The sequence below is a fragment of the Stenotrophomonas sp. GW821-FHT09E08 genome (assembly GCF_059416125.1).
Genome location: NZ_JBWKOO010000011.1, coordinates 1 through 54,632, shown reverse-complemented (window position 1 = coordinate 54,632; position 54,632 = coordinate 1). Strand labels below are relative to the sequence as shown.

The following is a 54,632-nucleotide window of genomic DNA, read 5'->3' as shown; positions in this document are numbered from 1 at the left end:
TGCTTCGAGCTGGTCGGTGGCCTGTTCCAGGCTGGGTGCGGGGTACAAGGGTTCCTGCAGCGCGCTGTGCATCGCATCGCGTGCGCACCAGTAGCGCGAACCACCCTGCGCGGCCTGGCTGGATCCACCGGCGGCGTGGTCGTTCAGGTCGATACGCAGCATCGCGCCGGCCACCAGCTTATGGATGCCGCGGTAGATGGTGTGCGGCGCCGGGACATAGTCGTGGCGCAGCAGCAGGCTCAGCGCATCCTGGTCGATGCTCGGCGCGAAACCGGCGAACGCCTGCAGCGCCTTCAGTTCGGAGGCGAACAGGAACTGGCCCTGGTACCAACCGTAGTACAGCGGCCGCTCGCCTACCGGGTCACGTGCCAGCCACAGCACGCGCGACTCGCGGTCCCACACACTGAAACCGAACGCGCCCTCGATACGCGACAGCGCCCGCTCCACGCCCCACTCGACAATTGCCTGCAGCAGCAGCCGTGCATCGCTGCAGCTGCGCGGCAGATCGCGCAGCTGCGACTGCAGGTCAGCCCGGTTGTACAGGCGACCGTCCAGGCACAGCACGTAACGGCCACAGTCCGAACTCAGCGGCTGCAGCGGGGTGTCGGTCGGCGCCCGGCAGTGGCCCAGCGCCAGGCCAGCCTCGGCATCGGTCCAGTAACCAATGCGGCCACGGCCACGTTGCTGCAGGGCGCGAAGCATCGGCGCCAGCTGCTGCAGCAGGTGCTCGTCCTCGGCCGGCGGCAGCCAGGCGCCGACCACGCCGCTCATCGGATACCCCCGCAATGGCGGCGGCGGGACAGGTTCGGCAGGGAGAAGGCAGCGGGCGACATGAGGACGGCACGCGGAACGGAGGAGACTCCATGCTCGGCCCGGCCCCTGCCCCGCGTCAGTCGCTTTGCTGTCAGCGATGGTCACCGGACGTATCACAAAGGTAACGTTTTGTAACGGCAACAAGCTATGCTGGACGCCAAGTTGTTGCCAGGCCTGAGGCCCGGCCCGCGCGCCAGCAACCCCGGCTGAATGGCGCCCGCCCCCAGGACCCGGGCGGCCCGATGGCTGGGATAGCATCGCCGCGCTCGTGCCGTGGCGGTACGTACGCCCCACGGAGGCCTTGAAAATGCTGGATATCGTACTGGTCGAAGACGATGCCCGCCTCGGTACGATGGTCAGCGACTATCTGCAGCGGCATGGCTACCAGGTCGCCCACGAGCGCAGTGGCGAACGCGCGGTGGCCCGGATCCTGGCCGAAAAGCCCGCCCTGGTCCTGCTGGATGTCGGCCTGCCCGACCAGGATGGTTTCGAAGTGTGTCGGCAGATCAGGCCCCACTATGACGGCATCATCTGCGTGCTGACCGCGCGTACCGACAACATCGACCAGGTGCTCGGGCTGGAACTGGGCGCCGATGACTACATCGGCAAACCGATTGAACCCCGGGTGCTGCTGGCGCGCCTGCGTGCCCATCTGCGCCGCCACCGCCGGGTCGAGCCGCGTGACGGCAGCCTGCGCTTCGGCGAGCTGAACATCGACCCGTCCACCCGTAACGTGCACCTGCAGGGCAGCCTGCTGGAGCTGACCACCGCCGAGTTCGACCTGCTGTTCCTGCTGGCCAGCAACGCCGGGCAGATCCTCGACCGCGATGCGCTGCTGCGCGGCCTGCGTGGCATCGCCTTTGACGGCCTGGACCGTTCGATCGATGCGCGCATTTCGCGCCTGCGCCGCAAACTGGGCGACAACCCGGAACAGCCGGAACGGATCAAGACCGTCCGCGGCCGCGGCTACCTGTTCAGCCGCTCGGCATGGGGATGAAGCGCACGCCCTCGGCGATGCGCGGCCACGCCTTCCACTTCCTGCGCTATGGCATCGGCTTCCTGGTCGCCCACCTGCTGCTGATCGTGCTCGGCCTGTGGGCCTGGGACGCCCTGCTGGAAGACCGCACCGAGGCCGGCCTGCAGGCCGAGATGCGCGGTACCCACTCGCTGCTGCAGCACCGTTTCGCCGAGACACCGCGCGACCAGTGGCCCGCGCTGGCGCGTGAACTCGACGCTGATTTCGCCTATGCGCTGCGCATGCTGCCACTGGCCGAGGCAGTGAAGGAACTGCCAGCCAGCCAGCGTCCCGCCTTCAACAACGGCCGCGTGCAGATCGACCTGGAACACATGCGCAGCCTGCAGCGGATCGGCGACAGCGACTATGCGGTGATGCTGGGACCGTTGGACGAAGCGCTACCCGATGAGGGATGGCAGGACAGCGAAGTGTCCGGCGTGGCGATCCTGCTGCTGATCCTGATGGTGGCCGTAGCCCTGCCGATGTACGTGATGGTCTACCGCCTGTGGCGCGATGTGTCGCAGCTGGCACAGGCCGCGCGGCAGATGCGCGACGGCCAGCTGGATACGCGTGCGCCGCGTGCCGGTACCGCGCTGGTGCGGCCGCTGGCCAATGCCTTCAACCACATGGCCGAGCAGCTGCAGCAACTGCTGGAGAGCCAGCGCGTGCTGGCACAGGCGGTGGCGCATGAAGTGCGCACACCGTTGGCACGGATGCGCTTCGGCCTGGCCGATCTGGAGGACACCGCGCTCGACGAGATCCAGCGCGATGCGCTGGGTGGCCTGCGCACCGACGTTGACCGGCTGCAGCACCTTACCGATGCCGGTGTCGAGTACGCCGCGCTGGGCCGCTGCCATCAGCTGACCCGCCAGCGCCTGCAGCTGGCCGCGCTGGTGCGCGGCGTTGTGGCCCAGTTCGCACCGCTGCCGATGCCGGTGCAGCAGGTGCTCTCACCTACCGGCCTGGTCAACGTCAACCGGCACATGCTGGAACTCGCGTTGCGAAACCTGCTCGGCAATGCCTTGCGTTATGCGCGGCGGCAGATCCGCATCGCCAGCACGGTCAACGACGGCTGGCTGTGCCTGCAGGTGGAGGACGACGGCCCGGGCATTGCGCCCGAACTGCGCGGCCAGGTGCTGCAGCCGTATGTGCGGCTGGATCCGGGCAGCCCCGGTTTCGGTCTCGGCCTGGCACTGGTGCAGGTGGTGGCCGACAAGCATGGCGGCCACGTCGAGGTAACCGATTCAGAGCTGGGCGGTGCCTGTATCCGCCTGCACCTGCCGTTGGAAACCGGCGGCATCGTGGAGTGCGAAGCGGCCTGCTAGGCCGCTGGTTCCGCACGCGGCAAGGCAAACACGAACAGCGCGCCACGCTCACTGTCGCGCAGTTCGATGCGGCGGCCATGCAGCTGCACGATCCGCTGCACGATCAGCAGGCCAAGCCCACCGTTCTCGCCACGCCGTGCGCCCAGCGCGGCCGGCGCCTGGAACAACTGCGCTCGCAGCGCCGCTGCCACGCCGGGACCATCATCGGCCACGCTCACCTCGATGCTATCCGCGGTCGCACGCAGGCACACTTCGATCCGGCCACCTTCCGGTGCGTGCCGCAATGCATTGTCGAGCAGGTTGGTCAGCACCCGCTCGACCAGGCCCAGGTCGGCACGTACCAGCGGCAGGCCCGGCGGGAATTCCGCGTGCAGGCGCTGGTTGCGCGCCTGCGCGGCCAGCTCGAACTTCTGCAGTACGTCCTGCAGCAGTTCCGGCAGCGCGAACACTTCCCACTCCAGGCGCACTTCGCCGTGCTCCAGCCGCGCCAGCTCGAACAGCGCGCGCGCCAGCCGACCAACCTTGGCGCTCTGTGCAAGCGCGATACCGAGGTACCGGCGGCGCTCGTCCGGCGACAGCGTGGCGTCCTTCAGCGCCAGCGTTTCCAGGTAGCCATGCAGCGACGACAACGGCGTACGCAGGTCGTGCGAGATGTTGGCGACCAGCTCGCGGCGCTGCAGGTCCTGCTGGCGCAGCTGCTGCCATTGTTCACCCAGCCGCTGCGCCATCTGCGCATGCGCATGTTCAAGGATCACCAGTTCGTCGCGCTCGCCTGGGCGCAGCGGCTCGGGTGGCGGCAACGGTGTCGGCGCATCGATGTCGAAGGCCTGGATGCGCCGGGTAAGCCGCCGCAGCGGACGGGTCACCCAGTAGAACGCCACCAACCCGGCCAGCAGGCCGAGGCTGCCAACCAGCATCACCGACCACCAGGTGGTGTTCCACTGGCTGCCGGCCGCGAGGTCGTCGGCGAGCATCTGCCGGTGTTCGCCGACCAGCACCACGTACACGTAGCCGGCCTGGCGACCCTGCACGATCAACGGTGCGGCGCTGAACACCTTGCGGCCATCAGCGCTGCGCGGGTCATCGCCGAGGATCGGCAGCGGCGCACCGGCCAGCAGGCGGCGCAGCGGTGCCACGTCCACCTTGTTGCGCACCAGATGGCCGCTGGGCGCATCGTGGCCGAGAATGCGGCCCTGATCGTCCAGCAGGTACACCTCGACGCTGGGATTGACCGCCATCAGCTGGCCGAACAGCGCGCGTACCGCCGCATCGCGCATGCCACTGGTGTCCATCAGTTCGCTGCGCTGGGCGATGTGTTCGGCCAGGCCCAGCGACAACCGCTGCACCACCTCCTGTTCGTGACGGGTATTGGCACGCATCTGCAGCGCCAGCAGCGCCATGCAGCACATCAGCATCAGCGCGGCGATCACCGCTGCCAGCTTCTGCCACAGATTGGGCTTGATCATGCCACCGCTCCGGTCGGGTCGACCAGCTTGTAGCCGCGGCCCCACACCGTCAGCAGCCGCCGCGGGTTGGCCGGGTCCGGCTCGATCTTGCTGCGCAGGCGGTTGATGTGGGTATTGACCGTATGCTCGTAACCATCGTGCTGGTAACCCCAGACCTGGTTGAGCAGTTCCATGCGCGCGAACACCTGGTCCGGGTGGCGTGCGAAGAACAGCAACAGGTCGAATTCGCGCGGGGTCAGTTCCAACGCGTTGCCATCCACCGAGGCGGTGCGCGCGACCGGATCCAGCTGCAGCCCACCCAGCTCGATCGCGCCAGCATCGATACGTGCGCTCTGCGCCATCGCCTCGGCGCGGCGCAACAGGGCGCGCACCCGTGCCACCAGTTCCGGCATCGAGAAGGGTTTTGCCAGATAGTCGTCCGCGCCCAGTTCCAGGCCGACAATGCGCTGGGTCTCGCTGCCGCGCGCGCTGATGATGATGATCGGCACGTAGCGCGCCATCGCGCGTGCACGCTGGCACACCTGCAGGCCGTCCACGCCTGGCAGCATCACATCCAGCACCAGAGCATCCCATGGGCCGTCCTGCTCGAGCAGGCGCAGGCCGGCGTCTCCGCTGGCAGCATGGGCGACGTCATAGCCTTCGTCAGCCAGGTGCATGCGCAGCAGGTCAGCGATGTGGGCATCGTCTTCGACGATCAGCACGCGTTTGGTCGACATCGGCAGCTCGGGGCCAGTGGGGAGGCTGCCCGCATTGTGGCGCGGGACGGCCGCCGATACCTCACGAAAAATTGAATCCTGCGTGAGGATTCGTTGACCCGGGCGGGCGCAGCATGGCCCCGTCGCCCCTTCCCGGAGTCCGCCATGTCCCTCACCCGCCGCCATCTGCTGGGCCTGGGCGGTGTTGCCACCGCCGCCGGCCTGCTTGGCCTGGGGGCCTGCAGCCGCGCTGCCCCGGCCGCCGCCGAAGCGCGCCCGTCGCGACAGTTCGAGGTGATGCACAGCGATGCCGACTGGCGCCAGCGACTGACCCCGGCGCAGTACGCGGTGCTGCGCCAGCAGGCCACTGAGCGCCCGTACAGCAGCCCGCTCAACAAGGAACATCGGCAAGGCACCTTCGCCTGCGCCGGCTGTGCGCAGCCGCTGTTCTCTTCCTCCACCAAGTTCGAGAGCGGCACCGGTTGGCCCAGCTTCTGGGCACCGCTGCACAACGCCATCGGCGAAGACCGCGACGTCACCTTCGGCATGCTGCGGGTAGAGGTGCACTGCCGCCGCTGCGGTGGTCACCTCGGCCATGTGTTCAACGACGGCCCGCGTCCGACTGGACTGCGCTACTGCATGAACGGTGCGGCGATGGTGTTCGTTCCCGGCGCCACTGATGGCACCGCCGATGGCTGGCGGGTGCCGGTCGGTTCTTCCTCTGCTTCCGGAGCCTGACGATGCTGCTGTTGCTGCTTGCCTACCTCGGGGGCGCGCTGACCCTGCTCAGTCCCTGCATCCTGCCGGTGCTGCCGTTCGTGTTCGCACGCGCCGACCGTCCATTCCTGCGCAGCACGCTGCCGTTGCTGCTGGGCATGGCGCTCACCTTCACCGTGGTCGCCAGCCTGGCCGCCGTGGGCAGCCAATGGGTGACGCAGGCCAACCAGGTCGGGCGCTGGATCGCCCTGCTGCTGATGGCGCTGTTTGCCGTGGCGCTGCTGTGGCCACGACTGGCCGACCATCTGCTGGCGCCGTTCCAGCGTGTGGGTGCACGCTTGAGCGCACGCGCCGATGCCGCGGACGCCGCAGGACGTGGCGGCGCATGGACCTCGCTGCTGATCGGCGTCGCCACCGGTCTGCTGTGGGCGCCCTGTGCCGGTCCGATTCTTGGCCTGGTGCTGACCGGTGCCGCGCTGCACGGTGCCAGCGTCGGCACCAGTACCCTGCTGCTTGCCTATGCATTGGGTGCGATCACTGCGCTGGCGTTGGCGGTGTGGGTCGGCGGCCGCGTGTTCCGTGCGCTGCAGGCGCGGCTCGGCCTCGGCGACGCACTGCGCAAGGTGCTGGGCGTGGCCGCACTGCTGGCTGTGGTGGCGATCGGCCTGGGCTGGGACACTGGCCTGCTGACCCGCCTGTCCACGGTCAGCACCGCGCGCATCGAGCAGGGCCTGCTGGACGCCGTGCCCGGTGCGCAGCCGGCGGCACCGCCGATGATGATGATGGCTGGCCCCAATGCGGGTGCAGATGCACCGCTGCCAGTGGAAGGCACCCTGCCCGCACTGGACGGTGCCACGGGTTGGCTCAACAGTCCGCCGCTGACCGCGCAGCAGCTGCGTGGCAAGGTGGTGCTGGTCGACTTCTGGACCTACTCCTGCATCAACTGCCTGCGCGCGATGCCGTTCGTGCACGAATGGGAACGTCGCTACCGTGACCATGGGCTGGTGGTGATCGGCGTACACACGCCGGAGTTCGCCTTCGAACGCAACCCGAGCAACGTGATGAAGGCGGTGCAGGAACTGAAGGTCGAGTACCCGGTGGCGCTCGACAACCAGTACACGATCTGGCGCGCGTTCAACAACCGCTACTGGCCGGCGCAGTACTTCGTCGATGCACAGGGCAACATCCGCGGCCACCAGTTCGGCGAGGGCAACTATGCACGCTCGGAGCAAGTGATCCGCCGGCTGCTGACCGAAGCCGGGCAGACCAACCTGCCACCACCGGCCGACCCCGCCGCAGCCGACCTGCAGGGCGTGGCCGTGCAGGCCGACATGAGCAACCTGCGCTCGCCGGAGACCTATCTGGGCCACGCGCGTGCCGAGCAGTTCGCCTCACCCGGCGGCCAACGCAGCGATAGCCCGTTCGACTACACGCTGCCAACCACCCTGGCACTGAACCAGTGGGGCCTGTCCGGACGCTGGACCGTCACCGACGAGGCCGCGCAGCTGCAGCAGGCCGGTGGCCGCATCGCCTTCCAGTTCCACGCGCGGGACCTGCACCTGGTGCTGGCACCGATCCAGGACGGCACGCCTGTACGGTTCCGCGTGTGGCTGGACGGCAAGCCGCTGACCGCTGCCGATGCCGGCAGCGATGTCGGTGCCGATGGCAGCGGCGTGGTCAATGAGCACCGTTTGTACCAGCTGGTTCGCCAGCGCGGCACGGTCGGCCCGCACCGCTTCGAGATCGAATTCCTCGACACGGGCGTGCAGGCCTACGCCTTCACCTTCGGTTGAAACGGGAGCACACGATGAAACTCTCTTTTGAACAAGGTATCGCCGCCGGTGTCGCCGGCCTGGTGGCTACTGCATTGATCGCTGGCGTGCTGCTGGTCGACCACGGTGCAGTCGCGGCACCGCTGGAAGCCAGCGCGCAGGCCAAGGCATTACCGGCGCCCAGCGGCGACGCCGCGTTCCGCGATGACGCCACCCACGCCAGCGTTGTGTTTGCCGGCGGTTGCTTCTGGGGCGTGCAGGGCGTATTCCAGCACGTCAAAGGCGTGAGCAATGCAGTGTCCGGCTACATCGGCGGCAGCGCCGCCGATGCACGCTATGAGCGGGTCAGCAGCGGCCAGACCGGTCATGCCGAGGCGGTGAAGATCGACTACGACCCACGCCAGGTCAGCTATGGGCAGCTGATGCAGGTGTTCTTCTCGGTGGTGCACGACCCGACCCAGCTCAACCGCCAGGGGCCGGACCACGGCAGCCAGTATCGATCGGCGATCTTCTCTGATGACGCGCGCCAGCAGGCTGCCAGCCGCGCCTACATCGCCCAGCTCGGCCAGGCCGGCAGCTATCGCGCGCCGATCGTCACCCAGCTCGGCAACGGCCAACGTTTCTACCCGGCCGAGAGCTACCACCAGAACTACATGACCAACTACCCGCAGGCGGCCTACATCCGCTACTACGACGCACCGAAGCTGGCCGCGCTGGGCAGGCAGTTCCCGGCGCTGTACCGGCGCGAGGCGGTGCTGGTTCCGATGCGCTGACGGCTCTACACACAAAAAAAAGACGCACGGCCATCCAGCCGTGCGCTTGGGAAGTATCGGCCACGCCCCGATCAGGCCCGTCCGACAACGACATGCTAGGCTCGCCATCATCATGGGTACAGAACCAGATGGCGGGAAGCTCGATGGATACAGATGACCAGAGCGCGATGATCCCACCCCGCTACCAACGGCTGTCGGATGAACTGGCCGAAGCCATCCACGGCGGACGTCTTCCGGTTGGCAGCCGCTTGCCTTCGCTGCGGCAGATGGCGTCGCAGCGCCGGCTCAGCCTGAACACGGTGATCGCGGCCTATCGGCAGCTGGAAGATGCCGGCCTGGTGATTCCGCGGCCGAAGGCCGGCTTCGAAGTTGCGCCGCGGCTGTCGGTTCCGGAACGTTCGCTGCGCGACACTCCGTCCGCACCCACCGCGCCGCTGCAGCAGGTACTGATGGCCCGCGTGCTGGAGGCACAACGCCGCTCCGGTGTGATCGATCTGGCCTTTGCCGGTCCGCGCGGACGCCAGTTCTATCCCGGCGCACAGCTGGCCCGGCACACCGCGCAGGTACTGCGCCACGGTCAGCAGACAGTGGAAACCTACGCGCGCCCGAACGGCTCGCCGCGACTGCTGGCGCAGATCGTGCGGCGCGGTCCGCGCATGGGCCTGCACACCCACAGCGAGCGGCTGCTGCTGACCCACGGCGCGATGGAAGCCCTGCAGCTGGCCTTGCGTGCAGTGACCCAACCCGGTGATGCGGTCGGCATCGAAGCACCGTCCTACTTCAACCTGTACCCATTGCTGGCCAACCTCGGCCTGCAGGCCATCGAGCTGCCCACCCATCCGCAGCACGGGCTGGACGTCGACGCATTGGACGCACTGCTGGAGCACACGCCGCTGGCCGCACTGGTGGTGATGCCGACCGTGCACAACCCGCTGGGCTGCACCATGCCGACAGTGGCCAAGCAACGCCTGGCCGAACTGGTCAACGCGCGCCAGCTGCCACTGATCGAAGATGCGGTGTACGCCGAACTGCAGTTCTGCGAGCCGCCGGCACCGCTGCTGAAGGCGTTTGATCGCGATGGCTGGGTGATGGTGGTCGGTGGTTTCTCCAAGACGCTGGCGCCGGACTACCGCATCGGTTGGCTGGACGGGGGGCGCTTCGCCGAGCGCATCGCACTGCTCAAGTTCCAGTCCACCGGTGGCGAACCGCAGCTGCTGGGCGATGCGGTGGCGGCGTATCTGGAAGCAGGCAGCTACGAACACCACCTGCATCGCATGCGCCGCTTGTACCGCGAACAGGTCGGTCGCCTGCGCCAGCTGGTGGCCGAACACTTCCCGGCCGGCACCCGTGCCACCGAGCCACAGGGTGGCTTCCTGCTGTGGCTGGAACTGCCGGGGGTGGATACCCGCGAACTGTTCGAACGTGCGCTGCAGGAGGACATCGTGTTCATGCCCGGCCAGGTGTATTCGCGCGGCGCGCGCTACCGTCACTGCTTGCGACTCTCATGCTGCCAGACGCTGGATGCGCGCTTCATCGGTGCGGTGGAGCGGCTCGGTGCGATCGCGAAGGAGCTGGCAGCTGCAACACGGTAGTGCCGGCCGCTGGCCGGCAACCTCGGGATCGCCGGGTGGATGCAGTTGCCGGCCAGCGGCCGGCACTACTCAGGGTCACTCGAGCAGATGCGCCGCCAACGCTTCGCCATTCGCCCCCGGAAGGTTGGGCAACCGCCCCCAGCACGGCATCGGCAGGCGCTGCTGCAGCGTGGCGATGTTGTCATCCTGGCGCTGCATCGCCGGGTCGATATGATTGCCGATCCAGCCCAGGCACTCCACGCCGCTGGCCTGCAGTGACTGCGCGGTCAGCCGTGCGTGGTTGACGCAGCCCAGCCGCATGCCGACCACAAGCACTACCGGCAGATGCAACGCACGCACCAGATCGAGCTGGTCCAGCGTGGCCGAGACCGGCGCCAGCCAACCGCCAACGCCCTCCACCACCACGATGTCTGTCTGCGCGCGCAGGCGCTTGAATGCAGCCACGATCGGCGCCAGCTCCACCTGCACGCCGTCCTCGGCAGCAGCCAGCTCCGGCGCCAGCGGCTGCCGCAGCGCATACGGGTTCAGGTCGGCATAGTCCGGCAGCGGCCAGCTGGCCGCCTGCAGCGCCAGCGCGTCCTCGTTGCGCAGGCCCTGTCCCAGATCCTCACTGCCGCTGGCCACCGGCTTCATGCCGACCGCGCGCAGGCCGCGCCGGCGCAGTGCATGCAGCAGCGCGGTGCTGGCCGCGGTCTTGCCGATCTCGGTATCGGTGCCGGTGACGAACAGGGCAGGCGGCAGCGTGGCGGGCAACGGCATCGATAAGCTCCAGCGGGGCAACAGAGCGTGCATTATCGCCGGCCCGGCGCGCTTGCTAGACTGCGGGCATGTTCGCCAATGCCTCGCTTACCGGCAGCAAGCCGGAACAATACGCCCAGCTGCTGGAACAGGCCCGTGGCCTGGTCTACGCCGAGTCCGACCGCATCGCCAACGCGGCCAACCTCTCGGCACTGGTCTACCACGCCCTGCCCGACCTGAACTGGGTGGGCTTCTACCTGTACGACGGCAAAGAGCTGGTGGTCGGTCCGTTCCAGGGCCTGCCGGCCTGCGTGCGCATCCCGCTGGACAAGGGCGTGTGCGGTGCCGCCGCCAGCCAGCGCGTGACCCAGCGCGTGGATGATGTCGATGCCTTCCCCGGCCACATCGCCTGCGATTCGGCCTCGCGCTCGGAACTGGTAGTGCCGTTGCTGCGTGGCGATGAACTGATCGGCGTGTTCGACATCGACAGCCCCAAGGTCGGCCGCTTCGATGCCGACGACCAGGCCGGCCTGGAAGCCATCGCCCGCGTGTTCGTCGAGGCGCTGGGATGAGCGCACCGAAGCTGCGCAACATCGGCCCGAAGAGTGCGGCGTGGCTGCGCCAGGTCGGCCTGCGCAGCCGCGAAGACCTGGTTGCGATTGGTGCCGTGGGCGCCTTCGTCAAGGTCAAGCGCGCAGGCTTCAAGCCCAGCCTGAACCTGCTGTACTCGCTGGAAGGCGCACTGCTGGACTGCCATTGGCAGGAACTGAGCGAGCCGCAGCGCGAGGCGCTGGTGCAGGACTATGAGGCGCGCATTGCCGCACATCCGTTGAAAGCGGCCGGCCCGGCCTCGGGCCCGGTGCATGAGCAGCGCTTCGACACCGATGATGACGCGGAAGACAGCGTGGCCGAGAGCGCCGACGAGGATTGAAGCCTCCGCGTTCCTGGGGATGCCGGCCAGCGGCCGGCACAACCACTGTGATGCGGGATCGGTAGCGCCGGGCCATGCCCGGCGAGTGGGCTCAGGGCTGCTGCAGCTCCAGCAGCTCGCCCACCACACTTACCTCACCGCGTTCCAGCCTCACCCGCAGGCGGGTGCCGTGGTCGATGCGCAAGGCCCAGCACAGCGACATCGGCAGGCCACAGACCTGCGACAGCACCATGCGCAGCGGGCCGCCATGGCTGACCACCAGCGTCGGCACCGGATCGTCATCATCGAGCAGGCGATCCAGCGCGCGCGATGCGCCGCTCGAAGTGGCCCCAGCTTTCACCGTTCGGCGGTGGGTACGCATGCGGATCTGCGTGGAAGGCCGCCAGTGCATCCTCCGGCAGGTCGAACAGCGACTGCCCGTCCCAATCACCGAAATCCAGTTCTTCCCATTCCTCGTCCGCGTCCACGTCCAGCCCGCGCGGGGTGGCCAGTGCCATGGCAGTGTGCAGCGAGCGCAGCCGCGGCGAGCTGATCACCCGCTCCCAAGGAAGCCCGCCGTAGGCCTCGACCAGTTCCTGTGGCAGGCGGGCCAGCTGCGGCGGATCGCTGCGGCCATCAAGGAATTCATCGCGACCATTGCCGGCGTGGCGGACCAGGTCGAGGATCATGCGTGCGTCCCATGCGGGCGACGCAGGTACAACGGAAAACGGGCGGACATCGGCAACTGCACCACGGGATCTGAGGGGCCATTCTAAGGGCAGTCGAGCAAGCTCGACGCTACGCGCTGCCTGCGATGCCGTAGACTGCGCGCACTTCCAGGTGACCTGCGGCCATGGCCGGCAGGTTGAAACGGGAAGCCGGTGACGCGTGATTCCACGCCATGCCGGCGCTGCCCCCGCAACGGTAAGCACGTCAGTTCCAGGCAAGACCGCCACTGTGCCGCAGGCATGGGAAGGCGCCTGGACGGTGGCCTCGCGCCACCTGGCGGCAAGCCCGGAGACCGGCCCGGAAGCCTCAGGTCGCGATGCGGTGGGCATGGCGCTGGATGACGCGGCCTGTGCTGCGGCATCGGCGCGTGCCAGCCTTCGCGGCTCCTCCCCTTCGCCACGCGGGCGTGCGTGGCACCTGGAGTCCCCCATGAAGCTGCAGTCCCGAATGCTGTCCCTGGCCGTGCTGGCCGCCCTGCCCGCGCTGGCCCAGGCCGCCGATGACACCACCGCGCTCGACCAGATCCTGGTCACCGCCACCCGCACCCCCATCGCCCTGCAGGACAGCATCGCGCCGGCGCAGGTGATCGACCGCGCGCAGATCGAATCCAGCCAGGCCACCTCGCTGCAGGAACTGCTGCGCGGCCGTGCCGGCATCAACCTGACCAACTCCGGCGGCCTCGGCAAGCAGAGCTCGCTGTTCCTGCGCGGCACCAACTCGGGCCACACCGTGGTGCTGGTCGATGGCGTGCGCATCAACAGTGCCGACCTCGGCCTGGCCATGTACCAGGACCTGCCACTGGCGCAGATCGAACGCGTCGAAATCGTACGCGGCCCGCAGTCAAGCCTGTACGGTGCCGATGCCATCGGCGGCGTGATCCAGATCTTCACCCGCCGCAACCAGGGCGACTTCGCCCCGCACTTCCAGCTCGGTGGCGGCAGCAACGGCCTGCGCGAAGCCAGCGGCGGCATCGGCGGTGGTACCGAGCGCGGCTGGTTCGGCGCTGACATCGCCTACCAGCACTCCGACGGCATTGATGCCTGCCGCGGCTCGGCTACGCTGTTCGCCGGCTGCTTTGCCGACGAACACGACCGCGACGGTTACCGCAACCTGTCCAAGAGCCTGCGCGGTGGCTACAGCTTCAACGACCAGTGGACCGTGGAAGCCAGCGCACTGCGCGCCGACGGCAAGAACCACTACGACGGTTACTACAACTACTCCGAAACCCGCCAGCAGGTGCTGGCCGGCAAGGTGCGCTACACCCCGTCCGAACGCCTGGCATTCACCGCCAATGTCGGCCGCAGCGACAACGAGTCGGACAACTTCGGCGCACCGGGTGTGTTCGGCAGTGCACAGACCCATCGCAACAGCGCCTCGCTGCAGGGTGACATCACGCTGGCCGAGGCCCAGCTGCTGAGCACCGGCGTGGACTGGAGCGAAGACAACCTGGATGGCAGCAGTGCCGGCTACCTCGTCGACAGCCGCCGCAACACCGGCGTGTTCGTGCAGTACCAGGGCCGCTTCGGCCGCCATCAGTTGCAGGTCAGCGCGCGCAACGACGACAACCAGCAGTTCGGCAATCACGCCACCGGCAGCGTTGGCTGGGCCATGGAACTGGGCCACGGCCTGCGCGTCAATGCCAGCTACGGCACGGCGTTCAAGGCACCGACCTTCAGCGACCTGTACGACCCGTGGAGCGGCGTGCCGACGTTGAACCCGGAAAAGTCCAAGAGCGCCAACCTCGGTGTTTCGCAGCAGGGCCAGGGCTGGCATTGGGGCCTGGACGTGTACGAAACGCGCATCGATGATCTGATCACCTACGATGCATTCACGATGAAAATGCAGCAGGTGGAGAAGGCGCGCATCCGTGGCGCCGAACTGACCGGTGGCGTGCTGCTGGCCGGTTTCGACATCAATGCGCAGCTGAGCTACACCGACCCGCGCAACCGCACCCACGGCAGCACCCAGTTCGACAACTGGCTGCCACGCCGCGCGCAACAGACCGCACGCCTGGACATCGACCGCCGCTTCGGCGATTTCCGCGCCGGCCTGACCGTGCAGGGTGCGGGCAATCGCTATGACGACGCGGCGAACAGAGTGAAGGTTGGCGGCTACGGCACGCTGGACCTGCGCGCCGAGTACGCGCTGACGCCATCGTGGTCGCTGCTGGCGCGTGCCGCCAACGTGTTCGACCGCAGCTACGAGACCGTGGCGTGGTTCAACCAGCCCGGTCGCGAGTACCAGTTGAGCGTGCGTTACCAGCCGAAGTGAGCGCAACGTTCATGGTAGTGCCGGCCGCTGGCCGGCAACATCATGACCTTCGGCAGCGCATTCCGGGTTGCCGGCCAGCGGCCGGCACTACCCATTGCGTCGGGCCGGGTTACCGCCCGGCGACCGGCGTTATCCGTTGAATCAGCCCTGCAACCCTGGCAGTTCACGCAGGTCGTCGATCACCGCCACCGCATGCGCAGTGGCCAGGTCCAGGCCGCGCGGGTAGCCGTAGCGCACCAGCGCGATCGGCATGCCGGCATCTTCGGCGGCGCGGTAGTCGGTCAGCGAATCACCCACCATCAGGCACTGCCCCACGGCCAGGCCGAAGTGCGCGGCGATGTGCCGCAGCGGTTCACCACTGGGCTTGCGCTGCGGCAGCGAATCGCCGCCCAGTATCAGCGCGAACGCATCACCGATGCCCAGGTGCTGCAGCAGCGGTGGCACCAGTGCTTCGGGCTTGTTGGTGCAGATCGCCAGCGGCACATTGCGTTCACGCAGCTTCGCCAGCGCTTCAGCAACGCCATCGAACAGGCGCGGGCTGCGCAGCAGGCATTCGCGGTAGTGCACCATGAACACTGGCATCACCTCGCTCATGTCGACCTCGCGGCCGGCCGCATGCACGGCCTGCTCCACCAGGCGGCGCACTCCGTCGCCGATCCAGCCCAGCACGGTAGCCTCCGGCACGCGCGCAACGCCGATGTCTTCCAGCGTGCGGTTCAGTGCTTCGGCGATATCGGCGGCGCTGTCGACCAGCGTGCCATCGAGGTCGAACACGACCAGCGGATAGGGATACGACAAGGAACGGCACCTGCATGACGTGGGGCCGTCCATTGTACGTCGCCCCTTTTTGGCAGTTCCGCCTCAGCCGATCCGGCGTGCGCGGGTCGCCAGGAAGGTGGGCAGATAGCGGTCGATCAGGAAGCGCGGCTGCGGCTGCCAGTCTTCCATGAAGCGATCGATGACGAAGCCGGCATCGAGCTGGCCGCCGATCAGTTCGGTCAGGCTGTGGCCGAAGGTCAGCGCGTCACCGCGGGCCAGCTTCGCCTCGCGCTCAGCCGGCGCCAGGTCTTCGAGGTCCGAATAGGGAATGGCGTACTGTGGCCGGATCAGGCCTTGTGCATCCAGCTGCGGATCGCGCGCGCCGACGAACAGCACCGGGTTGTAGAAGCTGGCCATCAGCATGCCATCGCGCGCCAGCACGCGCCGGCATTCGGTCCACACCGGGCGCACATCGGGCACGTACAGGTTCGAGATCGGGTGGAACACCACATCGAAACTGTCGTTGGCGAATACGTGCAGATCGCGCATGTCACCCTGCACGGTGCGCAGCTGCAGGCCATCGCGCGCGGCGACCGCGCGGTCCTGTTCCAGCTGCCCATCGGACAGGTCGAACACGGTGACCTCGGCACCGGCCGCGGCCAGCACTGGCGCCTGCTGGCCACCGGCCGACGCCAGGCACAGGATGCGACGGCCGCGCACATCGCCCAACCAGTCCAACGGCAGCGCGCGCGGGGTCAGATGTACCTGCCAGCGGCCCTCGCGCGCGGCAGCAATCGTTGAGCTTTCCACCGGGCGCGACCATTCGCGCACTTCGCTGGCCTGGCGGTCCCAGGCAGCACGGTTGTGATCGATCAAGCCCTGTCCATGGTTCATGTGTTCTCCTTGCCCGGTGGGCGCCAATCCAGATCCTGGAAGGCCGGGCTGGCGAAGCACTCGGCCAGGAAGTCCAGGAATCGCCGCATGATAGCGGGCTGCTGGCGCCTTGACGCGTACACGGCATGAATGCCGAGTTCGTCCAGGCTGAATTCGGGCAGCAGTTCGATCAGCTCGCCACTGCGCAGCAGCGGCGCCACCTGGTAGGTCGGCAGCATGGCGATGCCGGCACCGGCCCGCACCGCCTCCAGCAGCAGCGAAGCCTCATTGGCGCTGATGTTGCCGCCCACCGCCACCGACAGCGAACGCCCATCGCGGTGCAGCTGCCACAGGCTCTTGCCGACGTAATGGTGGGTCAGGCAGTTGTGTGCGGCCAGGTGCTCGGGCGCGGTCGGTGTGCCACGCGCCTGCAGGTAGGACGGCGTCGCGCACAGCACCGAACGGCAGGTGGCCAGCCGCCGCGCGATCAGGCTCGGGTCGATCTGGCGGGCGATGCGCACCGCCAGATCCACGCGCTCTTCCACCAGGTTCACGGTGCGGTCGACCAGCAGCAGCTCGATGCGTGCCGCTGGATGGCGCGCGACGAAGCCGGCCACGGCCCGTGCCAGGTGACTCTGCCCGAATGAGACGCTGGCGGTCACCCGCAGCGTGCCGTGCGGCTCGGGATCATCACTGGCCAGCTCGCCCTGCAGTTCTTCGCCGATCGCCAGCATCTGCCGGAAGCGCAACAGCGCCGACTCGCCGGGTCCGGTCAGGCTGACCCGGCGCGTGGTCCGGTGCAGCAGGCGCGCACCCAGCCAGCCCTCGACCTCGGCCAGGTAGCGGCTGACCATCGCCCGCGACATGTCCAGCACTTCAGCAGCGGCCGTCAGGCTGCCGCGCTCGGCCACCTCGACGAACACGGTCATGGCGGTCATTCGGTCCATATGCTCGATCCATGCAACAAACAAGCGCGTTATACGCTGTTTTTCGAGCGACTGCAGCGGCCTAGAGTGGCCCCATTCCCACCCCACACCGCTCCACGGAGTCCTGCCATGAAGATCGCCCTCGTTGGTTCCACCGGCAACATCGGCCGCCAGATTGCCCGCCACGCGCTGGCCCGCGGCCACCAACTCACCGTCATCGTGCGCAGCGCACAGGACCTTCCGGCTGAACTGGCCGGCGCCCACCCGGTGATCGCTTCGCTGGATGACCAGGACGCGCTGGTCGCCGCCATCGCCGGCCACGACGTGCTGGCCAGTGCCTACGGCCCGCGCCCGGGCGATGACATCGGCCGCGTCGGCGAGGTCGCCGCGCAGCTGGCTGCCGCCGCACGCAAGGCCGGCGTGCCGCGCCTGGTGGTGGTCGGTGGTGCCGGCAGCCTGGAAGTCGCACCCGGCGTGCAGCTGGTCGATACCCCCACCTTCCCGGAGGCCTACAAGCCTTACGCACTGGCCCACCGCGAGGCGTTCAACCGCCTGCAGGCGGTGGACGACCTGGACTGGACCTTCTTCTCGCCGGCCGCCGAAATCGGCCCGGGTGAAGAGCGCGGTCAGTACCGCGTGCAGGCCAAGGCCTTCCTCGCTGATGCCAGCGGCCACAGCCGCATCAGCTACGCCGACTACGGCGCCGCGTTCGTTGCTGAGCTGGAAGCGCACCAGTACCCGAAGCAGATCATCACCGCGGCGTACTGATGCCAGGCCGCCGGGCATGGCCCGGCGCTACCCACCTGTAGAGCCGCGCCCACGCTCGGCTCGCCATCCGCCACAAGGAATTCCCATGCGTACCGCTGCCCTGCTGCTTCCCCTCGCCCTTGCCGCCACCTTCGCCAGCGCTCCGTTGCTGGCCGCACCGGCCACCGCGGCGCCGGCCATGGCGACGAAATCCCAGCTGCACCTGCAGACCTTCCATCCCGGCCCGCAGGCGATGTTCTCGGTGTCCTCGGTGCTGATCGAAGGCCGCCACGACGCGATCCTGGTCAATGCGCAGTTTGGTGCCAGCGACGCGCGCAAGCTGGTCGAGCTGATCCGCGCCAGCGGCAAGCAGCTGACCACGATCTACATCAGCCACGGCGATCCGGATTACTACTTCGGCCTGGCCACCCTGCAGGACGCGTTCCCGCAGGCACGCATCGTCGCCACTGCGCAGACCGTCGCCCACATCCAGCAGACCCAGGCCGGCAAGCTGGCCTACTGGGGACCGAAGATGGGCACCGACGTGCCCGTGCGCATCGTGGTGCCACAGGTGCTGGACGGCGATGCCCTGCAGCTGGAAGGCCAGCGCCTGCCGCTGATCGGCCTGGATGGCCCGACCCCGGATCGCACGGTGCTGTGGGTGCCGTCGCTGCGCGCGATCGTCGGTGGCATTCCGGTGGTGGCGGGCGAGCACGTGTGGATGGCCGACACGCAGACGCCGAAGTCGCACACCGACTGGCTGCAGACCCTGCAGCGGCTGCAGGCACTGAAGCCGAAGGTGGTGGTGCCGGGGCATTACGCGCCGGGTGCAGCACTGGATGCCAGTGCGCTGCGCTTCACCGCAGACTACATTCGTGCGTTCGATGTTGAGGCGGCGAAGGCGAAGGACAGTGCGGCGCTGGTGAAGGCGATGCAGTCGCGCTATCCGAAGCTGGCAGGCGTGGAGTCGCTGGAGTTGAGTGCGAAGGTGGCCAAGGGCGAGATGCAGTGGCCATGAAGTAGGAGTTTCTTTTGCAGGGCTGCGCCCTGCACCCGCTCAATGCAACAGCAACAGCCGAAGCAACAGCAGCAGCTGGCTATCCGTGGGATGGCGAGGTGGGTCCGGTTGCGGGGGACGCCGTGAATCCGTCCATGGAGGCTCGGTCGCGCCATCCATGGCGCTCACGCCCCCGCAACCGGACCCACCCCGCCTTCGACAGTTTCCCGCTATCTGTCGGAACCTGCTGCTGGTGGTGGGTGCCGACCGTTGGTCCGCACGGGGTCGGATCCCGCTGCTGCGCAACGGGCTCTGACCCCACTGTTTGATGATTAGGTATCTGTGGGATTGTTCATGTCGTGCTCGAACAACTCCCCCTGCACCACCGGCTCCTTTTCGCGGAACCCACCAAGCCCGACGCCGACCAGCCGATAGCGGGTCTCGGCCGGCAGGTCGACGCGGGCGCGCAGGGCCAGGGCGATGTCGCGCAGTTCTTCCATCGATTCCGGCGGGCGGTCCGGGGTGAAGCTGCGGGTGAGGATGCGGAACTGTGCGGTCTTCAGTTTCAGTACCACAGTGTGGCCGACACGTTCGGTCTTGCGCGTGGCGTTCCAGGTTTTCTCTGCCAGCTGCACGATCGCCTCACCCAGGTCTTCCAGCGGCAGGTCCTCGGCGAAGGTGTCCTCGGAAGAGATCGACTGCACCTGCTGGTCCGGCTCCACCGGCCGTTCATCGACACCGCGTGCGCGGTTGTACAGGCTGCGGCCGAAGCTGCCGAACGCCTCTTCCAGATCGATCAGTGCCCACTGCCGCAGGTCGCCGCAGGTGACGATGCCGCGCGCGGCCAGTTTGCCTTCCATCACCTTGCCGACGCCGGGCACGCGGTTCACCGGCAGCGGCAGCAGGAAGGCATCCACCCGCTGCGGCGGAATCACGAACTGGCCATCGGGCTTGCGCCAGTCAGAGGCGATCTTGGCCAGGAATTTGTTCGGCGCGATGCCGGCTGAAGCAGTCAGCTGGGTTTCCTCGCGGATCTGCGCGCGGATGGTGCGCGCGATGTCGGTGGCCAATTCCATGCCGCTCCTGGGTTCGGTCACGTCCAGGTAGGCCTCATCCAGCGACAGCGGTTCGACCAGGTCGGTGTGGCGCAGGAAGATCCCGCGTACCTGCTGTGACACCGCCTTGTAACGTGCGAAGTCCGGCGGTACGAAGATCGCATCCGGACACAGGCGCTCGGCACGCACGGCCGGCATCGCCGAGCGCACGCCGAACACGCGCGCCTCGTAGGACGCCGCGCACACCACCGAACGCGCGCCACGCCATGCCACAACCACCGGCTTGCCGCGCAGTGACGGATCGTCGCGCTGCTCCACCGACGCGTAGAAGGCGTCCATGTCGACGTGGATGATCTTGCGCAGTCGGGTCATGTCAGGCGTAAAGGGCGGAGGCAGGCTGAACCGACCACACGCACAGGTATGGTCGTTGCACATCAACAGGATGCGCGTATTCCCTTGAAAACACTACGGTTGCGTACGGTTGAAATGTTTGATCGGCGCAGTTTCCACGGGCATTCTCGGGCGCTTGTTTCCCTGTTCTTCGCTTCCAGGATTGTGCTTCATGACCCGTCTCCACGCGTTCAACCGCGAACAGCTGCTGGCCAGCGCACGCGGTGAACTGTTCGGCGCCGCTGCCGGCCGTTTACCCAACGATCCGATGCTGATGTTCGACCGCATCACCGAAATCCGCGAGGACGGCGGACCGCATGGCAAGGGCATGGTACGCGCCGAACTGGATATCCGCGCCGACCTCTGGTTCTTCGGTTGCCACTTCATCGGCGACCCGGTAATGCCTGGTTGCCTGGGCCTGGATGCCATGTGGCAGCTGACCGGCTTCTTCCTGACCTGGCTGGGCGCCCCCGGCAAGGGCCGCGCACTGGGCTGCGGCGAGGTGAAGTTCACCGGCCAGGTGCTGCCGGACGCGAAGCTCGTGCGTTACGAGATCGACATCAGCCGGGTCATCAACCGCAAGCTGGTGATGGCCCAGTCGGACGCCCGCATGTACGTGGATGACCGCGAAATCTACAGCGCGCGCGATCTGCGCGTCGGCCTGTTCACTGAAACCGGGAGCTTCTGATGCGTCGCGTCGTCATCACTGGCATGGGCATCACGTCCTGCCTCGGCAATGATCTGGATACCGTTTCGAATGCGCTGCGCGAAGGGCGCTCCGGCATCACGGCATTGTCCGACCACGCCGACGCGGGCCTGCGCAGCCAGGTCGGCGGCCGCGTCGACCTCGACCTGGACGCGCTGATCGACCGCAAGCAGAAGCGCTTCATGAGCGATGCGGCGGCCTTCGCCTACCTGTCCATGCGCGATGCCATCGCCGATGCCGGGCTCAGCCCCGAGCAGGTCAGCAACCTGCGTACCGGCCTGATCGCCGGTTCCGGCGGCGGCTCCAGCGAATGGCAGATCGGCGCAGTCGACCTGCTGCGCGAACGCGGTGTGCGCAAGGTCGGCCCGTACATGGTGCCGCGCACGATGTGCTCGACGGTCTCGGCCTGCCTGGCCACCGCCTACCAGATCAAGGGCGTCAGCTACTCGCTGTCGGCTGCCTGCGCGACCTCGGCGCACTGCATCGGCGCCGCCGCGGACATGATCCGCCACGGCGCGCAGGACATCATGTTCGCCGGTGGCGGCGAAGACCTGCACTGGTCGATGAGCGTGATGTTCGATGCGATGGGCGCGCTGTCGACCAGCTTCAACGAAACCCCGGCCAGCGCCTCGCGTCCGTACGACAAGGACCGCGACGGCTTCGTCATCGCCGGCGGCGGCGGCATGCTGGTGCTGGAGGACTACGATCACGCCGTCGCGCGTGGCGCGCACATCCATGCCGAGCTGATCGGCTATGGTGTGACCTCCGACGGCGCGGACATGGTGGCGCCGTCCGGTGAAGGCGCGGTGCGCTGCATGAAGATGGCGCTGCAGGGCGTGGATCGTCCGCTGGACTACCTCAACACCCACGGCACCTCCACGCCGCTGGGCGACGTCACCGAGCTCAACGCGATCCGCGAAGTGTTCGGCGATGCGGTGCCGCCGCTGTCCTCGACCAAGGCGCTGTCCGGCCATTCGCTGGGTGCGGCCAGCGTGCACGAGGCGATCTACTGCCTGCTGATGATGCGCGACGGCTTCGTCGCCGGTTCGGCCAACATCGGCGAGCTGGACCCGAAGGTGGAAAGCTTCCCGATCCTCCGCGAGAGCCGCGAGCAGAAGCTGGATACGGTGATGTCCAACAGCTTCGGCTTCGGTGGCACCAACGCGGCGCTGGTGTTCGGCCGGGTGTGATGGAAAGGCGTGCCGACCAACGGTCGGCACCCACCAAAGCGGTTGCCATGGATGTAGAGCCGAGCCCATGCTCGGCTCAGTGCCAACCAAGGTTGGCACCTACCGTCAGGGGCGGGCTGTTACCTCGGCAGCAACGGCAGCAGCAGCGCGTGCGCGTCCAGCAGCGAGCCGACGATGCGGTGGCCGAATGCGCGCAGCTCCTCATCCGGATGCACCAGGTCCGGCACCTGGATCACGGTCATGCCGGCAGCCAGCGCGGCGCGCGTGCCGGCCGGTGAATCCTCCAGCGCCAGGCAGCGCTCTGGCAGCTGCCCCAGCCGCTGCGCAGCCAGCAGGTAGATGTCCGGTGCCGGCTTCGGCCGCGCCACGTCGCCGCTGGTGATCACCGCATCGAAATACGGCAGCAGGCCGGCGGCGGACAGCTTGCGGTTGGCCCGCGGCTGCCGCGTGGTGGTCGCGACCGCACGCGGTATCGCGTGCGCCTCCAGCAGTTCCAGCAATTCGAGAATGCCTGGCCGCAGCGGCAGGCCGGTCTGCGTGCGTTCCTCGTAGAGGTCGTGGCAGCGTGCGGCCACGGCTTCGATCACGCTGTCCTCGACCCCCTGCGCACGCAGCAACGCGTGCGTATCGCGGTCGCCGAGACCGACCATGCGCAGGAACACCGTTTCATCCAGGCCCAGGCCGAATTCATCGGCGGCCTGGCTCCAGCAGGCCAGCGAGACCCGCTCGCTGTCGATCATCAGGCCGTCCATGTCGAAGATGACGGCGTCGGGCAGGAACGGCAGCGCAGCGATGGTGGTCATGGAGCGAACAGCGTATCCAGGTCGGTGGGAGTGAGCTGCCGCCATTGCCCTTCGTCCAGTCCCTGCAGGTCCAGCCCGCCGACTCGGCTGCGGTGCAGTGCCTGCACATGGTTGCCGGTGGCGGCGAACATGCGGCGTACCTGATGGTAGCGGCCCTCATGCAGCACCAGGCGTGCGCGGCGCGCATCCAGCACTTCAAGTTCAGCCGGCAGCAAGGGCGTCTTCTCGGACTCCAGCATCAGCGTGCCACTGGCGAACAGCGCCCCTTCATCGCCGCGCAGGTCCTCGCTCAGTTCCACTTCGTAGACCTTGGGCAGCTTCGACTTCGGCGAGATGATCCGGTGCAGCAGGCCGCCATCGTCGGTCAGCAGCAACAGGCCACTGGTGTCGCGGTCCAGCCGGCCGACGGTAGACAGCACCGGGTCGCGGTCGCGGTAGCGTGGCGGCAGCAGGTCGTAGATCAGGCGACCTTTGTCCTTGGTGGAACAGGTGTAGCCGGCCGGCTTGTGCAGCGCGATCGACAGGCCCACCGGCGGGTCCAGCGGCTCGCCATCGACGCGCACCGCTTCATGCGGCACCTGGTCGTCGGCGTACAGCACCTCGCCATCGGCGTCGGTGACGCGGCCTTCGCGGAACATCCACTGCACCTGCTTGCGGCTGCCATAGCCCAGGTTGGCGATGAGCTTGACCAGCTTCACTTGCCCTTCCCCCTGCCCTTCACCGCCTCGACCAGCTTGAAGCCATCGCGCTCGGCAACCACGCGCACCGCACCGAAACTCTCATTGAGCGTGTACTCGTACGGCAGGTGGCGGTTGGCCACCACGTACAGGCGTCCGCCCGGGCGCAGCGCCTGCGCGGCCACGGCGATGAAGCGCTGGCCGATGTCCGGACGGTCGGCACGCGAGGGCGTGTGGAACGGCGGGTTGCTGATGATGACGTCGTAGTCCGGCTCGATACCGGCGGTGACGTCGCGCCACAGGAAACGCAGCGGCAGCGGGCGCGGCGGCGGCGACAGGTTCAGCTCGGCCAGCGCCAGCGCACGCTGCTCGGCCTCGTACAGGTCCAGCGCGGTGATCTTCGGGCAGCGCTCCAGCAGCTCGCGCGACAGGTAGCCGTAACCGGCACCGAGGTCGGCGGCGCGACCGGCCAGGTCGGCCGGCAGGTGCTCGGCCAGCAGCGCCGAGGCCGGGTCGATCCGGTCCCAGGCGAACACGCCCGGCCGGCTGAGGAAGCGGCCACCGACAATCGGGCGGACCGCGTCCAGGGCGGACCAGCGCTTGGCCAGGTCGGCATCGTGCTGGCCCTGCATCGGCGCGGTCCAGTACGCCCGGCAGTGGTTCTTGGTCAGGCTGCCGCCGAGGCCGGTCAGCTGCTTGAGGTCGCCCTCGCCGGAACGCGCGCCTTCGTTGTTGGACTGGCAGGCGACGATGCGGCCGCCTTCCGCGACCAGCGCCAGGGCGCGGGCGAACAGCGCACGGGCTTCCTCGCGCTGGCGCGGCGGCAGCACCAGCACCAGCGGATAGCGGCCCTTGCCGGCCACATCATCCAGCTGGCCGCTGACGGTCCAGCCGGCCGCCTGCTGCAGTGGCTGCGCGAACGGGGCGAAGCTCTGCTCGCAGTGCACTTCACGGCCACCGGCCACTTCGCGCAGCGGCCAGCCATCGCGGGCACGCAGGAAGGCCACCGGGCCCTCCGGCCAGCGCAGGGCGCCTTGGGAGAACGGCAGGAGCAGGGTCTGCAGGGGAGCGTCGTCGCTGGAGGCCATCGGCGCGGTTACTTCAAAGCGTGAGGGCCGTCCATTGTACCGGCTTGGCCGGGCCAGCCCCGGCGGCCGCTTTGCGAAACCCGAACGGGGCCTTGATCCCCCGGAAACATCGCAGCGTTCAGGGTAAAGGCTCCCCCAATCCCCAGGAGAGCCTGCATGCGTGCCTTGTTCGTCGGTGGCGTGGTCGACAACAGCGAGATGGACCTGGAAGGCAGCCATCCGCCCGTGCATTACCCCGAAGACACCGGCGGCGGCCACTCACGCTACCGCCTGCACCAGGTCGGCCACGGCGCCGATGGCAGCGTGGCCTATGCAGTCTACGGCGCGCCGGATCTGGCCGACGACGAGGTGGCGAGGGTCGCAGAGGAGCGCGCATACGCACGCCGTTTCGAAGCGACCCCGACGTTGTTCGAGCATTGACATCACCGCAGCGCCCGAGCCCAAGCCCATGCTCGGGCGGTGGCGCAGCCGCACGGGCGGCAGCCGAGCGGCGGGCTCGGCTCTACACCGGCTCAAGGTGCCTTGGGTGGCAGGCGGTTGATGCTGGCGATCTCGTCCAACCACACATGGTGCTGCTGCACTGGCGTGTCGTAGTCGTCCAAACGCAGCTGGCCGTTGCTGCCTTCGTCGCCGGCATCGTTGCGGTACTGCTGCACGGTCGGCTTCACAGCGACGGTGCCGAGCAGCCGGCGACCGTCCTGCAGGATGAGTTCCACCTGCGTTTCGCCTTCCAGCTGCGGCAACAGGGTCTCCAGGCGCGCGATCTGCGCCGGATCGGTATGGATACGGGGAGCAATACGGGACATCGGCGACCTCCTGCGTGCAGGGTCGCCGATCAGCCGTGAATGCTCAGTGCAGCGCGCTGTCGGCGCGCGGCACCTGCACCTTGCGTACCGCCGACACCAGCTGCGCCACCGAATAGGGCTTGGCCACATGCTCCTGGAAGCCCGACGCCAACGCACGACGGCGATCGTCGGCGCGCGCCAGTGCTGTCACCGCCACCGCGGGCAGGGTCAGCGCGTCCACACCCATGTCCTCGCGCAGCGTACGAACGAGGCCGTAGCCGTCCATGCCGGGCATGCCGATGTCGGTCAGCATCACGTGGTACTGCAGATGGCCGGTGTCGGCCAGCAGCGCCAATGCCTCGCCTGCCGAACTGGCCGCGGACACGCTCGCGCCCTGCTCTTCCAGCATGCGCCGCAGGTACTCCAGCACTTCCGGCTGGTCTTCCACCGCCAGCACGTGCATGCCGCGCAGCGGATACGGTTCCACGATCACCGGCTCCAGGATCGGCCCGCTGATTACTTCGCGCAGCGGACGGCGCTCGGCATCCGGAAGGTGCTGCGGCAGGCGCACGGTGAAGGTAGCGCCGTGGCCGTGCCCTTCACTGGCGGCGGTGACCGTGCCGCCGTGCAGCTCGACCAGCTGCTGCACGATCGCCAGACCCAGGCCCAGGCCGCCATGGCGGCGGGTGGTGGTGCCATCGGCCTGGCGGAAGCGGCTGAACAGGTGGTTGAGGAACTCAGGCGCGATGCCGTCGCCGGTATCGCGCACGGTGATCACCCAGTGATTGCCATCGGCCTGCAGGGCCACGTCGATGCGGCCTTCGGCCGGGGTGAACTTGATCGCGTTGGAGAGCAGGTTCCAGAACACCTGCTGCAGGCGGGTGGCATCGCCCAGCACCAGGCTGGGCCGGTCAGGCAGCTGCAGGTGCACATCCAGCGCCTTGCCTTCGGCCACCAGCTCCTGCGCACCGATCGCTTCGCCCAGCACGCCGCACAGATCCAGCACTTCCACTTCCAGCTGCACCTTGCCCAGCAGCATGCTGCTGAGATCGAGCATGTCCGAGATCAGCCGCTTCTGCGCGCCAGCGCTGTTGGCGATCACGCCCAGGCCCTTGTACAGCGGGCTGGTGTTGTCCACCCGCTGCAGCAACAATTCGCTCCAGCCCAGGATGGTGGTCAGCGGCGTGCGCAGCTCATGCGACAACGTGGCCAGGAATTCGTCCTTCAGCCGCGCCATGTTCTCGGCCGCGCTGCGCGCGGCACGCTCGGACTGCAGCAGTTCCTCGCGGGCCAGTTCGATTTCGCGGCGCTCGGTCACGTCCGGGCTGCTGCCGGCAAGGCCGATGAAGCGGCCCATCCGCGAAAAGCGTGGACGTGCATTCATCTCCAGCCAGCGCCATTGGCCATCGGCACGCCGCGCACGCACCAACGCGTGCATCGAGCGCTGCGCCTTCAAGGCCTCCTGCAGCTCGTACTCGAACACCGAGGCGTCGTCCGGATGCACCAGCCCACGCCACACATCCTCGGGAACGCGCGTCTCGTCGCCACCGAAAAACTCACTGAAGGCGCTGTTGACGAAGCGTGCATGGCCGCGCTCGTCCAGCACCCAGACCGGCATCGGCAGGCCATCGGCCAGCGCACTGAAGCGCGCTTCGCTTTCACCCAGCTCAACTTCCATCTGCTTGCGCGCGGTGATGTCGAAGAACAGGATGCCGACCTTGTCCTCACCCGGGCGCCCCACGCGCACCGCGTCGACCGCGAACGAGCGGCCCAGTGCCCGCGCCTCCATCTCGAACTGCGCCGGGCGGCCGCTGCGGGCCACTTCACCGTAGATGCGGAACCAGTCTTCCTCGTGGTGCGGTTCCAGCGCGCTCATGCGCTGGCCGCGTGCGTCCTTCAGTCCGGTATGCCGCTCGAAAGCATCGTTGACCTCGATGAAACGGTAGTCCACCGCACGATCACCATCGAACAGCACCTGGATCACGCAGAAACCTGCGTTGATGCGCTCAAGCACGCCATGATGCAGGTCGGGTTCGGGCGCCGGCACCATCATCGGTGGGCGCTCCACTAGGGGCGGCAGTGTGGACAAGGGCGTTTTGGACAGGCCGGGTTGGAGGCACAGCATCTTCCAAAGAGCGTATTCACAGCGTCAAGCGCCGTCAGTCATGCTTGACGACAATGAATTGGCGGCAACCACTCTTGTACGTGACGCAATCGGCCATTGCCGTTGCCTGGAAGCAGGATCACACTCGATCCGTGATCAACATCGTCCCCATCGGTGGGACGCAGGAGACCGTCATGAAACGCTCACTCGCGATTGCCCTGCTGGCAGGCGCCCTGGTGGCGGGCGGCGCCAACGCGGCCCCGCGCACCGTGACCGATGCGCAGGCACCACGTGCGCTGCAGGCCGATGGCCCGGTCAGCGTGAAATGGGATGATCCGGCCAAATTCACCGAGATCCGCCAGAGCACCAACCGCTTCGAAGCCGAGCGCGGCGACTGGGTGCAGCAGCTCGCGCGCTACCTGCAGACCACGGCGGCCAAGCCGCTGCAGCCTGGCCAGACCCTCGACGTGACCCTGGTCGACATCAAGCGCGCCGGCGACTACGAGCCCTGGCATGGCCCCCGTGGCAGTGACATCCGGATCATGCGTGACATCTACCCGCCGCGGATCAGCCTGCAGTACACGCTGAAGGATGCCAGCGGCCGCATCATCAGCGAAGGCGATGCGCGCCTGAGCGACACCGGCTATCTGCACAACGTAGGGCTGAAGAGCGACAGTGATCCGCTGCGCTATGAGAAGCGCCTGATCGATGACTGGGTGAAGCGCCAGCTGGCCAGCCAGGCCACCGCTGCGCGGTAGGCCCATCGGCAGGTGTCGACCTTGGTCGACACGCATTCACGGCGCCGACCAAGGTCGGCCGCTACCAGAGCCTCGCCCGGCGACGCGTACCGGGCGACCGCTGCGCGGTAGGCCCATCGGTAGGTGTCGACCTTGGTCGACACGCAGTCACAGCGCCGAGCATGGGCTCGGCTCTACATGTACACCCTGGCCACGCGCTTGACGCCACACGGCAGCTGGTACGCACTCACGCCGCAGCGCGGCGCCAGCTCGGACAGCGTCGGCGCATTGCCCCACAGCTCCACCACGCTGCCAACGCCCGCCTGCGGATGCGCAGTCAGGTCCACGGTCAGCATGTCCATCGACACGCGACCGATCAGCACGCCGGGCTGACCATCGATCAGCACCGGGGTACCGTTCGGCGCGAACTGCGGATAGCCATCGGCATACCCCAACGCGACCACGCCGACGCGGGTGCGTGCCTTGGAGACGAAGCGGGCGCCATAGCCCACCGGTTCCCCCGACTCGATCCAGCGCTCGGCAATAACCTTGGACTGCATGGTCATCACCGGGCGCAGGCGCGCGGTGAGATCGGTGTTGTCCGGCAACGGATTGGCCCCGTACAGCATCAGGCCCGGGCGCACCCAGTCGCTGCGCACATCCGGCCAGCCCAGCAGCGCCGGCGAATTGCACACGCTGGTCTCGCCTTCGAGGCCGTCGATGGCACGGGCGAACGTCGCCGCCTGCTCGTGGGTGCGTTCGCTGTCCAGCTCGTCGGCACGTGCCAGATGGGTCATCAGCACGATGCGTTCGACCTGCGGCAGCGCCGACAGGCGCGCATGCGCGGCGCGGAAGCTGTCCACGTCCAGGCCGAGGCGATGCATGCCGCTGTCCAGCTTCAGCCACACTGTCAACGGACGCGGGCTGTCGAAGGCGGCCAGCGCCTCCAGCTGCCACGGCGAACCGACGGCGAACCAGAAATCATGCTCGGCCACCAGCGCCATGTCGCTGGCTTCGAAGATGCCTTCCAGCAGCAGGATCGGCGCACGGATGCCGGCCTGGCGCAGTTCCAGCGCCTCTTCGATGGTGGCCACGCCGAAACCATCGGCCTCGCCTTCCAGCGCCTGCGCACAGCGCACCGCGCCATGGCCGTAGGCATCGGCCTTGATGATCGCCAGGGCCTTGCCACCGCCCAGTTCGCGGGCGAGGCGGTAGTTGCTGCGCAGGGCGCCCAGATCAATCAGCGCGCGGGCAGGACGCATGTGCGGTTCTCATGTTGCGGGGCGTGACCGTACTGGCCATAGCGGAAAACATCCAGGCCTTCGGTGCTGATCTGCGGCTGGCGTGCGCTCATCAGGTCGGCCAGGTAGCGGCCCGAGCCGCATGCCATGGTCCAGCCCAGCGTGCCGTGCCCAGTGTTGAGGTACAGGTTGCGGAACGGTGTGGCGCCGATCACCGGCGTGCCATCCGGCGTGGCCGGGCGCAGGCCGGTCCAGAACTGCGCGCGCGACAGGTCGCCGCCCTTCGGGTACAGGTCGCTGACCACCAGTTCCAGGGTCTCGCGGCGGCGCTGCGACAGCGACAGGTCGAAGCCGGCCACTTCGGCCATGCCACCGACGCGGATACGGTCGTCGAAACGGGTGACCGCCACCTTGTAGCTCTCATCGAGGATGGTCGAGGTCGGTGCCATCGCCGGATCGGTGATCGGCAGGGTCAGCGAATACCCCTTCAGCGGGTACACCGGCAGGCGCATGCCCAGCGGTGCGACCAGCGCCGGCGAGTAACTGCCGAGCGCGACCACGAAGCGGTCAGCGGTTTCCAGGGTGCCGTTGACGTGCACGCCGGTGATGCGCTCGCCATCGGAGACCAGACCGGTGATGTCCTGGTCGAAGCGGAACTCGACGCCCGCGTCCACGCACATCTGCGCCAGGCGGCGGGTGAACAGCTGGCAGTCGCCGGTCTGGTCACGCGGCAGGCGCAGCGCGCCGACCAGGCCGTCGACATGGGCCAGGGCCGGTTCGGCCTGGATGATGCCGGCGCGGTCCAGTACCTCGTACGGCACGCCGTACTGGGCCAGGATCTCGATGTCCTGCGCCGAGGCGTCCAACTGCTGCTGGGTGCGGAACAACTGGGTGGTGCCCAGGTCGCGGCCTTCGAATTCGATACCGATCTCCGCGCGCAGCTCATTGAGGCAGTCGCGGCTGTACTCGGACATGCGCACCATGCGCGCCTTGTTGATCGCGTAGCGCTCGTGGGTGCAGTTGCGCAGCATCTGCCACAACCAGCGGTACTGGGCCAGGTCCATGCCCGGCTTGATCGCCAGCGGCGCGTGCTTCTCGAACAGCCAGCCGATGGCCTTCTTCGGCACGCCCGGGGCGGCCCACGGCGAGGTATAGCCGAACGACAGCTGGCCCGCATTGGCGAAGCTGGTTTCCAGCGCCGGGCCGGGCTGACGGTCGATGACCGTGACTTCAAACCCGGCCTGTCGCAGGTACCAGGCACTGGTGGTGCCGATCACGCCGCTGCCGAGAACTAGGACTCGCATGGGACTTCTCCAACCCGATCATTCCCTGCACTGGAGCGTGCCGGGACCATAATTGGGGAAGTATAGACAGCCAATACCAGTTGATTTGCCTGATTTGCATTCAACCGGCAGGATGTTCCCCTGCAATTCATTCCCCAAGGTTGACGGCCATGGCCACCCGTACCCGTGAACTGGACAAGATAGACCGCAAGATCCTGCGCATCCTGCAGGCCGAGGGCCGTATCTCCTTCACCGAACTGGGGGAACGGGTCGGGCTGTCGACCACCCCGTGCACCGAACGGGTGCGCCGCCTAGAACGCGAAGCAGTGATCACCGGTTATCACGCTCACCTGGACCCGGCGGCGGTGAAGGCCAGCCTGCTGGTGTTCGTGGAGATCAGCCTGGCCTACAAGTCCGGCGACATCTTCGAGGAGTTCCGGCGCGCGGCGCTGAAGCTGCCGAACGTACTGGAGTGCCACCTGGTGTCGGGCGACTTCGATTACCTGCTGAAGGCGCGGATCAGCGAGATGGCCTCCTACCGCAAGCTGCTCGGCAGCACGCTGCTGACGCTGCCGCATGTACGTGAGTCGAAGAGCTACATCGTGATGGAAGAGGTGAAGGAGACGCTGAGCCTGCCGATTCCGGATTGAAGCGGCTGCGGTTGGGGTCAGAGCCCGCGGTGCGGGATCCGACCCCGGTCAGGGTTCGGCAAGTGGTCAGATCCCGCACAGCGGGCTCTGACCCCGGTCATGGCAACCGTCAACGCTGCTGCGGGTGCTTCTGCGAGCGCTGCTCCTGCTGCTTGCCACCCTTGTGCGGCTGCTGCGGGTCCATCTGCTGCTGTTGTTGCTGCTGTTGCTGCTGCGGGTTACGGCCCTGCGGTTCCTTGCCGGGATGACGGTTCTGCTGGTTTTTCATGATCGCGATCCAGTGGACGAAGGACATGCGGCGGCGGAGTGCCGGCGCAGGGCCACGGTGGTCCCGCAACGGTTAATCGCAGGCGAAAAAGCAGTGATCGGCAGGATGTTGTTTTCGTGCGTTCAGGCCGGACAGCGTGCGGTAGCTGCCAACCTTGGTTGACATCCGAGATCAGCGCTTGATCTGCTGGCCGTCACCGGCCGGCACGCTGTCGTAATAGCGGCCGGTGCGCGAATCGAACACGCGGTTCGGACCGGCCGGACGCACCCCGGGGACGATACGGCCATTGCGGTCGTAAACCTTGTCGGCCGGCTTGGGCGCTGGGGTGGGCGCAACCTGGGCCGGGCCGGTGGACTTGATCGGCTGCACTGGCTGCGGCGAAGGCAGCACCTGCGGCTGCGGCCTCGCTGGCTGCACGGGTGGCACCACCGGCTGGGGGGCTACGGTGGTGCTGCTGCGGGTGGCGGTCGGATTACCGGTTGGCACCTGAGCCAGCGCCAGCGCGGGCAGCAGGGCCAGCAGCAGGGAAAGGGACAGTTTCATGGCACGCTCCGGTATGGATCGCATTCACCTTGCGCCTGCGCCTGTGTGCCGCCCATGAACGGCCATCACACTTGCAAGGTCGCGCCGGCAACCCCACGTTTGTGGGCATCCCCAGGCCATCGACCCCACGGAGCGCCGCCATGACTGCCTTCGACCTGACGCCCCCGACCACCACCCAGACCGAGGCGCTGGTTGCCGGTCTCAGCAGTGAGGAGCGCCGCGTGCTGCTGCAGCACGGCACCGAAGCGCCGTTCTGCGGTGTGTTCCTCGACAACAAGCGCGAGGGCGTCTATTGCTGCCGGCTGTGTGCGCTGCCGCTGTTCCGCTCCAGCACCAAGTTCGATTCCGGCACCGGCTGGCCCAGCTTCTTTGCTCCGTTCGACCCGGCGCACGTGCGCGAGATCCGCGATACCAGCCACGGCATGGTCCGCACCGAGATCACCTGCGCGCGCTGCGGCAGCCATCTGGGCCATGTGTTCCCCGACGGCCCGCCGCCGACCCATGAGCGCCACTGCCTGAACTCCGTCTCACTTTCGTTCACCGGCAACGGCGAGCCCTGGCCTGACCCGTTGCAGCGTGGCGGTGCGGAAAGCGGCGTGGCGGGCTGAAATACCCCGCTGACCGATTTCACAGAATTCCCTCTTCAGAAAACCTGGCGACGGGCCGACAAGGAGATATCCCCCCTCCTTGCGTCGCCCCATGCTCATCATCGTTGGATTCCTGGTCGTCATCATCAGCGTGCTCGGGGGCTACCTCGGGGCCCACGGACGCTTGGGTGCGCTCTGGCAGCCCTACGAACTGGTCATCATCGGCGGTGCCGCACTGGGCGCGTTCCTGGTCGGCACCCCGGCCAAGACGGTCAAGCAGACCCTGCAGGCCATGGTCGGCGTGTTCAAGGGCCCGCGCTACAAGCAACAGGACTACATCGACGTCCTCAGCCTGGTGTACGAACTGCTCAACAAGGCCCGCCGCGAGGGCTTCATGGCGCTGGAAGACCATGTCGAGCGCCCGGCTGAAAGCGCGCTGTTCGGCAACTACCCGAAGGTGCAGGCCGACCATCACCTGATCGACTTCATCACCGATTGCCTGCGCCTGATGATCGGCAGCAACATCGAGCCGCACGAGCTGGAGCCGCTGCTGGAACTGGAGCTGGAAAAGCACCATGCCGAGGCGATGGCGCCGTCGCAGGTGCTGACCAAGGTCGCCGACGGACTGCCCGGTTTCGGCATCGTCGCGGCGGTGCTGGGCATCGTCATCACCATGGGCTCGATCGGCGGCGACATCGTCGAGGTCGGCGGCCACGTGGCCGGCGCGCTGGTCGGCACCTTCCTCGGCATCCTGCTGGGCTATGGCTTCGTCGGCCCGATGGCAGCGGCGATGGAAGCCCGCGCCGAGCAGGACAGCCGTATCTACGAGTCGGTGAAGACCGCCCTGCTGGCCTGCCTGCGTGGCTACAACCCGAAGATCGCGCTGGAATTCGCCCGCAAGACGCTGCCGTCGAACGTGCGCCCGGCCTTCTCCGATTTCGAGCAGCACCTGAAGACGGTCAAGTAAGCCATGGCCGAAACCAAGCCCACTGTCATCGTCCGCCGGGTCAGGAAGGCCGGCCACGCCGCCCACCATGGCGGTTCGTGGAAGGTGGCCTACGCCGACTTCGTGACCGCGATGATGGCCTTCTTCCTGGTGCTGTGGCTGATGGCCAGCACCAGCAAGCCCGAACGCGCAGCCATTTCCGAGTACTTCCGCAACCCCAGCCCGCTGGTCGGCTCCAGCGCAACGCCGGCGCCGGGCATGGCCGGGCCGGGCGGTGCCAGCACCTCGATGATCAAGCTCGGCGGCGCCACCGATGTTTCGCGCGGCAACAGCAACGATCCCTTCCAGAACCAGCAGAAGTCGATACCGCAGCCGGTGGACGAGCAGCAGCGCGACAAGCAGCAGCTGGAAGCGCTGATGAAGGAACTGCAGGAAGCGATCAGCCGCAGCCAGGCGCTGGAACCGTTCAAGGACCAGCTGCTGCTGGACCTGACCCCGGAAGGCCTGCGCATCCAGATCGTGGACAAGCAGAACCGGCCGATGTTCGACCTCGGCAGCGCCACCCTGAAGCCGTACACACAGCAGATCCTGCACGAGCTGGCCGAGTACCTGAACCACGTGCCGAACCGGATCAGCCTGACCGGCCACACCGACATCACTGCCTATTCGGCCGCGCGCGGCTACGGCAACTGGGAACTGAGCGCCGACCGTGCCAACGCCGCACGGCGTGCGCTGATCGATGGCGGCCTGGAAGACAGCAAGATCACCCGCGTGGTCGGCCTGTCTTCGTCGGTGCTGTTTGACAAGGCCGATCCGCAGAACCCGATCAACCGCCGCATCAGCATCGTGGTGATGACCCAGGCCGCCGAGCAGGCCGCACTGGCCGGTGCCGGCCCGCAGGTGGGGCTGTCGGCCACCACCGCCGACCCGGATGTGCAGGCGGCGCAGGGGCCGGTGCGCTGAATCGGGGTCAGATCCCTTTCCAAGGGAAAGGGATCTGACCCCACCTGCGCCCGGCCGCTACAATGGCGGTCTTTCCTTTTCAGGTGATTCCACCCCATGTCCCAGAACTCCAAGGCCAAGCGCGACAAGCGCAAGAAGCAGCAGGCCAAGCGTCCGTTCCTCCGTCTGAACGCGCGCGAGCAGGTGCAGAACCATGCCGTGCTGCTCAGCGAAGACGGCCAGGCCGTGGCCGCCATCGGCCTTCAGGGCCGTGAGTGGCTGCTGGCCATCGGTGGCCAGACCATGGGCAACGCCGACAACCCGGTGCCGATGCTGGCCATGCTCAAGCACCTGTCGAACATGCAGGAAGCCGAAGGCCGCACGGTCACCCTGGAATACTCCGAGCTGATGCAGAAGCTGCTGGACACCCTGGCCGCTGAAGCCGGCCAGACCGCCGAGGAGTACCTGGACAAGCTGGTGGCCGAGTTCGCCAGCGAGCAGGCCGAAGACGCAGCCGCTGAAGGCGAAGCAGCTGCCGATGAGGCTGCTGCAGAGACCACCGGCGCCGAAGGCGCTGCCGACGCCGAGGCCACCCCGGCCGCCGACGCCGACGGTAAGCCGCAGGCCTGATCCGGCCACGGCGGTGTCGGTCTACGTCGATGACGCGGTGCATCCCTGGCGCGGACAGCGCTGGGCGCACCTGATGGCCGACACCCTGCCCGAGCTGCACGCCATGGCCGCGCAGCTCGGCATTCCACCGCGGGCCTTCCAGAACAAGGCCAGCGGCGCGCATTACGATGTCACTGCGGACCTGCGTGCGCAGGCAATCGCGCTGGGTGCCCGCGCGATTTCACGGCATACCGACCGCGCGCTGGTGAAAGCGGTGATCGCCAACGCCAGGGCGCAGTACCGGCCGTAGATGGTTAGCGCCGGGCCATGCCCTGCGAGCGCGCAGCGCGGTGAAAAGCCGCCGGGCATGGCTCGGCGCTACCGATCAATCTCAGAACGGGTCGCTGCCCAAGCGGATTTCCACGTTCAGCAGCGAACACAGCGCCAGCATCGCGTCGTCGTCGCGGGTCAGTGCCATCACGCCAGTGAAGCCATCGCTGCCGGCATCCACGCTCCACAGCGTGTAGTTGTGTTCGCGCAGGCGATCAAAAGCGGTGGACATCAGCTGCACACCGTCCAGGTCCTCGGCGAAGTCCTCGTCATCGAGGTCACCACCCCAGTCCAGCTGTACGTTGAAGCGCGCCGACAGCTCATTGACCGCCGACTGCAGCGAATCCAGGTCGTCGCGCTCCACGTCGAAGCCCGATTGCCAGGCGATGGCCGTGAACAGGGCCGGCAGCCAGTCGCTGTCAGCCTCCAGCGGCTGCCCCTGCTCGGCCAGCTGCTCGCGCCAGCGGTTGAACTGCTGCAGGGCCTGTTCGTCATCACCCGGATTGATCAGCACCAGCAGGTTCCAGACACGCGCCTCGAAATCGGCCTCGTCGAAATCCTGGACGTCTTCTTCGAAGTCGAAATAATCGCTGTTGTCGGGCATGGCGGGCACTCCTTGGGGCAGGCGGGCATTCTACGGTTTATCCTGTAGCGCTGAAGCCGGCCTTGGTGGCCGTCACCCTGAATGAAGCGATGAGCGATACCCCTCCCGACCACCTGGCGATCAACCCGGCCAGCCCCTTCCATGATGCGCAGGCGCTGGAGCGCGGCGTCGGCGTGCGTTTCAACGACGTCGAGCGCGACAACGTCGAAGAATATTCGGTCAGCGAAGGCTGGATCCGCGTGCAGGCCGGCAAGGCCCGCGACCGCCGTGGCAACCCGATGACGATCAAGGTCAAGGGCAAGGTCGAGGCGTATTTCCTGGAAACGAAGCCGGAATAAGCACGGCTCTCGGATCCTGGGGTCAGATCCCTTTCCTGCGGAAAGGGATCTGACCCCGATCGACGGCGCCCGACCGCAACGTCATTCGCGCTTGCGCGATTCCAGCAGGTCCAGGTTGCGGATCAGGCGTCGCGAGATCTCATCGGAGATCACCCCGCGCCGGGTCAGCCGGAACAGTTCCTCGCGCTCGGCATTGAGGCCGGCGCTGCGCAGCTGGCGATAGCCCAGTTCCATGCGCTGCACCTTCTCCGGGTCCACGTCGGGCCCGTCGCTGTCCTTCTCCAGGTGTCGCTGGTACAGCAGGCTCACCCGCGAGGCGGCGTCGTTGTACAACTGCACGTTCTCGGTGTTCTGGTTCATCACCATCTGCTGGCGCATGCGCTCCACCCCCGCCAGCGCGGCCTTCGATGACAGCCTGCGTGCCAGGTCTTCTTCCTTGCGTTCGCCCGAATCGGCCGGCAGCTGCAGGCCCTTCAGCAACTGCGGCAGCGCCACGCTGGCGCCGACCAGCGAGAACAGGATCACCGCCGCGGCCAGGAAGATCACCAGGTCGCGCGCCGGGAACGGACTGCCATCAGGCAGGAACAACGGCAGCGTCAGCACGCCGGCCAGGGTGATCGCACCGCGCACACCGGCCACCGAGGTGGCCACCACGATGCGCCAGTTCGGTGCCTCGCCACGCTCCAGCCCGCGACGCCGCGCGCGCAGCAGGTTCCAGCGCAGCGACAGCCATACCCACAGCAGGCGCAGCGTGATCAACGTGGCGTTGATCACCAGCACGTAGACCAGCAACCACCACGCGCTCTGGTGGCCGCTCTCGTTCATGGTGGTGGTGGCACGTTCGACAATGCCCGGCAGCTGCTCGCCCAGCAGCACGAACATGATGCCGTTGAAGCTGAACTGCAGCATGTTCCAGACCCCGGCACGCTGCACGCGCATGCTGCCGGAGACGCGGCCGGTCATTTCCACGTAGCTCATCGAGATGCCGGCCGCGACCGCAGCCAGGATGCCCGAGGCATTGATCTCTTCGGCCAGCAGGTAGGCCGCGAACGGAATCAGCAGGTTGACCAGCATCGCCGCACCCGGCTCCTCGCCGAAGCGGCGCCACAGCCAGCGCTGGAAGGTGGAAACACCGAGGGTGACCGCCACGCCCACCGCCAGGCCAGCCACCGCCACCCACAGGAAGGTCAGCGAGGCCGTGGCCAGCGAGAAGGTACCGGTCATCACCGCCGCCACCGCGAAGCGGAAGCAGACCAGGCCGGACGCATCGTTGAGCAGCGACTCGCCTTCCAGGATGTGCATCAGGCGCTTGGGAATCGGCGCCTTGGAGGCGATCGCCCCGACCGCCACCGGGTCGGTCGGCGACACGATCGCCGCGAGCGCGAAGCACACCGCCAGCGGCATCACCGGAATCATCCAGTGGATCAACAGGCCGGCACCGATGACGGTGAACACCACCAGGCCGAACGCCAGCTCGAGGATCGCGCCTTTATCGCGGAACAGGCCCTGCTTGGGGATGCGCCAGCCGTCGAGGAACAGCAGCGGCGGCAGGAACAGCAGGAAGAACACTTCCGGCTCCAGCGCGTGCCCGCGGTTGAACACCCCGGCGATCACCGCACCCAGGCCGATCTGCACCAGCGGCAGCGGCAATGAGAACGGCAGGACGCGAACCAGGTAGCCGCTGGCGACAACGGCCACCAGCATCGCCAGGACGACTTCGATGGTATGCATGCTTCTTCCAGGAAGCGGCGCGCGGGGAGGCACGGGGGGCCAGCGCCGGAAACCCGGAAAAAATTACCACACGCGGCCACGGCCGCGGCGACCACGGCCGCCGCGCGTCAGCCCCGGCTCATGCCCCGTCGAAGCGGTACAGGTCCATGGCAAGGAATCCGGCGTCGATGCCGGCATCGATGCGACGGGCACCGAAGCCACTCTCGCCGGCCGCGCCCATTGCGAAGAACAGCGGCAGCAGGTGCTCATCGGTGGGATGCGCGCGCTCGGCGAACGGCGCCTGCCGGCGATAGTCCAACAGGGCCTGGCGATCATCAGCAGCCAGGCGCTGCTCCACCCATTCGATGAAAGGCCGCACGTACGGCGCTTCCTTGCCGTCCTGGTAATCGCCCCAGTCGTGCAGGTTGTGGGTGATGCTGCCCGAGCCGACCAGCAGCACGCCCTGCTCGCGCAGCGGTGCCAGCGCGCGGCCCAGCGCGAACTGGTGCTCGGGGCCAAGCAGCGGCTGGATCGACACCGGCACCACCGGGATGTCGGCCTGCGGGCGCAACAACCGCAGCGGCACCCACGCACCGTGGTCGAGGCCACGTTGCGGGTCGAGCGCCACCGGCAGGCCAGCGGCGGCGATACGGCCGGCCACCTCTTCGGCCAGCGCTGGATCACCCGGCGCCGGGTACTGCAGTTCGAACAGCGCGCGCGGGAAGCCACCGAAGTCGTGGATGGTCGGCGGCTGCGGGTGCGCGCCGACCAGCGGCTGCCGGCCCAGCCAGTGCGCCGAGGCCATCACGATGGCACGTGGCGCCGGAAGGTCACGCGCCAGCTCGGCCAGGCGCACGCCGACCTGGCCCGGATGCAGGGCAGTCATCGGCGAACCATGTGAGATGTACAGCGAAGGCAGGCGGGACATGGAATTCTCCAGTTGCAGGATCAAGCGGCGATCAGCGCGAACGCAGGGTCCACTTGCCGTCGCCGACCAGGAACAGCACCACCAGCGCCAGCGCCCAGAACGCCGGGTATTCCCAGCCGCCGCCAGCGTTGGCGAAACTGAAGCCATTGGCGCCATGCACGGTGACGATGGTGCCCAGCAGCAGCGGCACGCCGATCAGGCCCACCCAGCGTGCGTAGATGCCCAGCAGCAATGCGGCGGTGATCACCAGCTCAACGCCGATGGTGAGGTAACCGAGCACGCCAGGCAGGCCCAGCGATTCGAAGAACGCGGCGGTACCGGCCGGGGTGAACACCAGCAGCTTGGTCAGCGCATGGACCAGGAACAGCACGCCCAGGGCCAGGCGCAGCAGGGTGGCGCCATACGGGGCCAGCGGCGAAACAGGAGCAGTCGTGGTGTGCATGGGGGAAACACCTTGAGGGAGTGACCACAGGTTATTGCGCCTTCACGGATCTATAAATACGATCTTTCGACCGTATTTATTTCAAAAGGCGCAACAATGGACACCCTCGAGGCGATGCGCGTGTTCGTGGCGGTGGTCGAGCGCAACGGCTTCAGTGCTGCCGCGCAGGCCCTGGACCTGTCCACCGCCGGCGTCACCCGCCACGTCGCCGCGCTGGAGAAGCGCCTGGCCACGCGCCTGCTCCACCGCACCACGCGCCGGGTCAGCCCGACCAGTGCCGGTGCCGCCTACTACGCCCAGTGCGTGCGCCTGCTGGCCGAGTTCGACGCGCTGGAGGCCAGCATCGGTGCACAGGCGCTGGAGCCCTCGGGCACGCTGCGGATCAACGCGCCGGTCAGCTGGGGCATCGCTCGCCTCGGGCCACTACTGGCCAGCTACCGCGAGCGCTTTCCACAGGTGGAACTGGACCTGGCCCTGTCCGACCGCCTGGTGGACATGGTCGAAGAAGGCTACGACGTGGCCATCCGCATCACCCGCGAGCCCGGCCCCACGCTGATCGCCCGCCGCCTGGGCGAATCGCGGGTGAGCCTGTGCGCCGCACCTTCGTACCTGGCCGTGCACGGTGCGCCGAAGACCCCGCAGGAGCTGCAGGCACATGCATGCCTGAGCTACAGCTACTGGTCCGCCGGCGACCATTGGCCGCTGCAGGGGCCCGGTGGCGAAGTGAAGGTGGCAGTAAGCAGCCTGCTGCACGCCAACAACGGGGACGTGCTGCGCGAAGCAGCAATCGCCGGCATGGGCGTGATCCTGCAACCGGATTTCCTGCTGGAAGACGCGTTGGCTGATGGTCGCCTGGTGCGCATCCTGCCCGAATGGGAGGCCTCGCCGATCGGCATCTTCGCGGTCTACACCAGCCGCAGCCACCTGGCGCCAAAGGTGCGCAGCTTCATCGACCATCTGGTGGATGCGGGGGTGTAGCCGAGTCTGGCGTCTGCCGGCCAGCGGCCGGCACTACCGTCATGTTTCGCTCGGGTAGTGCCGGCCGCTGGCCGGCAGATGCGAAACCCGATCAGGCGGGAACCACGTCCAGCGCATCAATGATCTGCTCCAGCGGCGCCGGCCGGCCCAGCAGATAGCCCTGTACCTGGTCACAGCCGTGCGCGGCCAGCCAGTCCAGCTGCCCGGGCGTTTCCACGCCCTCGGCGATGATGGTCAGCCCCATGCTGTGGCCCAGCGACAGCAGCGCGCGGCAGATCGAGGCGTTGCGTGGGTTGGTTTCCACGTCGGCAACGAAGCTGCGGTCGATCTTCAGGATGTCCAGCGGCAGGTGCTGCAGGTAGGACATGCTCGAGTAGCCGGTGCCGAAATCATCCAGCGACACGCTGATGCCCTGCTCGTGCAGGCGCTGCATGGTCTGCATCGCCTGCGCCGGCTTGCGCATCAGGCTGCTCTCGGTCAGCTCCACGTGCAGCGCGCCGCGAGCCAGGCCGAAGTCCTGCTGCGCGCGCGTGAACTCGGTTACCAGGTCACTGTTGAAGAACTGCACCGCCGACACATTGACCGCGATCGGCAGCTCGCCCCAACCGGCATCGACAAGCCGCCGCTGTGCCTTCGCCGCCGCGCGGATCACCCAGCGCCCCAGTGCCAGGATCAGTCCGGTGTCTTCGCACAACGGGATGAACTCGTTGGGCGGAATGAAACTGCCATCAGCCTGCGGCCAGCGCAGCAGCGCCTCCAGCGCTGCCGGGCTGCCATCGCCGGCGTGCCGGATCGGCTGGAAGTACAGCTGGAATTCGTTGTCGATGGCGGCGTGGATGCGCCCGGCCAGGCGCAGGCGGTCGGCCAGCCGCGTGGTCACCGCCGCGTCGAACCAGACCACCACATTGCCCTCGGCGCGCGCTGCATGCGCGGCCTGTGCCGCCATGCCGATCACCTGCTCAGCGCTGTGCCCGTCACCGGCCACGTGCGTAGCCACGCCGATACGCGGCTCGAACTGGTGCAGCGAATCCTTGCCGCGCATCGGCGCCGATACGATCTGCAGCAGGTCGTCCAGCACGCGCTGGACATCCTGCCCAGTGCTGATGGCGAACACGAAATCTTCTGCCGGCTGGAAGGCCAGCGTGCCGCAGCGTGCACCCAGCCCGCCGAGCCGGGTGGCCATCGACTGCAGCACCGCATCGCCGATCTCGCGTCCCAGCGTATCGGCCACCAGCTGCAGGCCGCGCAGCTGTACGAACGCAATGGTGTAGCCCGCATCGTGCTCGTCCAGCTGTTCGGTCAGCGCGCGCACGTTGAGCAGGCCGGTGGCCGGGTTGTGCCGCGCCTGGTAGGCCAGGTCGCGCTCATAGGCCAGCCGTTCGCTGACATCCTCGGCCAGCACCAGGCATGCCGGCTGGCCGTCGAAGTCGAGCCGGGACAGATGTGCACGTACTTCAAACACGCTGCCGTCCTTGCGCCGGTGCAGTCGCACGGTGGCGTCCTGCAGCTCGCCGACCCGGGCCTTGGCGATCGCGCCCTTCACCTCGTCCCAGCCTTCGCGCGGGCGGATGTCGAGGATGCTCATCGCCAGGAATTCCTCGCGGCTGTAGCCATACTGGCGCACAGCGGCATCGTTGACCTCGATGAAGCGCAGCGTGTCCGGATCGAATACCCAGAACGGCGCCGGGTTGCGGTCGAACAGCAGGCGGAAGCGACGCTCCGCTTCGCCCATCTGCTCCCGCGCCTGGTAGCGCTCGCTCAGGTCGGTCAGTGCACCGATCATGCGCCGCTCACTGTCAGCCACCTCCACCCGCTGGCCACGCGCACCGACCCAACGCACCTCGCCACCGGGCAGCACCAGCCGGAACACCTGGTCGAGCACCGCACTACCGGCAAACGCCTGGTCGAAGGCGTGCTGCAGGCGCGCGGCGTCATCACGGTGCACGCGCGCGAAGAAATCGGCCACCGGCAGCGCATCGGTCTGCACCCCGAAGATCTCACGGGCCAGCGGCGACCAGCGCAGCAGTGCCGCGTCCTCGTCCACATACCAGGTGCAGACACGGCCCACCTGGTGCGCCAGCCGCAGTTCGGCGTGGCCGGTCTTCAGTTCCTCCGCCATCGACTGCTGGCGGAGGGTGCTGCGGCGCACGGCGTACAGCAGTACCAGCAGCACTCCCACGTAGGCCAGCACGATCGCCACTGACGCCTGCAGGTACGGCCACCATGGTGCCAGCACGTCCTCATCGGCCAACCCGACCTGCACCGCCAGCGGGCTGCGCTCGAGCGTGCTGATGGTGATGATCCGTGGCACGCCATCGACCACGCCCGGCACGCTGCCCAGCTCGACCACCGCCTGCTTGCCGAGCAGGTCACGCCGTGGCAGGTCGAAGCGACGGCCGACCGTGCCATGCGGATCCGGCACCCGCGCCAGCATGTAGCCCTCGGCATCGCTGATCGAGACCAGTCCGTTCGGGCCCACATCCAGCCCGCCGATGATGCGCTGCAGTTCGCCGCAGCGCAGCCGCGCCAGCAGCCAGCGATCGTCGGCCATCGCCAACGCCAGCGGCACCACCCAGCCATCGTCGCCGGCCTGCTGCGGCGGACCGATGTACAGCGCACTGCCCTGCCCGCGCCGCTGCGGGTCGGTCCACAGCGGCAGGTTCAGATCACCCTTGCCGGCGGTGATCGCGCGGCCGTGGCGGTCCAGCACCACAATGCTGTGCAGCTCGGCATGGCGGCTCAGCACACCGCCGATGGCGGCATCCAGCAGTGCCGGCGCCTGTACCGGCACGCGGCGGAACAGTTCGGCGGCGTCGGCGGCGATGCCGGACATCGCCCGTTCCAGGTTGCGCAGTTCCAGCGCCAGCAGGCGCTCGCTGCCCACCGCCAGCGCGCGGCTCTGGCGCTGCGCAGCCTCCAGCCGGCGGTGGTGATCATTGGCCAGCATGGTGGTCAAACCAGCCACCAGCAACACGCCCAGCAGCACGCCGCCCCAGGTGATGGCGCGCAGCGGCCGGGCCAACGCCCGTTTCAGCGCGGGCATCGGTCGGTCTTCCTTGTGCAGTCGGCTGGCTTCATGCGCGAACGAATCCTCCACGTCCCCGACCTCAACGGCCGGCGGACGCCATTCTTGACGCCTGGCACCGCCCCGCATGGCCACCTCCCCGTGTCCGCGCAGGGTTCCAGCGGCCAGCATGCACCACGCAGCTGGCGCCGTGAAGATCGTATCCGCGCGTTCAGCCAGATCCTGCACAGGCGCTGCGGTGCAACGGAACGGCCAGCTGGGCCGGGGCGGATTAGACTTGGGGTTTTCCGCTGCAAGAGAAGTCCATGTCCAAGCTGCGCCGTCCCACCCTGGCACTGGCCATCGTTGCCAGCCTGTCCCTGGCCGCCTGCGACCGCCCGGCCGAACCGGCCGCCGGTACCGCCGCGCCGGCCGATGCCGCACCCGCAGCGGCCAAGCCGATGCTGGGCAGCTTCGGCTTCGATGCCAGCGGCATGGACCGCAGCATCGCCGCCGGCGACGACTTCTTCGGCTTCGCCAACGGCACCTGGGTCAAGAACACCGAGATCCCCGCCGACCGCTCGCGCTTCGGCAGCTTCAACGTCATCGCCGAAAAGACCCTAGCCGATACCCGCGCCATCCTCGAAGGTGCTGCCGGCAACGCCCAGGCCAACGGTGACGACAAGCTGATCGGCGACTACTACGCCGCCTTCATGGATGAAGCCGGCATCGAGCAGCACGGCCTCGCGCCGGTGCAGCCGCAGCTGAAGGCGATCGAAGCCATCGCAGACAAGGCCGGCCTGGCGCGCACGCTCGGCGGCGACATGCGCGCCGATGTCGACCTGCTCAATGCGACCAACTTCTACACCGACCGCCTGTTTGGCCTGTGGGTGTCGGTGGACATGCTGCAGCCGGACCGCACCGCGCCGTACCTGGTGCAGGGCGGGCTTGGCATGCCCGACCGCGATTTCTACCTGGGTGGTGGCCGCATGGCCGAACTGCGCAAGCAGTACCAGGCCTACATCGCGCAGATGCTCCAGCTGGCCGGCGTTGCCGACCCGGCCGGCAAGGCGCAGCGCATCCTCGCACTGGAGACAAAGATCGCGCAGGCACACGCCACCCAGGAAGAAACCAACGACGTGACCAAGGGTGCCAACCCCTGGACCCAGGCCGACTTCAATGCCAAGGCACCGGGCATGGACTGGAACGCCTTCCTCGATGCAGCGGCGCTGGGCAAGCAGCAGGACTTCATCGTGTGGCAGCCCAAGGCCGTGGCTGGCCTGTCCAAGCTGGTCGCCACCGAGCCGCTGGACGCCTGGAAGGACTACCTGGCCTTCCACGCGTTGGACCGTGCTGCGGCGTACCTGCCGAAGAAGTTCGCCGACGCCCGTTTCGCCTTCCACGGCACCGCGCTGAGCGGCACCCCGCAGCAGAGCGACCGCTGGAAGCGCGCGGTGGATGACGCCAACCACGCAGTAGGCGAGGCCATCGGCAAGCGCTACGTCGAGAAGCACTTCGACGCGAAGACCAAGGAACGTGCCGACGAGATGGCGAAGAACATCATCGCCGCCTTCGCCAAGCGCATCGATGCACTGGCCTGGATGTCACCGCAGACCAAGGCCAGCGCCAAGGCCAAGGTCGCCGGCCTGACCGTGGGCATGGGTTACCCGGAAAAGTGGCGTGATTACAGCGGCCTGGAGATCCGCCGCGATGATGCGCTGGGCAACGCGCAGCGTGCCGAACTGTTCGAGTACCAGCGCAACATCGCCAAGCTGGGCAAGCCGGTCGACCACAGCGAGTGGGCGATGCTGCCGCAGACCATCAATGCGATGAACGTGCCGCTGGAGAACCGCCTGGTGTTCCCCGCCGCGATCCTGCAGCCGCCGTTCTTCGACGGCGCTGCCGACGATGCGGTGAACTACGGTGCGATCGGTGCGGTGATCGGCCACGAGATCAGCCATGGCTTCGACAACGCCGGTGCGCTGTTCGACGAGACCGGCAAGCTGCACAACTGGTGGACCGCCGAGGACCTGAAGCAGTTCAACGCCGCCGGTGATGCGCTGGCCGCGCAGTTCAGCAGCTATGAGCCGTTCCCCGGCGTGCACGTCAACGGCAAGCTGAGCCTGGGCGAGAACATTGCCGACGTGGCCGGCCTGGGCACTGCCTACGATGCCTACCAGCTGTCGCTGCAGGGCAAGCCGGGCCAGACCCTGGAAGGCTTCACGCCGGACCAGCGCTTCTTCCTCGGCTTTGCCCAGGCCTGGCGCAGCAAGAGCCGCGAGCAGGCGCTGCGCAACTCGCTGCTGACCGATGTGCATGCACCGGGCCAGTTCCGCGCGCTCACCGTGCGCAACATCGACGCCTGGTACCCCGCGTTCGAAGTGAAGGAAGGCCAGAAGCTGTACCTGGCCCCGGACAAGCGGGTCAAGGTGTGGTGATGTAACTGGAACGGGCGCCGCAAGGCGCCCGTTCCATTTCCCGGTAGCTGCCAACCTTGGTTGGCGCATGCCTCGCTCTGGTGGGTGTCGACCTTGGTTGGCACATGCCTCGCTCTGGTGGGTGCAGACCTTGGTCGGCACGGGGTGGGAATCCACGCATCGCGTGGATCTACCTGCGGCTGGTGGCAACCATCAGCAGAGCGCTCGCAGCCAACACCGCCGCAGCCCACAGGTTGGCGTGCAACCCGATGCCATCCAGCAGACGGCCCCCGCCCCACGCGCCCGCTGCGATGCCGATGTTGAACACGCCCACATACAGCGCAGTGGCAATCTCGACGGCCTGCGGCACCGCCTTCATCATCCAGCCCATCAGGCCCACCGACACACCGCCGTAGGCCAGGCCCCACAACAGCAGAACCGCAATGCCGCCGGCCGGCGTACTGCCCACCCACAGCAGCAACAGCGGCGTCAGCAGCAGGCCCAAGGCAATCGCCAGCAGCATTCCACGCGGATGCCGTGCGGCCATCGGACCGGCGATGAAGTTGCCGGCGATGCCGGCCAGGCCATAGGCAAACAGCAGGGCGCCGATCCACTTCGCATCCACGCCCGACACCGTCGTCAGCAGCGGCCGCACGTAGGTGAAGGCGATGAAGTGCCCGGACACCAGCAGCACAGTCAACCACAGGCCGCGCTGCAGGCCGCGATGGCCGAGCAGCTGCACGAACTGCGCTGGCCGCACCGACGTTGCCACCGGCAACGCGGGAACCACCACCACATGCAGCAGCAGGACCGCCGCACTGAACAGCGTCATTGCCGCGAATGCGCAGCGCCAACCCAATGCATCACCGATCAGCGCGCCCAGTGGCACGCCAAGGACCGAGGCGGCGGCCACGCCACCGAAGATGATCGAGGTGGCCAGGCCGATCCGCTGTGCTGGCACCAGGCGCGCCGCAAGGCCCCCGGCAATAGCCCAGATGCCGCCCATGCAGAGCCCCACCAGCACGCGCGCGGCCAGCAGCCAAGCGATACCGGGTGCCAGAGCCGAGGCGATGTTGGCTACCAGCAGCAGGCCCAGCAGCCCGCACAGGATGCGGCGGCGATCGACACCACCGGCGAGGACCACCACCATCGGCGCGAACAACGCCGCCAGCAGGGCCGGCAGCGAGATCATCAGGCCGGCGGTGCCTTCGGAAGCACCGAGGCTGTCGGCGATCGGCGTCAGCAGGCCCACCGGCAGCATTTCGGTAGTGACCACCGAGAACGTGGCGAGGCCGACGGCGGAAACCGCCCACCACGGATGGCGATGCACAGGCGCGGCATGCGCAGGCGATGAAGCGCTCACGGGACGATTCCTTCAGGGGATGTGGTCGACGCAGACGGGCGCAGTGCACGTTGCGCGAGCACGGCAAACAGCAGCACGCCACCGCCTGCCACCAGCGCAACGACAAAGCCGCTGCGTACACCCCCCGCATCGACACTCTGCCCGGACAGCGCCGCGCCCAGCGCCACGCCGATGTTCAATCCGGCCAGCAGCCAGGTCATGCCCTCGGTCAGGCGCGATTCGGGGACGTGCTGTTCGACCAGCGACATCGCCACGATCATCGTCGGCGCGAAGAACAGCCCGGCCAGCAGCACGGCTGCAGCCAGTGCCGGCACACTGCCAACCCCCAGCAGCGGCAGCGTGGTCAGCGCAGTGGCCGCTGCGCCCAGCAGCAACAGGCGCTGCAACGGCACCTGCAGCTTCAGCGCACCGAACAGCAGGCCTGCCGCACAGCTGCCCAGCGCATAGGCCGACAGCACCACGCTGGCTGCGAGGGGCTGGCCACGCTGTTCGGCGAAGGCCACGCTGGTGATGTCGACCGTGCCGACGATCACTCCCATCGCCAGCATCAGCAACGCCAGCAGGCGGATCTCCGGTTGCCGCAACAGGGAGCGGCGTGGTGTGGCGCTGTCAACCGGTTGCAACGGCGGCTTGGTGCCACGCTGCAGGACCAGTGCGGTCACTCCGATCACCAGCAGAAGGGCTGCAGCCAGCACGCCAGCCTGTGGCCATACCGCTACTGACAATCCCACCGCCAACGGCGGCCCGGCAATGAAGGTGACCTCGTCGAACACCGTCTCCAGCGAGTAGGCGGTCTGCAGTTGCGGGCGACCGCGATGGATCGCGGTCCAGCGCGCGCGCACCATCGCCGAGACGCTGGGCATGCAGCCGGCCAGCATCGCCGTGGCGAACAGGGTCCAGTCCGGTGCGGCCAGCAGCGTGCACGCGAGCAGCAACAGCAGACCGGCCGCACTGGCCGCCGTGGCCCACGGCAGCACCCTGCCCTGCCCATGGCGGTCGACCCAGCGCGATACCTGTGGCGACAGCAGCGCGTAGGTCAGCACGAAGGTGGCCGACACCGTGCCGGCCAGTGTGTAGCTGCCGCGCAGCTGCGACAGCAGGGTGATGATGCCGATGCCGGTCATTGGCAGCGGCAGGCGGGCCAGCAGCCCGGCCAGGGCAAGGCCGGCGGTGCCGGGGGCGGCGAACAGGTCGCGGTAAGGGGTGGCCATCGCAATCTCCAGGGCAGCGACTTGCCTGGCGCGGGAAGCGCCACGACAATACATACAGAGCGTATGAATATGAGACTACATTCATACGCCCTGTATGTAAATAATCATGCGCCACGTATGTAAGGAGCTCCGAATGGTCCGCCGCACCCGCGCCGAGATGGAAGAAACCCGCGCCAGCCTGCTGGCCACCGCCCGCCGGGTGTTCAGCGAGCATGGCTATGCCGCCACCTCGATGGACGACCTGACCGCGCAGGCCGGGCTGACCCGCGGCGCGCTGTACCACCACTTCGGCGACAAGAAAGGGCTGCTGGCAGCGGTGGTTGCCCAGCTCGATGCCGAGACCGATGTACGCCTGCAGGCGATCAGCGATGCTGCAGATGACGCGTGGGACGGCTTCGTGCAGCGCTGCCGCGCTTACCTGCAGATGGCGCTGGAACCGGAGATCCAGCGCATCGTGCTGCGTGATGCGCGCGCGGTACTGGGTGGCGCCTCACCGGAATCGCAGCGCCACTGCGTGTACTCGATGCAGCACCTGATCGAACATCTGGTGGCGCAGGGCGTGGTGGCGCCGGTGGATGCGCAGGCGCTGGCGTCGCTGATCTACGGCAGCCTGGCCGAGGCCGCGTTCTGGATCGCCGAGGGCGAGGATGGCGACGCGCGCCTGCGGCAGGCGACGGCGGCGCTGGAGATGCTGTTGCGCGGGTTGAAGTCGGCCGGGTGAAGCCCATCCACGCATGGCGTGGATCTACTACGGAATCCGCCCTGGTAGATGCCAACCTTGGTTGGCGCTTCTGCGGTACCGCACGAAACGCGTGCCAACCAAGGTTGGCACCTACCAAAACCATGGTGTCAGTAGATCTACGCCATGCGTGGATGAAGCTTTATCGCGAAACGCGTGCCAACCAAGGTTGGCACCTACCCGGGAAGGGTGGGCCACTCGCGCAGTACATCCACCGGCACGCCCACGCGCGTGCAGGCGCGACTGGCGAGGCCATCGGGCAGCGCGCGGCGGAACAGCGGCGCCATGCCCCGCATCAGTTTCGCCGACGCGGCCGCCTGCGCCCGCTGGCGGCCATTGCGTTCGAGCATGCCTTCGGCCCAGTCCGGCAGCAGCGCGGCACCGGCCCCCAGGAACACTTCGCGCGACAGGCCTGCCACCGGCACCGGAAGACGCACACCGGACAACACCTCCAGCACCTCGCGCGAGCGCTCGTCCACGCGCAGCTCCGGCTGCCGCGCACAGAAGTACGCCGCCACTTCCGCTTCGCTGCGCGGCACATCCACCGCACCCAGCGCTTCGGCCACGCGGCGGTACTCGTCGTAATAGCGGTCGGCAATGGGCTCGGGCACCTCGCGCCCGTAGCGGCGAAAACCCTGCAGGAAACCGAATGCTTCGGTCACATGCACCCAGGTCAGCAACTGCGGATCATCGGCGGCATACCCCTCACCCTGCGCGGTCTGGCCACGGATCTGCGCATGGATGCGGCGCACCTTGGCCACCAGCATCTCGACCTCGCCGGCAGGCGCATAGCTGGTGCCGGCCACAAAGGCCGTGGTGCGGCGCAGGCGGCCCACCAGGTCCTGGCGGAAATTGGAGTGGTCGTAGACCCCGGCCAACGCGCGCGGGTGCAGGGTCTGCAGCATCAGTGCGCACAGGCCGCCGGCCAGCATCGACGGGAATTCGGCGTGCAACCGCCAGGTGACGCTGTCGGGGCCGAACCAGCCCGGGTCACCCAGCGGGTGGTCGTAGTTGATGCCGCTCTGGCCACGCGGGAAGGCCTCCAGGACCCAGCGCCGGATCGGCGCGGTCACGGGGCGGGAGAGTCGCTGCAGCAGAGCCGGCATCACAGGTCCAGGAAAGGCGGAAGAACGGCCACGCGCTGCGCGGTCGGCCCCGATTCTGGGCGATCACGACGCCAACGGCGAGTCTCCGCACTCAGCCACGGTTTCATGTGCAGCCGCAGCACGTTTCACCCTGCGACATCTTGTCGCAGGCTATAGCCACCATGCTGCACCGCAGCAACATTCACTCATTCAGACAGAAGCCTTACCCCGCTTGGCCTTGGCCCCATTGCACGGCTCGCTGGAAGTGCTAGAACTGAACCCGCCACACCGTCCAACGCTGATCGACGCACGTTCCACAAGGAGCCAGCCATGATTGCTTTGTTCAAGGGTTTGGGAATTCTGCTTCGCGACAACGAGCTCTACAGCAGCCCGTTCGATAAACAGGTCGCGCACTGGCGCAATCTCAGCGAGCAGCAGATCCGCGACGAAGTGGCTGTGCTGGCCCAGGCCAAGTGCCAATGGCTGATCGCCTCGATCGTGGGCTGGCAGGCGGCGTCGCTGCTGATCCTCGGCCTGATTGCCAACTACCTGTGGCGCGACGATTTCCATATCACCTTCACCCGCGTGGTGATCGTGTTCGGCTCATGGGTATCGATCCTGTTCGTGATCTGGTTCATGGCCAACATGTTCGACCACACCGCCGGTTTCGAGCGCTGGATGAAGGCATTCAACAGCCGCGCGCGGATCAGTTCCAAGGCCGACAGCGTCGAGCACGTGGCCGAGGCGCTGGACCTGGCCGAGCATTATCCGGAAGTGCTGGACTACAAGCAGGCGGTCACCGCCCGGCGTGAACTGCGCCACGAGGACATCCGCATCATGACCGAGATCGGGCGCATGAAGCAGCATTCGGAACTGGTGGGACGCCTCAACCACGTGGGTGAAACCGAGCACCACCACGAACTGACGCTGCAGCCAGCCTACTGACCCTTCGGGGAAGCGGGGGGACCCACAATGCCACCGTGATCACTCACGGTGGCATTGTTCTTTCCGTTCCTCGTTGACGCACTGGTTGAAGCCCTTCGGCAGGTCACTGAACTCCCGCGTCTCGCCCACCGCCACCGCGAACGACCGTATCGGCGCTTTCGCACATACGGCATCGGGACTGCAGGCCGGGTCCAGCACCAGGTAGTGGCACTGGCCGCTGCGGCTGGCGATGCACTCGAAGCGCGCCACCCCATCCACCACGGTGCGCTTGCTGTACAGCGTGTCCACGCCATTGGCGTTGGTGCGGGTGATCGCGGTCTCGGTGGACTTCTGGCAACCGGCAAGTGCCAAAGCAGCGAGGCCCATAAGCAGGAAGGAACGCATGGAAAGCTCCGCGTATCGGAAGATGCGGCGCGGCTACATGCCGCGGAACAGACTCATGAAGGGCTGGCTGACCACCAGTGTTTCCGCACGCTGGCGCAGGCGTAGTACACCGCGCCCGGTATCGTCGCGGCTCACCGCCGCCACCGCCTTCATGTTGACGATGGTCGAACGATGGATCTGGCGGAAGTGCTGCGGGTCGAGCACTTCCAGCAGCTCGCGCAGCGGCGTGCGCAGCAGGCTTTCGCCGGCGGCGGTGACCACCGTGGTGTACTTGTTGTCGGCGCGGAAGTAGGCCACGTCCTCCAGCATGATCAGCTGCGTCTCACGACCGTTGCTGGCGGTGATCCAGGCCAGCGGCGGGTGGTCGGCGCTGCCCTGCGATGGACCCAGCCGTTGCAGCAGGCGTTCAAGTACCGCGTCGTCCTGGCGCGTCGATGGCAGCCGCGACAGGATGCGCTCGCGCGTGGCCAACAGTCGCTCGTCGCTCACCGGCTTCAGCAGATAATCCATCGCACCTTGCTCGAACGCATCGATGGCGTACTGGTCATAGGCGGTGACGAACACCACCTGGGTACGCGGGCTCAATTCGGACAGCGAACGTGCCACCTCGATGCCGCTGATGCCAGGCATGCGGATGTCGAGGAAGGCGATATCCGGCTGCTTCTCGGCCAGCTGCTCCAGCGCACTGGCACCGTCCTCGCACTCGGCCACCAGTTTCAGTTCCGGCCACAGCCGGCCCAGCTGCTCCACCAGTGACTGCCGCAGCAGTTCTTCGTCTTCGGCGATCAGCGCTTCAAGCGGCATGGCTGCGTTCCTTGGCCGACTGCGGCAGTGTCATGGTCGCGGCCACGCCGCTGGGGAAGTTGGCAACGATCGCCACGCCGGCCTGCTCGCCGCAGGTCAGGCGCAGGCGCTCGCGCAGGTTCTTCAGGCCGATGCCGGTGCCACTGGTGCCCTGGCCGAAGCCGAGGCCATCGTCGGCCACCGTCACCGTCACATGGTCATCGAAACCACGCGCGAGGATCCAGATCGTGCCGCCGCCGGGCTTGGGTTCCAGGCCGTGCTTGATGGCATTTTCCACCAGCGTCTGCAGCGCCATCGCCGGCAGCTTCACCTCATGCAGTTCGGTTGGCACCTGCACTTCCACCGCCAGCCGCGCGCCCATGCGGATACGCAGGATCTCCAGGTAGGCGCGGGTGCGCTCCAGCTCCACGCCCAGGGTGGACACCGATTCGTCCACCTGCGGCAGCGAACTGCGCAGGTACTGGATCAGATGGCCGAGCATCTGTTCTGCGCGCGCAGGATCGGTGCGGGTCAGCACCTGTGCGTTGGCCAGCGAGTTGTACAGGAAATGCGGTTCGACCTGCGCATGCAGCAGGTTCAGCCGCGCCACCGACAGTTCCTTCTCGACCTGGGTCTGTTCGGCGGCGGCCTGCTCGTCGCGACGCTGGTCGGCAACGCGTCGACTGATTGCGCGGGTGACCGCTTCGGCATTCTCGTAGTTGCTGCCCTCATCCAGCGCCAACAGGTCGGCCCACCAGCCTGCGTCCGGTTCGAACAGCAGGGTGACGGTGCTGGTGCCCTGCCCCGGCGTGACCGTGGCCAGCACGCTGTTGCGCTTGATCGCCAGCCGCGCCGGCAGGTTCCAGCGCGATGGCTGGCGGCCATTCCACAGATCGACGCGGCGTACATAGGCGCGCACCTGCAGGCTGCCGGCCGAGCTTTCCACTTCCTCCACCCGCGGCAGCTCGCCCACCGCCGCCTCGACCACCGCGAAGGCGTGGCCGGCATCCATCGGCAGTTCGATCTGCCGACGCTGGCGCCCGGACAGGGTGGCGCCATCGAGGCGGCCGGCCACCAGCCAGACCCGGCGCACATGGGTCACCGCACTGCCCAGCGCCGAGATCATCAGGAACATCACCAGCAGCCCGAACACCCAGCCGGGGCCGTCGTTCATGCCGCTGAAAATGCCGCTCCAGACCATGCCGGCCACGAACAGTGCCGCGGCCCAGGCCAGCAGGTGACGGAGGATGAGGGAGAGGCTGGCGATCACGGCGGCGCCTTGGTGGAAGGGGGTGAGCCGAGCATAGGGCGGCCCATCGGGCAAGCAAGCGGCCTGCGACGAAGGGCCGGAAAGCGGGGATGGAAGCCCATCTGGTAGTGCCGGCCGCTGGCCGGCTGCCCATTATCTCCGCATGCATCACAGGGTTGCCGGCCAGCGGCCGGCACTACCAGGAGGCGCCGGGCAAGCCCGGCGCGTTGCCTTACTTGCGCTGGTCGGCGCTGGCGTCACGCACGGCGCGGAACGACTCGTCCTTGCTCCAGTTCGGCCAGCTGCGCGAGTTGGCCAGCTGATTGCCCAGCGTGTACAGCACTTCCAGGTCGCGGGCGGCACCGGCGAACACCCAGTCCGGCTGCCATTCGTCGCCCTG

General features: G+C 67.6%; 54 protein-coding genes, 2 pseudogenes and 1 riboswitch (1 of these 57 running past the window's edge). Of the genes and pseudogenes, 26 read left to right on the top strand and 30 right to left on the bottom strand.

The genetic code is table 11. The features are described 5' to 3' along the window. A protein-coding gene (asnB, locus tag AC07M7_RS14420) for an asparagine synthase (glutamine-hydrolyzing) (RefSeq protein ID WP_495207711.1) crosses the window boundary here: on the bottom strand, window positions 1–771 show its 5' end (the start). It extends 1,131 nt beyond the left edge of the window; only the first 771 of its 1,902 coding nucleotides appear in the window; it begins with the start codon at window positions 769–771; its stop codon lies beyond the left edge, outside the window. Between the two features lie 349 nt (window positions 772–1,120). Here asnB and AC07M7_RS14415 point away from each other — a divergent pair, with 349 nt between their 5' ends. Together AC07M7_RS14415 and AC07M7_RS14410 are read left to right on the top strand one after the other, a co-directional pair. Continuing rightward, window positions 1,121–1,810 (top strand): winged helix-turn-helix domain-containing protein, encoded by a 690-nt coding sequence (locus tag AC07M7_RS14415; protein ID WP_004141029.1) that lies wholly within the window; start codon window positions 1,121–1,123, stop codon window positions 1,808–1,810. Beyond that, window positions 1,807–3,153 carry an ATP-binding protein gene (locus tag AC07M7_RS14410; RefSeq protein ID WP_046983053.1) on the top strand — a complete coding sequence of 449 codons (1,347 nt, stop codon included), beginning with the start codon at window positions 1,807–1,809 and terminating at the stop codon, window positions 3,151–3,153. The genes AC07M7_RS14415 and AC07M7_RS14410 overlap by 4 nt, the downstream gene beginning before the upstream one ends. On the opposite strand, the gene AC07M7_RS14405 is transcribed toward AC07M7_RS14410, so the two are convergent. Together AC07M7_RS14405 and AC07M7_RS14400 are read right to left on the bottom strand one after the other, a co-directional pair. After that, window positions 3,150–4,619, bottom strand: coding sequence for a sensor histidine kinase (locus AC07M7_RS14405; RefSeq protein ID WP_046983054.1), 1,470 nt, complete (start codon window positions 4,617–4,619; stop codon window positions 3,150–3,152). The genes AC07M7_RS14410 and AC07M7_RS14405 overlap by 4 nt on opposite strands. Next, on the bottom strand, window positions 4,616–5,335 hold the full coding sequence (locus AC07M7_RS14400; RefSeq protein WP_495207710.1) for a response regulator transcription factor: 720 nt from the start codon (window positions 5,333–5,335) through the stop codon (window positions 4,616–4,618). The genes AC07M7_RS14405 and AC07M7_RS14400 overlap by 4 nt, the downstream gene beginning before the upstream one ends. A 144-nt stretch (window positions 5,336–5,479) precedes the next feature. On the opposite strand from AC07M7_RS14400, the gene msrB (AC07M7_RS14395) reads away from it, so the two are divergent. The 4 genes from msrB (AC07M7_RS14395) to AC07M7_RS14380 all read left to right on the top strand — a co-directional run bounded on the left by msrB (AC07M7_RS14395) (window position 5,480) and on the right by AC07M7_RS14380 (window position 10,168). Then, entirely contained in the window at window positions 5,480–6,052 is a 573-nt protein-coding gene (gene msrB, locus AC07M7_RS14395) for a peptide-methionine (R)-S-oxide reductase MsrB (protein ID WP_136639263.1), read from the top strand. A gap of 2 nt (window positions 6,053–6,054) precedes the next feature. Then, window positions 6,055–7,824: a cytochrome c biogenesis protein DipZ gene (locus tag AC07M7_RS14390; protein ID WP_495207709.1), complete on the top strand. Its 1,770-nt coding sequence runs from the start codon at window positions 6,055–6,057 to the stop codon at window positions 7,822–7,824. A 14-nt stretch (window positions 7,825–7,838) separates the two neighbouring features. Then, window positions 7,839–8,576: a peptide-methionine (S)-S-oxide reductase MsrA gene (msrA, locus tag AC07M7_RS14385; RefSeq protein WP_495207708.1), complete on the top strand. Its 738-nt coding sequence runs from the start codon at window positions 7,839–7,841 to the stop codon at window positions 8,574–8,576. Window positions 8,577–8,719: 143 nt separating this feature from the next. Next, entirely contained in the window at window positions 8,720–10,168 is a 1,449-nt protein-coding gene (locus AC07M7_RS14380) for an aminotransferase-like domain-containing protein (RefSeq protein ID WP_253077867.1), read from the top strand. Window positions 10,169–10,243: 75 nt separating this feature from the next. Here AC07M7_RS14380 and bioD read toward each other — a convergent pair whose 3' ends face one another. Continuing rightward, window positions 10,244–10,927 (bottom strand): dethiobiotin synthase, encoded by a 684-nt coding sequence (gene bioD / locus AC07M7_RS14375; RefSeq protein WP_495207707.1) that lies wholly within the window; start codon window positions 10,925–10,927, stop codon window positions 10,244–10,246. A gap of 68 nt (window positions 10,928–10,995) precedes the next feature. Between bioD and AC07M7_RS14370 the strand changes: the two genes are divergently transcribed. Both AC07M7_RS14370 and AC07M7_RS14365 read left to right on the top strand, forming a co-directional pair. After that, a complete protein-coding gene (locus AC07M7_RS14370) occupies window positions 10,996–11,478 on the top strand; it encodes a GAF domain-containing protein (RefSeq protein WP_004140850.1) in 483 nt (160 codons plus the stop codon). Further along, window positions 11,475–11,837, top strand: a complete 363-nt coding sequence (locus AC07M7_RS14365; RefSeq protein ID WP_125892467.1) for a TfoX/Sxy family protein — start codon at window positions 11,475–11,477, stop codon at window positions 11,835–11,837. The genes AC07M7_RS14370 and AC07M7_RS14365 overlap by 4 nt, the downstream gene beginning before the upstream one ends. A gap of 91 nt (window positions 11,838–11,928) precedes the next feature. On the opposite strand, the pseudogene AC07M7_RS14360 reads toward AC07M7_RS14365, so the two are convergent. After that, window positions 11,929–12,505 (bottom strand): annotated as a pseudogene (locus tag AC07M7_RS14360) (histidine phosphatase family protein). A 132-nt stretch (window positions 12,506–12,637) separates the two neighbouring features. Next, window positions 12,638–12,860, top strand: a riboswitch (cobalamin riboswitch). Between the two features lie 114 nt (window positions 12,861–12,974). Here AC07M7_RS14360 and btuB point away from each other — a divergent pair. After that, window positions 12,975–14,816: a TonB-dependent vitamin B12 receptor gene (btuB, locus tag AC07M7_RS14355; RefSeq protein WP_495207706.1), complete on the top strand. Its 1,842-nt coding sequence runs from the start codon at window positions 12,975–12,977 to the stop codon at window positions 14,814–14,816. Window positions 14,817–14,957: 141 nt separating this feature from the next. On the opposite strand, the gene gph is transcribed toward btuB, so the two are convergent. The 3 genes from gph to AC07M7_RS14340 form a co-directional block, all read right to left on the bottom strand. Continuing rightward, a complete protein-coding gene (gph, locus tag AC07M7_RS14350; RefSeq protein ID WP_136639258.1) occupies window positions 14,958–15,614 on the bottom strand; it encodes a phosphoglycolate phosphatase in 657 nt (218 codons plus the stop codon). Between the two features lie 63 nt (window positions 15,615–15,677). Continuing rightward, on the bottom strand, window positions 15,678–16,469 hold the full coding sequence (locus tag AC07M7_RS14345) for a class I SAM-dependent methyltransferase (protein ID WP_495207705.1): 792 nt from the start codon (window positions 16,467–16,469) through the stop codon (window positions 15,678–15,680). Then, on the bottom strand, window positions 16,466–17,395 hold the full coding sequence (locus AC07M7_RS14340) for a LysR family transcriptional regulator (protein ID WP_046983066.1): 930 nt from the start codon (window positions 17,393–17,395) through the stop codon (window positions 16,466–16,468). The genes AC07M7_RS14345 and AC07M7_RS14340 overlap by 4 nt, the downstream gene beginning before the upstream one ends. Before the next feature lie 108 nt (window positions 17,396–17,503). Here AC07M7_RS14340 and AC07M7_RS14335 point away from each other — a divergent pair, with 108 nt between their 5' ends. Together AC07M7_RS14335 and AC07M7_RS14330 are read left to right on the top strand one after the other, a co-directional pair. After that, window positions 17,504–18,142 carry an NAD(P)-dependent oxidoreductase gene (locus AC07M7_RS14335; RefSeq protein ID WP_495207704.1) on the top strand — a complete coding sequence of 213 codons (639 nt, stop codon included), beginning with the start codon at window positions 17,504–17,506 and terminating at the stop codon, window positions 18,140–18,142. An 85-nt stretch (window positions 18,143–18,227) separates the two neighbouring features. Next, entirely contained in the window at window positions 18,228–19,139 is a 912-nt protein-coding gene (locus AC07M7_RS14330) for an MBL fold metallo-hydrolase (protein ID WP_295377018.1), read from the top strand. Between the two features lie 311 nt (window positions 19,140–19,450). On the opposite strand, the gene dinB is transcribed toward AC07M7_RS14330, so the two are convergent. Continuing rightward, the gene (gene dinB / locus AC07M7_RS14325; protein WP_253077871.1) at window positions 19,451–20,545 is read right to left on the bottom strand and encodes a DNA polymerase IV; all 1,095 of its coding nucleotides are present in this window, start codon (window positions 20,543–20,545) and stop codon (window positions 19,451–19,453) included. A gap of 190 nt (window positions 20,546–20,735) precedes the next feature. Here dinB and fabA point away from each other — a divergent pair, with 190 nt between their 5' ends. Beyond that, window positions 20,736–21,251: a 3-hydroxyacyl-[acyl-carrier-protein] dehydratase FabA gene (fabA, locus tag AC07M7_RS14320; protein WP_495207703.1), complete on the top strand. Its 516-nt coding sequence runs from the start codon at window positions 20,736–20,738 to the stop codon at window positions 21,249–21,251. Next, window positions 21,251–22,459 carry a beta-ketoacyl-ACP synthase I gene (gene fabB / locus AC07M7_RS14315; protein ID WP_136639253.1) on the top strand — a complete coding sequence of 403 codons (1,209 nt, stop codon included), beginning with the start codon at window positions 21,251–21,253 and terminating at the stop codon, window positions 22,457–22,459. The genes fabA and fabB overlap by 1 nt, the downstream gene beginning before the upstream one ends. A gap of 119 nt (window positions 22,460–22,578) precedes the next feature. Here fabB and AC07M7_RS14310 read toward each other — a convergent pair whose 3' ends face one another. The 3 genes from AC07M7_RS14310 to AC07M7_RS14300 are packed head-to-tail and all read right to left on the bottom strand — an operon-like array spanning window position 22,579 to window position 25,027. Beyond that, a complete protein-coding gene (locus tag AC07M7_RS14310; protein ID WP_046983071.1) occupies window positions 22,579–23,262 on the bottom strand; it encodes an HAD family hydrolase in 684 nt (227 codons plus the stop codon). Beyond that, window positions 23,259–23,960 (bottom strand): pseudouridine synthase, encoded by a 702-nt coding sequence (locus AC07M7_RS14305; protein WP_046983072.1) that lies wholly within the window; start codon window positions 23,958–23,960, stop codon window positions 23,259–23,261. Before AC07M7_RS14305 ends, AC07M7_RS14310 begins: the two co-directional genes overlap by 4 nt. Beyond that, window positions 23,957–25,027, bottom strand: a complete 1,071-nt coding sequence (locus AC07M7_RS14300) for a class I SAM-dependent methyltransferase (protein ID WP_136639252.1) — start codon at window positions 25,025–25,027, stop codon at window positions 23,957–23,959. Before AC07M7_RS14300 ends, AC07M7_RS14305 begins: the two co-directional genes overlap by 4 nt. Window positions 25,028–25,183: 156 nt before the next feature. Between AC07M7_RS14300 and AC07M7_RS14295 the strand changes: the two genes are divergently transcribed. Continuing rightward, entirely contained in the window at window positions 25,184–25,447 is a 264-nt protein-coding gene (locus tag AC07M7_RS14295; protein WP_005407925.1) for a hypothetical protein, read from the top strand. 92 nt (window positions 25,448–25,539) lie between these two features. Here the strand turns inward: AC07M7_RS14295 and AC07M7_RS14290 are convergent, their stop codons facing one another. Further along, window positions 25,540–25,833: a DUF3247 family protein gene (locus tag AC07M7_RS14290; RefSeq protein WP_253077872.1), complete on the bottom strand. Its 294-nt coding sequence runs from the start codon at window positions 25,831–25,833 to the stop codon at window positions 25,540–25,542. Between the two features lie 43 nt (window positions 25,834–25,876). Next, entirely contained in the window at window positions 25,877–27,865 is a 1,989-nt protein-coding gene (locus AC07M7_RS14285) for a hybrid sensor histidine kinase/response regulator (protein ID WP_004140574.1), read from the bottom strand. A 245-nt stretch (window positions 27,866–28,110) separates the two neighbouring features. On the opposite strand from AC07M7_RS14285, the gene AC07M7_RS14280 reads away from it, so the two are divergent. Beyond that, the gene (locus AC07M7_RS14280; protein ID WP_046983095.1) at window positions 28,111–28,674 is read left to right on the top strand and encodes a DUF3016 domain-containing protein; all 564 of its coding nucleotides are present in this window, start codon (window positions 28,111–28,113) and stop codon (window positions 28,672–28,674) included. Window positions 28,675–28,847: 173 nt separating this feature from the next. On the opposite strand, the gene alr is transcribed toward AC07M7_RS14280, so the two are convergent. Beyond that, window positions 28,848–29,915: an alanine racemase gene (alr, locus tag AC07M7_RS14275; RefSeq protein WP_426354466.1), complete on the bottom strand. Its 1,068-nt coding sequence runs from the start codon at window positions 29,913–29,915 to the stop codon at window positions 28,848–28,850. Further along, entirely contained in the window at window positions 29,894–31,198 is a 1,305-nt protein-coding gene (locus tag AC07M7_RS14270) for a D-amino acid dehydrogenase (protein ID WP_046983075.1), read from the bottom strand. Before AC07M7_RS14270 ends, alr begins: the two co-directional genes overlap by 22 nt. A 149-nt stretch (window positions 31,199–31,347) precedes the next feature. On the opposite strand from AC07M7_RS14270, the gene AC07M7_RS14265 reads away from it, so the two are divergent. Continuing rightward, window positions 31,348–31,827: an Lrp/AsnC ligand binding domain-containing protein gene (locus AC07M7_RS14265; RefSeq protein WP_004140558.1), complete on the top strand. Its 480-nt coding sequence runs from the start codon at window positions 31,348–31,350 to the stop codon at window positions 31,825–31,827. Window positions 31,828–31,936: 109 nt separating this feature from the next. Here the strand turns inward: AC07M7_RS14265 and AC07M7_RS14260 are convergent, their stop codons facing one another. Beyond that, the gene (locus tag AC07M7_RS14260; RefSeq protein ID WP_049424811.1) at window positions 31,937–32,122 is read right to left on the bottom strand and encodes a hypothetical protein; all 186 of its coding nucleotides are present in this window, start codon (window positions 32,120–32,122) and stop codon (window positions 31,937–31,939) included. 144 nt (window positions 32,123–32,266) lie between these two features. Then, complete coding sequence (locus AC07M7_RS14255; protein WP_482997353.1) at window positions 32,267–32,638, bottom strand: classical arabinogalactan protein 4; 372 nt, start codon at window positions 32,636–32,638, stop codon at window positions 32,267–32,269. Window positions 32,639–32,778: 140 nt separating this feature from the next. On the opposite strand from AC07M7_RS14255, the gene msrB (AC07M7_RS14250) reads away from it, so the two are divergent. From msrB (AC07M7_RS14250) to AC07M7_RS14230, 5 genes are all read left to right on the top strand, one after another. Then, on the top strand, window positions 32,779–33,246 hold the full coding sequence (gene msrB / locus AC07M7_RS14250; RefSeq protein ID WP_426354471.1) for a peptide-methionine (R)-S-oxide reductase MsrB: 468 nt from the start codon (window positions 32,779–32,781) through the stop codon (window positions 33,244–33,246). A gap of 91 nt (window positions 33,247–33,337) precedes the next feature. Beyond that, window positions 33,338–34,192, top strand: a complete 855-nt coding sequence (gene motA, locus AC07M7_RS14245) for a flagellar motor stator protein MotA (protein WP_046983079.1) — start codon at window positions 33,338–33,340, stop codon at window positions 34,190–34,192. A 3-nt stretch (window positions 34,193–34,195) separates the two neighbouring features. Further along, a complete protein-coding gene (gene motB / locus AC07M7_RS14240) occupies window positions 34,196–35,134 on the top strand; it encodes a flagellar motor protein MotB (RefSeq protein WP_426354473.1) in 939 nt (312 codons plus the stop codon). Between the two features lie 96 nt (window positions 35,135–35,230). Beyond that, a complete protein-coding gene (locus AC07M7_RS14235; protein ID WP_136639248.1) occupies window positions 35,231–35,743 on the top strand; it encodes a hypothetical protein in 513 nt (170 codons plus the stop codon). A gap of 13 nt (window positions 35,744–35,756) precedes the next feature. Next, complete coding sequence (locus tag AC07M7_RS14230) at window positions 35,757–36,032, top strand: DUF4031 domain-containing protein (RefSeq protein WP_046983082.1); 276 nt, start codon at window positions 35,757–35,759, stop codon at window positions 36,030–36,032. An 81-nt stretch (window positions 36,033–36,113) separates the two neighbouring features. On the opposite strand, the gene AC07M7_RS14225 is transcribed toward AC07M7_RS14230, so the two are convergent. Beyond that, window positions 36,114–36,656 carry a DUF6630 family protein gene (locus tag AC07M7_RS14225; protein WP_046983083.1) on the bottom strand — a complete coding sequence of 181 codons (543 nt, stop codon included), beginning with the start codon at window positions 36,654–36,656 and terminating at the stop codon, window positions 36,114–36,116. A gap of 89 nt (window positions 36,657–36,745) precedes the next feature. On the opposite strand from AC07M7_RS14225, the gene AC07M7_RS14220 reads away from it, so the two are divergent. Next, window positions 36,746–36,994 carry a DUF3297 family protein gene (locus tag AC07M7_RS14220; RefSeq protein WP_012509930.1) on the top strand — a complete coding sequence of 83 codons (249 nt, stop codon included), beginning with the start codon at window positions 36,746–36,748 and terminating at the stop codon, window positions 36,992–36,994. Window positions 36,995–37,075: 81 nt separating this feature from the next. On the opposite strand, the gene AC07M7_RS14215 is transcribed toward AC07M7_RS14220, so the two are convergent. The 3 genes from AC07M7_RS14215 to AC07M7_RS14205 all read right to left on the bottom strand — a co-directional run bounded on the left by AC07M7_RS14215 (window position 37,076) and on the right by AC07M7_RS14205 (window position 40,074). Continuing rightward, window positions 37,076–38,725, bottom strand: coding sequence for a Na+/H+ antiporter (locus AC07M7_RS14215; RefSeq protein WP_012509929.1), 1,650 nt, complete (start codon window positions 38,723–38,725; stop codon window positions 37,076–37,078). A gap of 118 nt (window positions 38,726–38,843) precedes the next feature. Then, window positions 38,844–39,632, bottom strand: coding sequence for a dioxygenase family protein (locus AC07M7_RS14210; RefSeq protein WP_046983084.1), 789 nt, complete (start codon window positions 39,630–39,632; stop codon window positions 38,844–38,846). Between the two features lie 31 nt (window positions 39,633–39,663). Beyond that, on the bottom strand, window positions 39,664–40,074 hold the full coding sequence (locus AC07M7_RS14205; protein ID WP_004140328.1) for a DoxX family protein: 411 nt from the start codon (window positions 40,072–40,074) through the stop codon (window positions 39,664–39,666). A 96-nt stretch (window positions 40,075–40,170) separates the two neighbouring features. On the opposite strand from AC07M7_RS14205, the gene AC07M7_RS14200 reads away from it, so the two are divergent. Next, window positions 40,171–41,052, top strand: a complete 882-nt coding sequence (locus AC07M7_RS14200) for a LysR family transcriptional regulator (protein ID WP_046983085.1) — start codon at window positions 40,171–40,173, stop codon at window positions 41,050–41,052. A 91-nt stretch (window positions 41,053–41,143) separates the two neighbouring features. Here AC07M7_RS14200 and AC07M7_RS14195 read toward each other — a convergent pair whose 3' ends face one another. Then, a complete protein-coding gene (locus AC07M7_RS14195) occupies window positions 41,144–44,206 on the bottom strand; it encodes a bifunctional diguanylate cyclase/phosphodiesterase (protein WP_495207702.1) in 3,063 nt (1,020 codons plus the stop codon). A gap of 176 nt (window positions 44,207–44,382) precedes the next feature. Between AC07M7_RS14195 and AC07M7_RS14190 the strand changes: the two genes are divergently transcribed. Continuing rightward, window positions 44,383–46,494: a M13 family metallopeptidase gene (locus AC07M7_RS14190; protein ID WP_253077880.1), complete on the top strand. Its 2,112-nt coding sequence runs from the start codon at window positions 44,383–44,385 to the stop codon at window positions 46,492–46,494. A 169-nt stretch (window positions 46,495–46,663) separates the two neighbouring features. Here AC07M7_RS14190 and AC07M7_RS14185 read toward each other — a convergent pair whose 3' ends face one another. Beyond that, the gene (locus tag AC07M7_RS14185; RefSeq protein WP_495207701.1) at window positions 46,664–47,836 is read right to left on the bottom strand and encodes an MFS transporter; all 1,173 of its coding nucleotides are present in this window, start codon (window positions 47,834–47,836) and stop codon (window positions 46,664–46,666) included. Further along, window positions 47,833–49,047, bottom strand: a complete 1,215-nt coding sequence (locus AC07M7_RS14180) for an MFS transporter (protein WP_495207700.1) — start codon at window positions 49,045–49,047, stop codon at window positions 47,833–47,835. The genes AC07M7_RS14185 and AC07M7_RS14180 overlap by 4 nt, the downstream gene beginning before the upstream one ends. 133 nt (window positions 49,048–49,180) lie before the next feature. Here AC07M7_RS14180 and AC07M7_RS14175 point away from each other — a divergent pair, with 133 nt between their 5' ends. Further along, window positions 49,181–49,768 carry a TetR/AcrR family transcriptional regulator gene (locus AC07M7_RS14175; RefSeq protein ID WP_253077883.1) on the top strand — a complete coding sequence of 196 codons (588 nt, stop codon included), beginning with the start codon at window positions 49,181–49,183 and terminating at the stop codon, window positions 49,766–49,768. A 194-nt stretch (window positions 49,769–49,962) separates the two neighbouring features. Here the strand turns inward: AC07M7_RS14175 and AC07M7_RS14170 are convergent, their stop codons facing one another. Continuing rightward, window positions 49,963–50,892 carry an oxygenase MpaB family protein gene (locus AC07M7_RS14170; protein ID WP_495207699.1) on the bottom strand — a complete coding sequence of 310 codons (930 nt, stop codon included), beginning with the start codon at window positions 50,890–50,892 and terminating at the stop codon, window positions 49,963–49,965. A 309-nt stretch (window positions 50,893–51,201) separates the two neighbouring features. Here AC07M7_RS14170 and AC07M7_RS14165 point away from each other — a divergent pair, with 309 nt between their 5' ends. Then, on the top strand, window positions 51,202–51,816 hold the full coding sequence (locus tag AC07M7_RS14165) for a hypothetical protein (RefSeq protein ID WP_046983091.1): 615 nt from the start codon (window positions 51,202–51,204) through the stop codon (window positions 51,814–51,816). A 39-nt stretch (window positions 51,817–51,855) separates the two neighbouring features. Here the strand turns inward: AC07M7_RS14165 and AC07M7_RS14160 are convergent, their stop codons facing one another. The 4 genes and pseudogenes from AC07M7_RS14160 to AC07M7_RS14145 all read right to left on the bottom strand — a co-directional run. Further along, window positions 51,856–52,200 carry a hypothetical protein gene (locus AC07M7_RS14160; protein ID WP_046983092.1) on the bottom strand — a complete coding sequence of 115 codons (345 nt, stop codon included), beginning with the start codon at window positions 52,198–52,200 and terminating at the stop codon, window positions 51,856–51,858. Between the two features lie 33 nt (window positions 52,201–52,233). Next, window positions 52,234–53,004 carry a LytR/AlgR family response regulator transcription factor gene (locus AC07M7_RS14155; protein ID WP_004140108.1) on the bottom strand — a complete coding sequence of 257 codons (771 nt, stop codon included), beginning with the start codon at window positions 53,002–53,004 and terminating at the stop codon, window positions 52,234–52,236. Next, complete coding sequence (locus AC07M7_RS14150; RefSeq protein ID WP_012509918.1) at window positions 52,994–54,253, bottom strand: sensor histidine kinase; 1,260 nt, start codon at window positions 54,251–54,253, stop codon at window positions 52,994–52,996. The genes AC07M7_RS14155 and AC07M7_RS14150 overlap by 11 nt, the downstream gene beginning before the upstream one ends. A gap of 211 nt (window positions 54,254–54,464) precedes the next feature. Next, window positions 54,465–54,632: pseudogene (locus AC07M7_RS14145) on the bottom strand (peptidase M20); the annotation flags it as partial.

Excerpts from the sequence above, each read along its gene's own strand:
- AC07M7_RS14415 (WP_004141029.1), top strand. The coding sequence starts at position 1,121 with ATGCTGGATATCGTACTGGTCGAAGACGATGCCCGCCTCGGTACGATG.
- AC07M7_RS14410 (WP_046983053.1), top strand. The coding sequence starts at position 1,807 with ATGAAGCGCACGCCCTCGGCGATGCGCGGCCACGCCTTCCACTTCCTG.
- AC07M7_RS14405 (WP_046983054.1), bottom strand. The coding sequence starts at position 4,619 with ATGATCAAGCCCAATCTGTGGCAGAAGCTGGCAGCGGTGATCGCCGCG.
- AC07M7_RS14400 (WP_495207710.1), bottom strand. The coding sequence starts at position 5,335 with ATGTCGACCAAACGCGTGCTGATCGTCGAAGACGATGCCCACATCGCT.
- msrB (WP_136639263.1), top strand. The coding sequence starts at position 5,480 with ATGTCCCTCACCCGCCGCCATCTGCTGGGCCTGGGCGGTGTTGCCACC.
- AC07M7_RS14390 (WP_495207709.1), top strand. The coding sequence starts at position 6,055 with ATGCTGCTGTTGCTGCTTGCCTACCTCGGGGGCGCGCTGACCCTGCTC.
- msrA (WP_495207708.1), top strand. The coding sequence starts at position 7,839 with ATGAAACTCTCTTTTGAACAAGGTATCGCCGCCGGTGTCGCCGGCCTG.
- AC07M7_RS14380 (WP_253077867.1), top strand. The coding sequence starts at position 8,720 with ATGGATACAGATGACCAGAGCGCGATGATCCCACCCCGCTACCAACGG.
- bioD (WP_495207707.1), bottom strand. The coding sequence starts at position 10,927 with ATGCCGTTGCCCGCCACGCTGCCGCCTGCCCTGTTCGTCACCGGCACC.
- AC07M7_RS14370 (WP_004140850.1), top strand. The coding sequence starts at position 10,996 with ATGTTCGCCAATGCCTCGCTTACCGGCAGCAAGCCGGAACAATACGCC.
- AC07M7_RS14365 (WP_125892467.1), top strand. The coding sequence starts at position 11,475 with ATGAGCGCACCGAAGCTGCGCAACATCGGCCCGAAGAGTGCGGCGTGG.
- btuB (WP_495207706.1), top strand. The coding sequence starts at position 12,975 with ATGAAGCTGCAGTCCCGAATGCTGTCCCTGGCCGTGCTGGCCGCCCTG.
- AC07M7_RS14345 (WP_495207705.1), bottom strand. The coding sequence starts at position 16,469 with ATGAACCATGGACAGGGCTTGATCGATCACAACCGTGCTGCCTGGGAC.
- AC07M7_RS14340 (WP_046983066.1), bottom strand. The coding sequence starts at position 17,395 with ATGGACCGAATGACCGCCATGACCGTGTTCGTCGAGGTGGCCGAGCGC.
- AC07M7_RS14335 (WP_495207704.1), top strand. The coding sequence starts at position 17,504 with ATGAAGATCGCCCTCGTTGGTTCCACCGGCAACATCGGCCGCCAGATT.
- AC07M7_RS14330 (WP_295377018.1), top strand. The coding sequence starts at position 18,228 with ATGCGTACCGCTGCCCTGCTGCTTCCCCTCGCCCTTGCCGCCACCTTC.
- dinB (WP_253077871.1), bottom strand. The coding sequence starts at position 20,545 with ATGACCCGACTGCGCAAGATCATCCACGTCGACATGGACGCCTTCTAC.
- fabA (WP_495207703.1), top strand. The coding sequence starts at position 20,736 with ATGACCCGTCTCCACGCGTTCAACCGCGAACAGCTGCTGGCCAGCGCA.
- fabB (WP_136639253.1), top strand. The coding sequence starts at position 21,251 with ATGCGTCGCGTCGTCATCACTGGCATGGGCATCACGTCCTGCCTCGGC.
- AC07M7_RS14310 (WP_046983071.1), bottom strand. The coding sequence starts at position 23,262 with ATGACCACCATCGCTGCGCTGCCGTTCCTGCCCGACGCCGTCATCTTC.
- AC07M7_RS14300 (WP_136639252.1), bottom strand. The coding sequence starts at position 25,027 with ATGGCCTCCAGCGACGACGCTCCCCTGCAGACCCTGCTCCTGCCGTTC.
- AC07M7_RS14295 (WP_005407925.1), top strand. The coding sequence starts at position 25,184 with ATGCGTGCCTTGTTCGTCGGTGGCGTGGTCGACAACAGCGAGATGGAC.
- AC07M7_RS14290 (WP_253077872.1), bottom strand. The coding sequence starts at position 25,833 with ATGTCCCGTATTGCTCCCCGTATCCATACCGATCCGGCGCAGATCGCG.
- AC07M7_RS14285 (WP_004140574.1), bottom strand. The coding sequence starts at position 27,865 with ATGATGGTGCCGGCGCCCGAACCCGACCTGCATCATGGCGTGCTTGAG.
- AC07M7_RS14280 (WP_046983095.1), top strand. The coding sequence starts at position 28,111 with ATGAAACGCTCACTCGCGATTGCCCTGCTGGCAGGCGCCCTGGTGGCG.
- alr (WP_426354466.1), bottom strand. The coding sequence starts at position 29,915 with ATGCGTCCTGCCCGCGCGCTGATTGATCTGGGCGCCCTGCGCAGCAAC.
- AC07M7_RS14270 (WP_046983075.1), bottom strand. The coding sequence starts at position 31,198 with ATGCGAGTCCTAGTTCTCGGCAGCGGCGTGATCGGCACCACCAGTGCC.
- AC07M7_RS14265 (WP_004140558.1), top strand. The coding sequence starts at position 31,348 with ATGGCCACCCGTACCCGTGAACTGGACAAGATAGACCGCAAGATCCTG.
- AC07M7_RS14260 (WP_049424811.1), bottom strand. The coding sequence starts at position 32,122 with ATGTCCTTCGTCCACTGGATCGCGATCATGAAAAACCAGCAGAACCGT.
- AC07M7_RS14255 (WP_482997353.1), bottom strand. The coding sequence starts at position 32,638 with ATGAAACTGTCCCTTTCCCTGCTGCTGGCCCTGCTGCCCGCGCTGGCG.
- msrB (WP_426354471.1), top strand. The coding sequence starts at position 32,779 with ATGACTGCCTTCGACCTGACGCCCCCGACCACCACCCAGACCGAGGCG.
- motA (WP_046983079.1), top strand. The coding sequence starts at position 33,338 with ATGCTCATCATCGTTGGATTCCTGGTCGTCATCATCAGCGTGCTCGGG.
- motB (WP_426354473.1), top strand. The coding sequence starts at position 34,196 with ATGGCCGAAACCAAGCCCACTGTCATCGTCCGCCGGGTCAGGAAGGCC.
- AC07M7_RS14235 (WP_136639248.1), top strand. The coding sequence starts at position 35,231 with ATGTCCCAGAACTCCAAGGCCAAGCGCGACAAGCGCAAGAAGCAGCAG.
- AC07M7_RS14225 (WP_046983083.1), bottom strand. The coding sequence starts at position 36,656 with ATGCCCGACAACAGCGATTATTTCGACTTCGAAGAAGACGTCCAGGAT.
- AC07M7_RS14220 (WP_012509930.1), top strand. The coding sequence starts at position 36,746 with ATGAGCGATACCCCTCCCGACCACCTGGCGATCAACCCGGCCAGCCCC.
- AC07M7_RS14215 (WP_012509929.1), bottom strand. The coding sequence starts at position 38,725 with ATGCATACCATCGAAGTCGTCCTGGCGATGCTGGTGGCCGTTGTCGCC.
- AC07M7_RS14210 (WP_046983084.1), bottom strand. The coding sequence starts at position 39,632 with ATGTCCCGCCTGCCTTCGCTGTACATCTCACATGGTTCGCCGATGACT.
- AC07M7_RS14205 (WP_004140328.1), bottom strand. The coding sequence starts at position 40,074 with ATGCACACCACGACTGCTCCTGTTTCGCCGCTGGCCCCGTATGGCGCC.
- AC07M7_RS14200 (WP_046983085.1), top strand. The coding sequence starts at position 40,171 with ATGGACACCCTCGAGGCGATGCGCGTGTTCGTGGCGGTGGTCGAGCGC.
- AC07M7_RS14195 (WP_495207702.1), bottom strand. The coding sequence starts at position 44,206 with ATGCGGGGCGGTGCCAGGCGTCAAGAATGGCGTCCGCCGGCCGTTGAG.
- AC07M7_RS14190 (WP_253077880.1), top strand. The coding sequence starts at position 44,383 with ATGTCCAAGCTGCGCCGTCCCACCCTGGCACTGGCCATCGTTGCCAGC.
- AC07M7_RS14180 (WP_495207700.1), bottom strand. The coding sequence starts at position 49,047 with ATGGCCACCCCTTACCGCGACCTGTTCGCCGCCCCCGGCACCGCCGGC.
- AC07M7_RS14175 (WP_253077883.1), top strand. The coding sequence starts at position 49,181 with ATGGTCCGCCGCACCCGCGCCGAGATGGAAGAAACCCGCGCCAGCCTG.
- AC07M7_RS14170 (WP_495207699.1), bottom strand. The coding sequence starts at position 50,892 with ATGCCGGCTCTGCTGCAGCGACTCTCCCGCCCCGTGACCGCGCCGATC.
- AC07M7_RS14165 (WP_046983091.1), top strand. The coding sequence starts at position 51,202 with ATGATTGCTTTGTTCAAGGGTTTGGGAATTCTGCTTCGCGACAACGAG.
- AC07M7_RS14160 (WP_046983092.1), bottom strand. The coding sequence starts at position 52,200 with ATGCGTTCCTTCCTGCTTATGGGCCTCGCTGCTTTGGCACTTGCCGGT.
- AC07M7_RS14155 (WP_004140108.1), bottom strand. The coding sequence starts at position 53,004 with ATGCCGCTTGAAGCGCTGATCGCCGAAGACGAAGAACTGCTGCGGCAG.